Source organism: Ruminococcus sp. (assembly GCF_024691275.1).
Classification (GTDB): domain Bacteria; phylum Bacillota; class Clostridia; order Oscillospirales; family Ruminococcaceae; genus Ruminococcus.
Map to the genome: position 1 here is coordinate 1 of NZ_JAILNU010000033.1, position 57,671 is coordinate 57,671.

The window sequence follows — 57,671 nt, forward strand, 5'->3', positions numbered from 1 at the left end:
CCTCAGAAAGGATCGTCAGCCTTCGTTGTTTTATACTGTATATATCCCATTTTTGTGTTCTGATCTTGTTTTTGCCTGATATTCTGTGTAATTAGCCCCTCTGCGTTGCTCGCAGAGGGGCTTTGTGGACAGGCTGATATCCCCTTTGCTATAAGCAAAGGGGATATTTGTTTACAGTAGTTTGATGAGTTCATCGCGAACGCCGTCAAGGCGATTATCTGAAAGACCGAAATCCATAGCTTTGTAGCTCCACGCAGCTCTGCCGATGCCGTATTTTTCAAAAACGGAGTTGATAGTTCTGTACCATTTAACGGTATCCTCGGGAGAAACAACGTCTATGCAGCCGTATTCGCCGCAGTAAAGACCGGTTCCGTGCTTTTCAGCCTTAGCGATAGCTGTAGAGAAAAGCTCCTCGAAATACTTTTGAGAAGTTACACTGTCCTCAAAGGGGATACGTTCTTCCGGGTCAATGGCAGTAGTCCAGTATGCGCCCTGATGAGTGAATTTCAAAGGCTCGTAGCAGTGCATATTGTATATAACATTTTCATCGTAAGGAGGATCGAGGAACTGCAGAGTATCGGCACTGTTATTGTGGTAGCTGCCGACAAGAATAAGAATATTCGGAGCTATAGCACGTATCCTGCGGATACATTCTCCTGCGATCCTGTTCCATGCGTCAATGAAAGAAGCATCTGTGACCTCGTTGAGGAGCTCGAAAGCGACTCTTGGTGTCAGAGAGCCATAGCGGCGGGCAACTTCTTCCCAAAGGCGGTAGAAGCGTTCCTGCAATTCGGCACTGTCAAAGAAACCGCTTTCGTTTTCGGCAAAGTAGTCAAAAGAGAAGCCTGCGGTTTTATGGAGGTCAAGGATAGTATTTAGACCATATTTTTCGCAGAACCTCAAAGCGCTGTCGATATAAGCGAAGCCCTCCTCTGAGAAGGTTCCGTCCTGATTTTCGATGATATTATAATCAAATGGGATACGAACGTGATCCACGCCCCATTTTGAGATGATACTGAAATCTTTTTCCTGAATGAAAGAATCGAGGTGCTCTTTTTCGTAATTACATTGCGAAAGCCAGCCGCCAAGATTGATCCCCTTGATGAAGCCGTTTATTTTTTTCATATTATCGCCTCCTATGGTGATATTATAGCACATTAAGTTATAGTGATATACTTGTTTTATGTAAATAATAGTAAATACATGATGTATAAACAAAAAATTATCAAATATGTCTACAAATGACAATAAAGCATTTAATATAATGCCAAACGTAATCGGGATCATATGAAGCGATAACGTTTGAGCTTGTTAAGATGAGGTCGATGATGCTTTACCCCTCATATCAGCAGTAACCTTACGAATGCAGAAAACAGAAACAGCAGCCCCAAAGAGGTGATAGCAGTTTGGGAATGCTGCTGAAGAATGAAATAAAAAAACTCGCAGAAAATATCTGCGAGTCTGGCGCGGATTGAGAGATTTGAACTCTCGCGCCGGTTTCCCGACCTACTCCCTTAGCAGGGGAGCCCCTTCACCACTTGGGTAAATCCGCAAACCGACGAACGAAAGTCCGACGATAAAAAAATTGGCGGAGAGGGTGGGATTCGAACCCACGTGACCGTTAAGTCAAACGGTTTTCAAGACCGCCTCGTTATGACCGCTTCGATACCTCTCCATTTTACATTTTTTAGTGCTGTTTGATTCAGCCATTATATTATATCACAATGAGCGGCAGTTGTCAAGTAAAAATTGAAAAAAATTCTATAAAAATTTTTGTGAAAATAAAAACTCGCAGAAAAATTCCTGCGAGTCTGGCGCGGATTGAGAGATTTGAACTCTCGCGCCGGTTTCCCGACCTACTCCCTTAGCAGGGGAGCCCCTTCACCACTTGGGTAAATCCGCAAACCGACGAACGAAAGTCCGACGATAAATAATTGGCGGAGAGGGTGGGATTCGAACCCACGTGACCGTTAAGTCAAACGGTTTTCAAGACCGCCTCGTTATGACCGCTTCGATACCTCTCCACTTTTGTATTATTTTGTGCTGCTCAATTCAGCTTTTATATTATATCACGGTAATGCATATTTGTCAATAAAAAATTTAGAAAAGCGGTAATAATAAAATTTCAACATTTTTGTGCAAGATGTATATTTGATATATAACTTCAGTCAATAGCCCATAATAATGCATTAAAGATGTAAAAACTTGTAAATTTTTCGGAAAAAATGATAATTTTGAAAAAATATACTTTACATATTCTTGAAATTAGTGTAAAATAGACTGTAGATAAATTTTTGTGAGGTGCTATATGGAACCAAAGTATAAAAGAATATTATTAAAGGTCAGCGGAGAAGCTCTCGCAGGCGAAAATAAGACTGGTCTTAACTATGATGTAGTAACTGATATCTGCAAAAGCATTAAGAAGTGTGCAGATGCGGGCACACAGGTAGGTGTAGTTGTAGGCGGCGGTAACTTCTGGAGAGGCCGTTCCAGCGGAGCTATGGACAGAACACGCGCAGATCATATAGGTATGCTTGCAACAACAATGAATGCACTTGCACTTGCAGATGTTCTTGAGTCTCTTGGCTGCACTGTAAGAGTACAGACAGCTCTTCAGATGTCAGCTATCGCAGAGCCATATATCCGCAACAGAGCTGTAAGGCATCTTGATAAGGGCAGGATCGTTATATTCGGCTGCGGAACAGGAAACCCCTTCTTCTCGACAGATACTGCCGCAGCACTTCGTTCAGTTGAGATAGATGCTGATATTCTCCTCAAGGCAACACTTGTTGACGGAGTATATGACAAGGATCCTCATAAGTATGATGACGCAAAGAAGTATGATACTCTTACATTCTCAAAGGTCATCGGCGAAGATCTCGGCGTAATGGACAGCACAGCTGCTGCAATGTGCCGTGACAATCATATGAAGATGCTTGTATTCGATCTCAGCAGACCTGATAATATCTATGATGCAATTATGGGTGAAAATATCGGAACAGTCGTATCCGAAGACTAATTAACCGAAAGGAATGTAATACTATGAAAGAACAGATGAACATTGCAAAGGAAAAAATGAACAAGAGCCTTAACGCACTCAGCAACGAATTTGCTTCTATACGTGCAGGAAGAGCAAATCCGGGCGTACTCGACAAGATCATGGTAGATTACTACGGAGCAGCAACTCCTGTTAACCAGATGGCAGCTATCTCTGTATCAGAAGCAAGAATACTTGTTATCCAGCCATGGGACAAGTCAACACTCAAGCTCATCGAGAAGGCTATTCAGGCATCTGATATCGGCATCCAGCCTGTAAACGACGGTAATGTTATCCGTCTTGCATTCCCTCAGCTCACAGAGGATCGCCGTAAGGAGCTCTGCAAGAATATCAGAAAGTATGGTGAAGAGTGCAAGGTAACTGTACGTTCTGTCAGACGTGATACTATGGAAAAGTACAAGGCAATGAAGAAGAACTCCGAGATCACAGAGGATGATCTCAAGGATTGCGAGAAGAAGGTACAGGATCTCACAGACAAGATGTGTGCTGACGTTGATAAGATGGTAGCAGACAAGGAAAAAGAGATCATGACTGTTTGATTGGAGAAATATGGCATTTTTCGGAAAAAAGGATAAAACTGAGCTTACGCTGCCCGAGAAGCTTCCCGAGCACGTAGGCTTTATAATGGACGGAAACGGCAGATGGGCAAAAAAGCGCGGTCTGCCCCGTTCCTTCGGTCATCGTGAGGGCGCAAAGAACTTCAAGAAGATAGTCCGCTACTGTAAGGACATCGGACTGAAGAATATCAGCTTCTATGCTTTTTCAACTGAGAACTGGCAGCGTCCTGCCGATGAGGTAAACACTATCATGGAGCTTTTCCGTGATTATATCGTTGATGTAAGAAACTTCCTCAGCGAGAATACCCGCATGGTATTCCTCGGCGACAAAAGCGCATTTGATGAAGATCTTCAGGAGAAGATGAGAAAGCTTGAGGAAGATACTGCCAAATATGACGAGATGACTCTCATGATGGCAGTAAACTACGGCGGACGCAATGAGCTTGCCCATGCAGCGAGAATACTTGCGCAGAAGGCTGTAAACGGCGAGATACGCCCTGAGGATATCAATGAACAGTCTATAGCGAATGAGCTTTACACTAAGGGTATCCCCGACGTTGATCTTGTTATACGTCCCAGCGGCGAGTACAGATTATCTAACTATTTAATATGGCAGTGTGCCTATGCAGAATACTATTTTACAGATGTGCTGTGGCCTGATTTTACTCCTGATGAACTTGACAAGGCTCTTATCGAATTTAGCAACAGACACCGCCGTTTCGGAGGTGTGTGATGCTAACACGTATTATTTCGGGCGCTGTGGGAGCTGTATTACTTGCTGCCGTACTCTTCTTTCATGATACTATAGTACTGCCCATCGCAGTCGCATTCATAATCGCAGTTATGCTCTTTGAGCTTCTCCGAGCAGTAAAGCTCCACAAGTGTCTGCCCATACTTATTGCAGCCGAGGCTTGCGGAATAGCTGTGCCTGTAATGTACGGCATCATGACCAAGCTTACAGTAGACGGACCTGTTGTTCCTCCGCATTATGAGTTCTGCGCATGGCGTTATGCTCACGATTATAATTTATATGCGTTCGGAGCAGTGCTTCTGTGCGCTTTTGTTGTGTTTATCACATGGCTCAGAAATCACAAAGAGATACGCTATGAGCAGGTGTTCTTTGTACTTGCCGTTATGATACTTGTACCGCAGTCAATGACAACTATGGTGCGTATGGAGTGCTATGACCCCGAAAGCGGACTGTTTCTCCTCGTTATGGGACTCTGCGGTGCATGGATTGCTGATACAGGAGCATACTTTTCGGGTGTTGCTCTCGGAAAGCATAAGCTCTGCCCTGAGATAAGCCCTAAGAAGACTATCGAGGGTCTTGTGGGTGGAATCCTCACAACAGCGATCGTTTATACAGTTGCATTTTCATGCTACTACGGCTTTACAGGCAAAAGAGCTGCTGTTGCGTTCATTACGGGAGCTGTATGCGCAGTAATAGGTACTGTGGGCGACCTTTCCGCATCAATGGTAAAGCGTCAGATAGGCTTCAAGGACTACGGCAAGATAATGCCCGGACACGGCGGACTTATGGATCGCTTTGACAGCGTTCTTTTTGTGCTGCCTACATTTTATGTATTCATCAAGGTATTTGGTGTACAATGATATTGCAGGAACGGACTATTCACGGATAGTCCATTTCGCATTTTATAAAGAACTTTTGATATAATATCAAAAGAAAGTAATTTCCATGAAAAGGGGAAAATATAATGAATAAAACAGTGTCGATACTTGGTTCAACGGGTTCTATCGGAACCCAGTCACTTGAGGTGTGTGAAAAGCACGGACTTAAAGTTGTGGCACTTGCCGCTCATAGCAGCATAGATGCTCTTGAGCAGCAGATAAGAAAATTCAGACCTGCATATGCCTGCATTTATAACGAAGAAAAGTACGGCGAACTCAAAAGTCGTATCGCTGACCTGGATGTTGAGCTTTTGTGCGGAATGGAAGGACTTTGCAGGCTTGCATCACTTGAAGAAGCCGATATCGTCCTCAATTCCGTTGTGGGTATGGTTGGACTTCTGCCGACACTTACGGCTATAGAAGCAGGAAAGGATATTGCCCTCGCAAATAAGGAGACCCTTGTTGCAGGCGGCGAGCTCGTAATGGAGGCGGCTGCGAAAAAGGGCGTGAAGATATACCCTGTTGACAGCGAACATTCAGCTATTTTCCAGTGCTTGCAGGGAAACAAGCGCGAGCAGCTCAGTAAGATAATCCTTACAGCCTCGGGCGGACCGTTTTTCGGCAGGAGCTATGACGAGCTGAGAACTGTCACCAAGGCTCAGGCTCTTCGTCACCCCAATTGGGATATGGGCAGCAAGATCACTATCGACTCTGCAACGCTTATGAACAAGGGACTTGAATTCATCGAGGCAAAATGGCTCTTTGACCTTACTCCCGAGCAGATTGAGATCGTGGTGCATCGTCAGAGCGTAGTTCATTCGGCGGTTGAGTATAACGATTACTCTGTCATTGCGCAAATGGGAGTACCTGACATGAAGATCCCGATACAGTATGCTCTGCTGTATCCGAACCGAGTGAGCTGTCCGACAGGCAGACTATCCCTTACGGATTACGGAAAGCTCACCTTTGAAAAGCCCGATTACAAAACATTCAAGTGTTTATCCGCAGCAATAGAAGCCATAAAACGTGGCGGAGCATATCCTTGTCTGGTAAATTCAGCAAACGAAGAAGCAGTACGTGCTTTCCTGAATGACGAGATACAGTTCATAGAGATAGGCGAGACAGTATCGTCTGTACTTGATAAGTTCCCGTCCTCTGAGATAAAAAGCTATGAAGATGTAATGGCAGCAGACAAGGCTGCAAGAGCATATGTCAGGGAACACATTTCCACAAAATAATTTCTTGAAAATGAAAGGATAAGATCATATGGGTATTGTTATAGCTATCCTTATCTTCGGCCTTATAGTCACAGCCCATGAGTTCGGACATTTCGTATGTGCCAAGCTCAGCGGGATACGTGTGCTTGAGTTCTCGGTAGGTATGGGACCAAAGCTTCTGCAAAAAACAAAAGGCGAGACAAAGTATTCTCTCAGGATTCTTCCTTTGGGAGGCTACTGCGCTATGGAGGGAGAAGACTCCACCAACAGCGATCCTCACAGCTTCCGCAATGCAAAGCTGTGGAAGAGAATGATAGTCCTTGCCGCAGGTGCGATGATGAACTTTATTCTCGGATTCATAGCTATTGTTATATGGGTATGCATGATGAGGAATATCGGTTCAATGGTCATAAGCGAATTTGTAAAGACCGATGCCAACGGTACAGTTGCAGAATACTGTGCAGAGAGTTATGAAACAGGACTGCGCAAGGGCGATAAGCTCATCGAGATCGGCGGTACAAGGATATACAGTATCATTGATATCAACTATGCTCTTCATGATGCAAATAAAAACAAGAGCTATACCGTTCTTGTAGAGCGTGACGGAGAAAAGGTAACGCTTGAAAATGTTGTTTTCAATAATAACAGCAATGAGAACGGTAACGATCCGTATGACTTTTATCTTACAGCAAGAAGCAAGAATCCACTGACTATACTGCAAACGTCAGGCGAGACCTTCATGTCCATGACCCATATAATCGGGTTATCGCTGAAACAGATGTTTTCAGGCAAGCTTGAAAAGGAAAATGTATCAGGTCCTGTGGGAGTTGTTACCGCTATAAGCGAATCAACAGAGGATACGGAATCGCTGTCTGAGATAATCTACAATTTCCTGTATATGACGGCACTCATCACCATAAATGTCGGCATATTCAATTTACTTCCTATCCCTGGACTTGACGGCGGAAGACTTCTTTTCTGCTTTATCGAGCTTGTACGCCGCAAACCTGTCAAGCCCGAGCATGAGGGCTATGTTCATCTTGCTGGAATGGCACTTCTCTTCGGCATAATGATATTTGCAACATACAACGACATTGTACGACTTATAAGCGGAGGTTGATATGCCTGAGGTATGTTTGCTTGGAACAGGCGGTATGCTTCCGCTGAAAGACCGCTTCCTTACGAGCTTGTATGCTGAGTATAACGGTAAAACCGTTCTTATCGACTGCGGCGAAGGCACACAGGTAGCTGTCGCAAAGCACGGTCTGAAAATGAGCAAGATAGAGCTGATACTCATTACTCATTGCCATGCCGACCATGTTACGGGACTTCCCGGGCTGCTGCTCTCCATAGGCAACAGCTCGCGTACTCAGCCGCTTGATATAGCAGCTCCGGAGAGCAGCCTGCCCATACTGAGGGCACTGCTCAGCGTCTGCGGAGGACTTCCTTATGAGGTGCGTTTTCACGGACTTCCCGAGGATAAGCCCTTTGAGTTTGCGGCTGATATGATAGATCCTATGCTGAGAATAAAGACTTTGCCGCTTTCTCACAGAGTGAGCTGCGTAGGATACAGCCTGTGTCTGGAACGCCGTGCTGTTTTTGATCCCGCAAAGGCTAAGGAGCTGGGAGTGCCCGTGGAGCATTGGAAAAAGCTGCACAGCGGCGAAGCAGTTGTACTCGCTGACGGCAGGAAGATCGTTCCCGAAGACGTAACGGGAGAAAAGCGCTCTCCCATAAAAATAACATATACGACAGATACACTTCCTGTAGATGATATAGCTGCATTTGCAGAAAAATCGGATCTTTTCATATGCGAGGGAATGTACGGAAAGTTTGAAAAGAAGGAGTCGATGAACGAAAAGCATCATATGCTTATGCAGGATGCCTGTGATATTGCAAAAAGAGCGGGAGCAAGGCAGCTCTGGCTCACGCACTACAGTCCTGCCGAAAAAGCCCCTTCTGTTTATGAAGATGAACTGAGAGCGATATTTCCCGAGACCGTCATAACCGAAGACGGAAGAAAGCTCTCACTTTGATATACATGAAATGATAGGAGGATAATCATGAGAAATGTCAGACCCGTAAAGGTAGGGAACTGTGTCCTCGACGGAAAACATATATACATACAGTCGATGTTAAATGCCCGTTCGGACGATATCGAGGGCAGTGTAAAGCAGGCTGCGGAGCTTGAAAAGGCAGGCTGTGAGATAATCCGTGCAGCTATTCCGAACATGGAAGCTGTAAGGCTTATACCTGCGATCAAGGAGGCAGTAAAGATACCGCTGGTTGCTGATATCCACTTTGACTATAAGCTGGCACTGGAATCCGCTGCAGCAGGAGTTGACAAGATACGCATAAATCCCGGTAATATCGGTGGCATGGACAGAGTAAAGGCAGTCGTGGACGCTTGCAGAGAAAGGAATATCCCTATTCGTATCGGTGTGAATTCGGGCTCTCTTGAAAAGGAGATACTTGCGAAGTACGGTTCTCCGACTCCCGAAGCACTTGTGGAGAGTGCAATGACTCATGCAGCTATGCTTGAGCATTTTGACTTTAACGATATAGTTATCTCGATCAAGTCGTCCGACGTAAACAAGATGATAGCTTCATACAGACTTGCGGCTGAAAAGTGTAATTATCCGCTTCATCTCGGAGTTACCGAAGCAGGAACGGAGCGCATGGGACTTATCAAGTCGTCTATCGGAATAGGTTCGCTTCTGTGTGACGGCATCGGCGAGACCATACGTGTATCTCTTACCGATGATCCTGTCCGTGAGATAGCAGCTGCAAAGGATATCCTCAAAAGCATCGGCAAGCGCGGAGGAGTAAGGATAGTTTCATGTCCTACCTGCGGCAGAACACGTATCGATCTTGTTAAGGCAGCAAAAATGGTGGAAGAAGCTGTCAAGGACATGGACAAGGATATCACAGTTGCAGTTATGGGCTGTATCGTAAACGGTCCGGGAGAAGCAAGAGAGGCTGATGTAGGGATCGCAGGCGGTGACGGCTGTGCTATAATTTTCAAAAAGGACGGCACTCAGCGCAAGATAAGTGAAGATGCGATAGTGCCCGAGCTTCTTGCTGAGATAGAAAAACTCTGATAAGCTTATCAATATACTTTTAATGAGATAAAGCAATGAAATACACAAAGGAAAACGAAAAAGAGTACTACGATCAAAAGCTTATAAATGATACCTTTAAGGACGAGAAAAAAAGCCGCATAAGATTGACTGGACAGAGTATATATTATCGTTTTTGGGTATGCCTTTAGGATTTATTGTAACAGATATCATAGGACTTGAAGAGCTTATCGGTAATAAATTCCTTAGATATACGACTGAGGTTTTTATATTAGTCATTGGAATTGCTGTAGTGAATATAATTGCTGCGAGTTTTAAAAAACTGATGACCAAGAAATAATTAGCGGCAGATCATATCTGTCAGTGATGAATTTTAAAAAGGACGTTGATCAATGCAGATAAAAATATCCGAATTTCTCAAAGATTTTACCACCGAGCTGCCCGAGAGCATTCTCGGCGGAGAGATATTCAAGCTGACATATACAGAAAATCTTGAGAATATCCGTTTTCATGTTCATTTTGATGAGCTTGTTCCCAGTGATGATATCTTTGCCTTTGAAAAATCAGTCGAGACAGCCATAAAGGTAGAGCAGGTGAGACTTGCACCACGTTATCCGTCTGAAAAATTCGGCATGGACTGCTACGGCGAGCTTTTGAAGCTTTTAAAGCGTGATATTCCCGTAGTCAACGGCTTCCTTGACGATGCTGAGGTCACACTCGGAAACGGGGAGCTTCGCATAAAGATAGTTCACGGCGGTAGGGAGATACTTGACAGATACAATTTCTGCATATACTTTTCGAGGCTGATATATAATCAGTTCGGTGTCCGCGTGAAGGTGCTCCTTGACGGCGAGAGCAACGTCAGTGAGCAGCAGTTCGATGAGATGATAGAGCGTCTCGAAGCTGATATGCCCGACTACAGCAGTCAGCTCATTCCCGCCAAGACTCCTGACGAGATAAAGGCAGAGGAAATGAAGTCGGTAATACCTACGACCACGCTTGATGTAACAGCACTGGATAAGGATTTTGATGCGGAATCCGCGGAGATAGTCAAGGGCAGAGCTATTCGAGAGAAGCCCATACCCATATGTGAAGCAGTTCAGCATCTTGGCGAAAAAGTTGTCGTAGTGGGAGATGTTTTTGCAAGCGAGCTGAAGGAAGTCCGCAACGAGAAAACAGTTGTCACATACGATATCACAGACTACAGCGGCTCACTCAAAATAAAGATATTTGCGAAGAACGAGGAAGTCGAGGAAATGAAGCTTGGCTCCATAAAAAGCGGAGCTACGCTTCTTGTTTCGGGGAAGCTGGACTATGATTCCTATGCCCGTGACATCGTTATATCTGCAAATTCTCTTATCAAGGTCAAGCGCATACCGAAAATGGACAACTATCCCGAAAAGCGTGTTGAGCTCCACTGCCATAGTAATATGTCGGCAATGGACGCTGTTACCGATCCTGTAACTCTCATTAACAGAGCGGCAAGTTGGGGACATCAGGCAATGGCAATAACCGATCACGGAAACGTACAGGCTTTCCCTGATTGTATGTATAATATGCCTAAGAACTTCAAGGTCATATACGGCATGGAGGCATATGTTGTAAATGATATTGAGCGTGATATGGTAGTCTACGGCGACGATGACCGTTCCTACGATGAAGAGATAATTGTTTTCGACGTTGAGACAACAGGTCTGAGTTTCCGCAACGATCGACTTACCGAGATAGGAGCTGTCAAGCTCAGAAATATGCAGGTAGTTGATGACTTCAACACCAAAGTCAACCCCGGATTCCATATCCCAGAGAAGATAACAGAGCTTACAGGCATAAGTGATGCAGACGTTGAAAATGCTCCCGATGAGGCAGAAGCGCTTCGTATGTTCATGGAGTTCTGCGGTGACAAGCCAGTACTCGTAGCTCATAACGCACGTTACGACACAAACATGATCAATCAGGTCTGCAAGCGAAACAACATCGACTTCAGGTACACATGGATAGATACACTTGTAATGTGCCAGTCCATGCTTCCCGAAATGGGAAGGCATAAGCTCAACCTTGTTGCAAAGCAGCTCAAACTCGGAAAGTTCGACCACCACCGCGCATCAGATGACGCGCTGATGCTTGCGAAGATATACATAGAGCTTATCGGCAGACTAAAAAGCGATAGAGGATTCAAGACTATACAGCAGCTGAATATCCTCGTTGATGAGATCAAGACAAAGAAACTGAAAAGTTACCATTTTATCATACTTGTCCGCAATCAGGCAGGACTTAAAAATCTCTACAGGCTTGTATCGCTCAGCAACCTTGAATACTTCTACAAGCGACCGCTTATCCCGAAGTCGAAACTTATCGAGCACCGTGAGGGACTTATCTACGGAAGCGCCTGTGAAGCAGGAGAACTTTTTCAGGCTATCCTTGATATCCGAGATCAGGATTATATCGACAATCTTGCGAAGTTCTTCGACTATCTTGAGATACAGCCTATAGGGAATAACGAATTCATGGTGCGGGACGGAGTTGCAAGAGACGATGAGGAACTGCGTGATTTCAACCGTGAAGTAGTGGCTCTCGGCGACAGGCTCGGAATACCGACTTGTGCTACCTGTGACGTGCATTTTATAGATCCCAAGGATGCGATTTACCGTAAGATCATCCTTGCAAGCATGGGCTTCAAGGACTCTGAGGAGCAGGCTCCGCTTTATCTGAGGACTACAGAGGAGATGTTAGCGGAATTCGAGTATCTCGGCGAGGACAAGGCTCGGGAGGTCGTTATAAAGAATACCAATGATATCGCCGATCAGATAGAAGTTGTCAGACCTATCCCGAAGGGCACATTCACTCCAACTATCGACGGTGCAGAGGAGGAGCTCGTTAAGATAACCCATGACAAGGCTTATGAGATATACGGCAATCCGCTTCCTGAGCTTGTTGAGAAGCGTCTTGACCGTGAGCTGTCCTCAATTATCAAACATGGATTCTCAGTACTCTACATCATTGCCCAGAAGCTTGTATGGAACTCCGTTGACAATGGTTATCTTGTAGGTTCGAGAGGCTCTGTCGGCTCGTCCTTCGTAGCTTCTATGGCAGGTATCTCGGAAGTTAATCCGCTTCCACCCCACTATGTCTGCCCTAACTGCAAGCACAGCGAGTTCCTGCTGGACGGTGTTTACGGTTCGGGATTTGACCTTCCGCCAAAGAAATGTCCCGACTGCGGCAAGGATATGAACCGCGACGGACATGATATCCCATTCGAGACCTTCCTCGGTTTCGACGGCGATAAAGCGCCTGATATCGACCTTAACTTCTCCGATGAATACCAGTTCTGGGCGCACAGATATACGGAAAAGCTGTTTGGAAAGTCAAACGTTTTCAAAGCAGGAACTATTTCCGTTGTAGCTGAAAAAACCGCATACGGTTACGTAAAAAAATACTGCGAGGACAAGGGAATAACACTTAACAACGCTGAAATGACCCGACTGGCTATCGGCTGTACGGGCATAAAGAAGACCACAGGTCAGCACCCTGGAGGAATGGTCGTTGTGCCGTCGGACTACGACGTTTATGACTTCACCCCCGTTCAGCACCCCGCTGATACGGCAGATTCTGAGATAATCACCACTCATTTCACGTTCAACTCCCTCCACGATACTATTCTTAAACTTGATGAGCTGGGACACGTTGTTCCGACTCTTTACAAGCATCTTGAAGACCTTACGGGCATAAAGATAAAGGACGTTCCAACGTCCGACCCTGATGTTATACGTATGTGTACAAACTGCGATGTACTGGGAGTAACTCCCGAGGACATTTACTGCAAGACGGGAAGTCTCGGTATACCTGAAATGGGTACGGGCTTTACCATACAGATGCTGCTGGACGCAAAGCCTACGAAGTTCAGCGACTTTTTGCAGATCTCGGGACTTTCACACGGTACAGACGTTTGGCTGGGCAACGCGAAGGATCTTATCGACAACGGCGTATGTACCATTTCTGACGTTATCGGTACTCGTGACTCTATTATGACCTATCTCCTGTACAAGGGAGTAGAGCCGAAAATGGCGTTCCAGATAATGGAGTGGACGCGAAAGGGAAAAGCTCCGAAGCAGTTCACCCCTGAGATAATACAGATGCTTAGGGATCACAATGTACCCGAATGGTATATAGAGAGCTGTCTGAAGATCAAGTATATGTTCCCGAAGGCTCACGCTGCCGCATACGTTATCGCAGCTATAAAGCTGGGCTGGTTCAAGCTGCATATGCCGCTGGAATACTATGCTACATACTTCTCTGTCCGCGGTGAGGACTTCGACGCAGAGCTCGCAATAAAGGGCATCGGAGCTGTTCGTGCTAAGATCGAGGAGATCAAGGCTCTCGGCAACGACAAGACCAACAAGGACAGTGCCCTTTATGATATCCTGCTCATCACAAACGAGATGATGTCAAGAGGCTACGAGTTCCTGCCCATAGACCTGTTCAAGTCTCATGCAACGGATTACCTTGTAGAGGACGGCAAGCTGAGAATACCGTTCTCTGCTATGAGCGGCGTCGGAGACAACGCTGCAAAGGGCATATATGACGCTGTTCAGAAGGGCGGATTCATGTCAATCGAGGAGTTCCAGCAGGAGAGCGGTGCGTCAAAAACAACAATCGACCTGTTGAAAAGTATAGGTGCATTTGGTGATTTGCCCGAATCCACACAGATGTCGTTCTTTTAACTTGACTTTCTTTTAGTAATATGTTATCATATTATCATGTTAGCAGACTAAAGTGATTAGACCGAGGAGGTTCAATTATGAAAAACTATGATCTTATCACTCCCGAAGGCACAAAAGACCTGCTTTTCGGCGAGTGTATCGTCAGAAGAAATATAGAAAACACACTCATGGGGCTTTTCAAGAGCCGCGGCTACAGTGAGACAATCACTCCGGGACTTGAGTTCTATGACGTATTCAACCTTAATTCACGCTATTTTCCGCAGGAAAACCTTTACAAGCTCACTGACAGCAAGGGCAGACTGCTTGTAATGCGTCCCGATACAACAATGCCGATCGCAAGAATAGTTGCGACTCGTCTGAGAGATGCAGCTCTTCCTCTAAAGCTTTGCTATGCGCAGGCTGTATATACCACCGAGCCTTCACTCAAGGGCAGAAGTGACGAGGTAGTACAGGCAGGTATCGAGCTTATAGGCTCACAGCTTAAAATGGCTGACCTTGAAGTAATATCCACAGCAGTTGATTCGCTCAGCTCCTTTGGCATGGAGTTTTCACTCGAACTCGGTCATATCGGCATTTTCAAGGAGCTTGTAGGAAAGCTTGACGCTTCCGACAAGGACAAGGAAAATATCAGAAAGCTTATTGAAAACAAGAATTTCCCTGCGCTCAATGATCTGCTTGACAGCTTCGGCAATTCTCCTGTTACCAATGCACTCAAAAAGCTTCCAGCGCTCTTTGGCGGCGAGGAGGTATTCGAGAAGGCTGAGGAGCTCATGCCTGATGAGAATATCAAGCGTATCCTTGACGAGCTGAGAGATATCTATACGGACGCTTCTGAGCTTTGCGGCGATGAGGGCACTATAACTGTTGATCTCGGACTTGTCAACAAGACAGACTACTATACAGGTCTTATCATAAAGGGCTATTTGCAGGGACACGGCGAGGAAGTCCTTTCAGGCGGACGTTATGACAGGCTCATCTCAGAGTTCGGCTATGACGTTCCTGCTGTAGGCTTTGCAGTAAACATCAATGCAGTTGCAAAGCTCATGGAAAAGAGCGATGTACTTCCTGCCGAGCCAAAGGCTGACGTTATCGTGTTCGCCGAGGAAGGCTGCGAGGTAGCAGCTATCAAGGCAGCCCGCGAGCTTCGTGAGCAGGGACTTGTCGTTGAGAACGCATTGTTTGACGACATCGAGAGCGTCCGTGAGTATGCGATGGAAAAGAAGATCGCAAAGGTAGTAGTAATTGACGGAGAAAGCAAGGAGGTCATGATATGAACAAGCCTATCAGAATAGCTCTTACAAAGGGCAGGCTCGAAAAGGACACAGTAGGACTCCTTGAAAAGCTTGGATTTGACTGCACAGCAGTCCGCGAAAAGGGCAGAAAGCTTATACTTCCCGTACCCGATGCAAACCTTGAAGTAGTTCTTGCAAAGGCAAACGACGTTATCACATATGTCGAGCACGGTGTGTGCGACATGGGCGTTGTGGGCAAGGACACTATCATGGAGATGAAGGGCAAGTTCTACGAGCTTGTTGATCTCGGATTCGGAAAGTGCAAGTTTGCACTCGCAACAAAGAAGGGTTACGACTTCTACAGCGGCTACGGCATAAAGACTATCGCAACAAAGTATCCTAACGTTGCAAGAAGCTTTTTTGAGAAGAAGGGCATGGATACCGAGATCATCAAGATCGAGGGTTCAGTAGAGCTTGCACCGCTTCTGGAGCTTGCCGACGGTATCGTGGATATCGTTGAGACAGGTACTACTCTCAGGGAAAACGGACTTGAAGTCATTGAGGACGTTGCACCTATTTCTGCAAGACTTATCGCAAACACTGTCAGTCTCAAAATGAGACATGCTGAAATAGACAGACTTATCACACTTATAGAGGAGAATCTTTGATGAAGAAAATATTTGCAAACGGTACTGATGAAGTGGCATTCCTCGCTGATCTTAAAAAGAGAAGCGGCGAGACAAACAAGAAGGTCACTGAAGTTGTATCCGAGATAATAGAGAATGTAAAGAATAACGGCGATAAGGCTGTAAAGGATTATACTCTTAAATTCGACGGTAATTTACCGCAGTATTACGAAGTTCCGCGCGAGGTCATCAATGACGCTCTTACAGAAGCAGATCAGGAGTTCGTTGATGCACTTCTCAATGCTCAGGAGAATATCGCAGACTTCCACCAGAGACAGGTGGAGCAGAGCTTCATATCACCAAAGAAGAATGGCGTTATCATGGGACAGAGAGTACGCGGACTGCACAGAGTAGGACTTTACGTTCCGGGCGGTACAGCTGCATATCCTTCAAGCGTTCTCATGAACGCTATCCCTGCAAAGATCGCAGGCGTTGAGGAGATAATAATGGTAACACCTCCGCTGAAGGACGGTACACCAAACAAGGATATCCTCGTTGCAGCAGCTATCTGCGGCGTGGACAGAGTGTTTCTCTCTGGCGGCGCACAGGCTATTGCAGCACTTGCTTACGGTACAGAGGAGATACCGAAGTGCGACAAGATAGTAGGACCAGGAAATATCTACGTAGCAACTGCTAAGAAGCTTCTTTACGGCATAGTTGATATCGACATGATAGCAGGTCCGAGTGAGATACTTGTTATTGCTGACGATACAGCAAACCCCAAGTTTGCGGCTGCCGATCTTATGTCACAGGCAGAGCACGATGTGCTTGCTTCTGCTATAATGGTAACTACCAGCGAGAAGCTCGCTGACGAGACTATCAAGGAGATAGACCGCCAGAAGGAGTACCTCTCCAGAAAGAATATAATCGAGAAGTCCCTTGAGGATTACGGCGCAATAATCATTGCTGACAGCCGTGAAAAGTGCGTAGAGCTTGCTAACGAGATAGCGCCCGAGCACCTTGAAGTACTCATGGAGAACCCGTTCGAGCTTCTCGGCAGCCTTGACAATGCAGGTTCGATATTCCTCGGAAACTATGCTTCTGAGCCTCTCGGTGACTACTATGCAGGTCCTAACCATGTTCTCCCCACAAGCGGTACAGCTCGTTTCTTCTCACCTCTCGGCGTTGCAAGCTTTACAAAGCGCACAGCTTACACATATTACACTGAGGAAGCACTCAGACAGGCTAAGGAAGATATTGTACTTATCGCAGAGCGCGAGGGACTTACAGCTCACGCAAATGCTATCAAGGTAAGATTTGAATAATAAAATGGAAAACAGCGTGAATGCACCCGATGATGCAAAGATACGCAGGAAAAAAAAGTATAACAGGATAGCAGACGTCATTTTTCTCGTTCAGTTTCTTGTGATGACTGTATTTTCTGGTTACTCATTTATAATGGTGGGCACAGATTGTATGCTGACAGTTATAGGTGCAATTTGGTTATTCCTGCTTATTTTAAGTATAATCAAAGGACGAAAGCGGTTTCTTCTGCTTGGAATAATTGTAAATTTATTCTGTTTAGTTGTCTATCTTTTCTTGCTAAGTTTCCCAAGCAGTTTTGGTTCAGCGAAGCAATGGAGATACGATCATCAGAGAAGGTATGTTGAGATTATACAAAACATTCAGTCAGAATGTTTCCCAGATAAAATTCCCGAATATACAAGCGATTACTATATAGAGTATATTCCGGGTATGTGGCAGGGTACAGGACATTTCCGCGTTCATTTCAAGACCTCTGCTAAGCAACTGGAACAGTACGAAAAGGAATATTCCGCACAGGCGATATACACCATTCCGCTTACTGATTTTAACCGCGGAATAACAGCGGTTAAGGAAATAAGCCCGAAGGCAGCTGTTTCACATGGAGATGACAAGTCACTTATGGTGGCATACGATCAGGATTACTGGGCGGGACACGAAAAAGATGCAACGGTGTATGTTGTGTCGGCTGTTCATAACTGGAATCATCCTCACAGTGGTGCAGTCATTATAAATAAGACAGACAAAATGGTAGAATTCACACATTTAGGATAACGCAATGGGGCGGCTCAAAATACAGCTGCCCTATAGGTGTTTTTTTGGAAAGGAAAAAATATGAGTTACAAACTGAATAAAAAGCTGGTAAACTTAGTGCCGTATGACCCTATAACAGGTCACTATGATATCAGACTTGATGCAAACGAGAGCTGCTTTAACCTCAACGACAGCTTAAAGGCAAAGATAGCAAAGAGCATTTCGCAGATAGACTTCAACCGCTATCCTGACAGCCTTTCAAAAGCTCCTACAAAGGCTTTTGCAGAGCTGTATAATATCCCCGAGGACTATATCAGTGTGGGAAACGGTTCTGACGAGCTTATAAGCATTATCGAGGGCTGCTTTTTCGAGGCAGGGGATACTATCGTCAATGTATCGCATGATTTTTCAATGTATGAGTTCTATGCTCAGCTCTACGAGGTAAACGTTGCAACTTATCAGAAGGAAGCGGATCTTTCTATTGATCCTGACAAGCTTATAGCTTTCTGCAAAGAGAATGGTGCAAAGGGACTTATCTTCTCAAATCCATGCAATCCTACTTCTCTGGGACTTGACAAGGATTCCGTAAGAAAGATAATAACTTCACTCAGCGATACACTTGTTATACTTGATGAAGCTTATATGGATTTCTGGGATCAGTCGCTTCTTGACGAAGTAAACGATTACGATAATCTGCTCATACTCAAGACCTGTTCAAAGGCTATCGGACTTGCAGCAGTAAGATGCGGTTTTGCAATTGCGAACAAGAAGATAACAAACGCTATCCGTGCGGCAAAGTCGCCTTACAACAACGATACGGTCGCACAGACTATAGTTGCTGATATCCTCAGTGAGAAGGAGTATCTCAGGGAGTGCCGCGACATTATCGTAAAGAATACAAATCAGCTTTACAAGGCGATAACAGCTCTTGACGAGAAGCACAAATGCTTTGAAAAGGTATACGTGCCATGCACAAATTTCGTTCTCATAAAGACAGATGAATTTGAGAATATATACAAGTTCATGCTAGAAAATTCTATCGCAATAAGAAAGTTTAAGGGCTTTATCCGCATAACAGCAGGAACCGAAGAGGAGAATGCTCGTTTTATGGAAGTTCTTGAAAAGTACTACAGTAAGTAACAGGGAGGTCGTTTATGCGAACAGCTTCTATTGAACGTGTTACCAAAGAGACTCAGATAAGCATATCGGTAGCACTCGACGAAAAGGGAAAAGCTGAGATAGATACAGGCATCGGATTTTTTGATCATATGCTCACAGCTCTTTCCGTACACAGCGGTATCAGCATGAATGTCAAAGTAACAGGTGATTTGCACGTTGACTGCCACCATACCATAGAGGATACGGGCATAGCACTGGGACAGGCACTGGGACAGGCACTTGGCACAAAAGCGGGTATAGTCCGCTACGGTACAGCATATATCCCTATGGACGAGTCACTAGCTATGGCAAGCCTTGACCTTAGCAACCGTCCGTTCCTTGTGTTCAACTGTGATTTTACAAATCAGAGCTGCGGCGGTTACGATCTTTGCATGACGGAAGAATTTTTCCGTGCATTTGCGTTTAATTCGGGAATGACACTGCACATAAATCTTCTTTACGGCAGCAACGATCACCATAAGGCAGAGGCTGTATACAAAGCAGTCGCTCATGCTCTGAAAACTGCTGTAACGCAGAATTCTGACGGTTCAACTCTTTCCACGAAAGGAGTACTCTGATGATAGCTATAATCGACTACGGCGCAGGAAATATATTCAGCGTAAAGAACGCACTTGACTACCTCGGACTTGAAAGCAGACTTGTCAGCGACAAGGAGTCCGTAAGGGCTGCTGACGCTGTTATTCTTCCGGGTGTAGGAGCATTTCCGGCGGCAATGAAAAAGCTTGAAGCAACAGGACTTGTTGACACGATCAAGGAAGAAGCTGCAAGAAAGCCTTTCCTTGGCATATGTCTTGGTATGCAGCTCATATTCGAGAAGGGATATGAGTTTGAGGAGTGTGACGGTCTCGGACTTATCAGCGGCAGCGTCCGCAAAATGGAGGAGACGGATCTTATAATACCGCACATGGGCTGGAACAAGCTGGAAAAGCTTAACGACTGTCCGCTGCTTAAAAACGTAGGTGATAACGAGTATGTATACTTTGTACACTCGTACAAGGCACACTGCGAGGATAAGAATATTGCAGCATATGTAGAATACGGCGGAAGAGTTCCTGCACTTGTTTATGACGGAAAATACGTCTACGGAGCACAGTTCCACCCTGAAAAGAGCGGTGAAACAGGTCTGAAGATACTTCGCAGCTTCGGAGGACTTATATGACATATAAAAGTCTGCTTTCATGTTCTTATAATACCCGCGAGCTTGGCGGCTTCAGAACTGTCAGCGGCAAAATGACGAGAAATAACGTATACTGGCGCAGCGATGTTCCTTCACAGCCTGTTGCCGAGGATATTGAAAAGCTTCTTTCTGCTCATATCACTACTATAATTGATATGCGTACTCAGTGGGAAGTCGAAAAAAATTCCGATATGCTTTCTGAAACAGCAGGCTTTGAATATCTACATTTTCCTATAACCGAAGGAAGCGGAGTTCCCGAAAGTCTTGAAGCTGTACCCCTTTCATATATGGAAATTGCAACGGCTGAGAATATGCCAAAGGTGATGAAAACCATTGCAGAGATCAGTAACGGCGTACTTTTCCATTGTACGGCAGGCAAGGACAGAACGGGCGTTGTAAGCGCAATAATACTCATGACTTGCGGAGCATACCGCGAGGATATAGTCAATGATTATGTCGTAAGCCGTGAGTACAACCACAAAAGGCTTGCAGCCTTTCTTGAGGCTCACCCCGAGGTGGACAGGAATATCGTCCTTGCGAATGAAAAGAGCATGAATGGCTTTATTGACCTTTTTACAGAACGCTTCGGCACTGTGGATGGCTATTTTGAAGCTATGGGACTTTCGGCACAGCACGCCGATATGATAAGAAACAAACTTATGAGGTAAAGATATGAGCGGAATAATACTTTGTCGTTCAAAATACGGAGCTTCTGCAAAGTATGCGGAATGGCTCTCTCAGGAGACAGGATTCAAGATAACAGACACAAAAAAAGCTGATATAAAAGAGGTCGCAAAATATGACACTATCGTTCTCGGTGGAGGTGTATACGCTTCTTCCATAGCAGGGATAGCGTTCCTTAAAAAGAACATATCAGCGCTGAAAGGCAAAAACATATATGTTTACTGCTGCGGAATGGCACCGCTTAGCGAAGAGGTGCTGGGCATACTGAAAAATAAGAACCTCAGCGGCGAGCTTTCAGACATACCGCTTTTCTATTATCAGGGAAAGTGGGATATGAATGATCTGAACTTGTCTGATAAGGCAATGATGAAGCTGTACATAAAAATGCTTGAAAAGAAAGATCCGTCCGAGTTAAAGGAATATGATCGTCCGATGCTTGAAGTAAAGGATAAGACGATGGACTGGACGGACAAAAAGTATCTCGCACCGCTTATAGAGCTCATCAGATCAAAAGGAGAATAATTATGATAATTTTACCTGCAATAGATATAAAGGACGGAAACTGCGTCCGCCTTTTCAAGGGCGATTTTTCCACTGTAGAGAAGGTCGCTTCCGACTATCTTGAAACTGCAAAGAGCTTTGAAGCAGCAGGAGCAGAGTGGATACACATGGTTGACCTTGACGGTGCCAAAGAGGGCAGACCCGTCAACACAAAGATATACACAGATGTAGCAGAAAAAACAAACCTGAAAGTCGAGCTCGGCGGCGGTATCCGCAGCATAGAGACAATAAAGGAATATCTTGATATGGGCATCACAAGAGTTATCCTCGGTTCTGTAGCTCTTAAAAATCCGAAGCTTGTATGCGAAGCAGTTGAGAAATTCGGCAGCGAAAAGATAGTTGTAGGGATAGATGCGATGAATGAAATGGTCGCAACAGAGGGCTGGCTTGAAAGCTCAGATGTCCACTACATAGACCTTGCAAACAAGATGATAGAGTCGGGAGTAAAGTACTTTATCTTCACTGATATTTCCAAGGACGGCACTCTCTCGGGAGTTAACCGCGAGCAGCTCAAAAAGCTTGCTGACGCTACCGAGGGCAGAGCCAATATCGTAGCAAGCGGCGGTGTTCATACTATGGACGATATCGTTGCCTGCAAGGAAATGGGACTTTACGGAACTATATGCGGAAAGTCGATCTACAAGGGAACTCTGGATCTCAGAGAAGCTATTGAATATTCGGTGAAGTGAAATGAAAAAAATCAGACCAACGAAATCATGGATCATCTCAATAATCATAGTTGCATTATGTTCGGCAGTATTTATAGCAGCAGAGTTAATGGGGAAAGAGATCCCTGACAAAGCAATACGTGTGATAGGTCTTGTGGGACTTGTTTCGATACTTGTACTGGTATTTTCGACTATCAGATCAATAAGAAACATGAACATACAAAACGATGAAAAATAAAAAGGCACGTATTATCAGTTCGGCAGTTAATATCCTGTCATTCGGTATGTTGGGGGCGTATCTTGTGTATATGCTCATGATGTATAAGGATTTCCCAGAACAGATAGGTGTACATTACGGCGAGGACAACGAATTTGATGTTTACACTTCAAAATGGCTGGCTTTCTTTCCGTTTATGGCAGGCTTCGTACTGGCGGTAGTATTCACGGTCGGAAGTATTGCGGTAAAAAATGTAAAGAGTATAAGCAAAAAGCTCTGCGATGAGGACTATATCTTCGTCAGAAAAACTTTGCTTATGGCTTTTGACGCAATGAAGCTTTTATGGTCGGTATTCTACACCATATGGGCACACTGCGTCATACATCAGACGAAAATGTTCACCTTCGGCATACCGATCAGGATATTTCAGGTCTTGCCGATATTGATAATAGCAGGAGCATTGATAGCAATAGACAGTAGAGTAAGACTGAAAAAGTCAAACTGCTATATTATCATAGCAGAACTTGTTTTTATTTCTGTTATGGTGTTCATTTTGATAATAAGTAACAATTTAAGGAAGTGAAAAAATGCTTGCAAAGAGAATAATCCCTTGTCTTGACGTTAGAAACGGCAAGGTAGTTAAGGGCGTAAATTTTGAAGGAGTACGTGACGTAGGTGATCCTGTAGAGTGTGCGGAGGAGTACAACAAGCAGGGCGCAGACGAGATTGTATTCTATGATATCACAGCTTCATTTGAGGGACGCGGAGTATTCCTCGACGTTGTGAGAGATACAGCGAAAAAGGTATTCGTACCTCTTACAGTAGGCGGCGGCATCAAGACTGTTGACGATATCCGTGAAGCTCTTCGTGCAGGAGCGGACAAGGTATCCGTAAACTCACAGGCAGTACAGAACCCGCAGCTCATCAAGGACGGAGCCGATATATTCGGCAGTCAGTGCATCTGCGTAGGTATAGACGCAAAGAAGATAGCGGATAACAAATGGACAGTATACATAAACGGCGGACGCAAGGACATGGGCATTGACCTTATTGACTGGGTCCACACTATCGAAAAGCTTGGAGCAGGCGAGATATGCCTTAACTCCATAGACGCGGACGGTACTAAGGAAGGCTTTGATATCCCGATGCTGAAGGCTGTATGCGAAAACTGCTCAATACCCGTTATCGCCAGCGGCGGAGCAGGCAAGATAAACGATTTCTATGAGGTTTTCGAGAAAACAGGAGCTACCGCGGCTCTTGCAGCTTCGCTTTTCCACTTCAAGGAGCTCACCGTAGGCGAGGTCAAGGACTACTGCCGCGGCAAGGGCGTGATCGTTCGTTGATGAACTTCATCAGGAGCGTAAAGCTCGAGAAGCTTACGAAAGAGCTTAGGTATGTATCAAAGCTTCCTGCTGTGAAAAGTCTTGCCAAACTTGATGAGTTTGAGTTCATAAGTCCCGTGACATATTTTGTCGGCGAGAACGGTTCGGGAAAGTCAACTTTGCTTGAAGCCTTAGCCGTAAAATACGGCTTCAATGCGGAGGGCGGTTCGCTTAATTTTTCGTTTTCCACAAAGAAAACACACTCGCCGCTCCACAGCGCCATAAAGCTTGCGCGCGGCATTGAAAGACCGAAAACAGGATTTTTTCTGCGAGCTGAGAGTTTTTACAATGCTGCATCGTATATTGATACTCTCGGCAGTGAGATACTCGGCGCATACGGAGGAGTATCTCTGCATGAGCAATCTCACGGGGAGAGCTTCTTCTCTCTTGTGCTGAACCGTTTCATCGACCGCGGACTTTACATACTCGACGAGCCTGAGGCGGCTCTTTCGCCGTCGAGACAATTGTCACTGCTCATAAGGATAAAGGAGCTTGCGGACAACGGCAGTCAGTTCATAATAGCGACCCATTCGCCGATAGTTCTTGCTTGTCCGAATGCGGATATATATGAGCTGAGCAGCAAGGGCATAGTAAAGACAGCTTATGAGGATACAGAAACATACAGCGTTATGAAAGCTTTTATGGACAGTCCTGAGCGTATGATAGACCACTTGTTTGAAAAGGAGTAAATATGATAAAGATAGACTTGAACGACCTTGACAAGTTCTTCGCCAAGGGAGAGCTTATTCCGGCAATATGCTATGAGGTCAACACAAAGACAGTTCTTATGCTTGCGTATATGAACAAAGAGAGTCTGAAAAAGACTCTCGAAACAGGATATACATGGTTCTGGAGCCGTTCCCGTCAGGAGTACTGGAACAAGGGCGCGACATCGGGACACGTCCAGAAGGTCGTATCCATATACGGCGACTGCGACAATGATACCCTGCTTGTAAATGTTGAGCAGACGGGAGTTGCCTGTCATACAGGAAGCTACAGCTGCTTTTTCAATGAAATATATAATACAGAGGAGAATGAATAATGACAGTTTATCAGGAAATTTTTGAAGTAATAAAGGAAAGAAAGAAGCAGTTCGAGAACGGAACTGCTGCTGAAAATTCTTACACTTGTTATCTTTTTGAGAAGGGCGTAGACAAGATATGCAAGAAGGTCGGCGAAGAAGCTACCGAGACAGTTATCGCAGCAAAGAACGGCGATAATGACGAGCTCATGAACGAGATAAACGATCTTCTCTACCACGTAATGGTGCTCTGCGCAAATCAGGGACTTGACTGGTCTGATGTTGAGAGAGTTCTTGACGAGAGAAACGAAAAGATCGGAAATCTCAAGAAGTTCCACGAAGTAGACAAGAATACATGATGAAAAAAGCCTGAGAATAGATCTCAGGCTTTCTTTTATCCACCCATCTGCGTCCTGAAATCCTTAGTGTCGAGGAAATCAAACAGAGCGGTGAGTATGTCATTGTAGCATGGTATATAGATATGTATACCGTCACCCGATGTATAATCATCACGGAGGTCAAGATTTTCGTCGCAGACAACCGAATAAGCATCGAAGAATACTATTTTGGGTGAGTCTATATCATCAACCATTTGTTTGAGAGCGGCATTGTACTCGCGCACGATATCGTTGCGGATAACATCGCAGTACGAGCACACGGGAGTAATAGCAGCGACCACGATATTTATATCGGGAACTCGCTGACGTATCTGATCTATAACGTCATGGTATCTCCGGACAAAAGATTCGGGCGAGTTCATATTAACGTCGTTCATTCCCACAGACATATACAGCAGCCGCGGTCGGATATAATCAACTGCGTCGATCATGCCGATGTCGCCGAACCCGTAATTGAAGGTGAAGTAGTCCAGGTTCCACATTGATACAGATTCTGTTGCGATATTATGTATATCAGGGATAAATCCGTAGTAATCGAAGCCGAGAGCGAGAGAGTCTCCCGCAACAGCAAGTCTGTCCTGATAGAACGAGCTGTTGGGTGAAGTGCCCGCATAGACTGTCGGCGCACAGACTTCAAAAGGTGAAGTCGTAAAAGTTGTAGTAGTTGTTGTCACGGTCGTTGTAGTGACAGTAGTTATACGGCACTCGGTCAGCTCATCGGAAATGATTTCCGAAGCAGCATCAACAGCCGAGACAATGAGCTTTGAGCCCTTATCTTCTCCTCTGTCGTTATATAGAGAGGAGGTCATGGAAATGCATAATAAGACCGAAAAAAGCAAAAGGATCACAGTTATCGGACTATTCAGCATTTTCAAAAACTTTTTTTTCATAAAATACACTTCCTGTAGCTTGTGGGAGCCCCCACGGAGAAAGCTCATATAAGAGCGCAGACTATATTTTACCACATTTTTCGGAAAATGTAAAGTCAAAATAGTATCAACATAAAATTCATAGTTTTTACCTTGACATTATTGCCGAGTGGGAGTATAATAATTGTTAACTGAGCGCAGGCGGCTTTTTGCGCATATTTGAATATTATTGTTTTCAGGAGTGTATTTATATGAATAATGTTAAGATAACAGATCTTTATGATCTTTCACACAGTGCTGCAAAGGAGTATCTCAGCAGGTTCACATATCCATGGGAGGCTCTCAAAGGGATCAGCAGCTTTATAATCGAACTGGGATCATCACTCAGTCCCGATGAGTACGATAATCCTGCCGAGAATGTATGGGTACACAAGACAGCAAAGGTGTTCCCGTCAGCATATCTTGGAGCTCCCTGTATAATCGGAGCAAATACCGAGGTGCGTCACTGTGCATTTATCAGAGGTAGCGCTCTTGTCGGCGAAAACTGCGTTGTGGGCAATTCCGTGGAGCTCAAAAATGTTATCCTTTTTGACAATGTACAGACACCGCACTATAACTACGTAGGCGACAGCATACTCGGCTACAAGTCTCACATGGGAGCAGGTTCCATCACATCTAATGTAAAGTCTGACAAGACAAATGTTGTGATAAAGTCGGATACAGAGGAGCTTGAAACAGGCATCAAGAAAATAGGCGCAATGCTTGGCGACTTTGTTGAAGTAGGCTGTAACAGCGTACTGAATCCGGGAACAGTTATCGGAAGAAATTCCAATATCTACCCTACGAGTTGTGTAAGAGGAGTCGTACCTTCCGACAGCATCTATAAGACAGGCGGAGTTATAGTTCACAAGGCATAAGCGGAGGAGAAAAAGTGAAAAGAAAGATATTAGCGTCCGTAGCATTTACAGCGGCATTTGCCCTCACGGTAACAGCTTCATGTTCGGACAACAACACTGATGATTATCTTTACGAAACAACAACGACGGAAGTGACAACTACCGAAGAACCAACAACTGCCACAACAAAGCAGCATACGACTGAGGCAACAACAGAAGCGAAGAAGGAGTACCCTGAGCTCGTGAATACATACTCGGGAACATATGTAGCTACACAGGGAGTTACAGCTCTTGATTTTTCTGTGTTCGGAACCGATGATGACGGCGTAATACAGGCACTTTTCTCGTTCCATGAAGATCCCTCGAATACAGGAGTACCTTCGGGGAGCTATCTCATGGAGGGTACTGTTGATGAGGAAAAAAGCGTAAATGGTGTTGTTGCAGTTGATTTCAAAGGCTCAAAATGGGACAAGAAGCCTGAAACATACAGTATTATCGAATTCAAGGCATATTTCGACCCTGAAAACGGCATTGTGAAGTCTGACAAATACGAGCTGAAGCTTAAAAAGACAGCAGGAGCTGATCTTGGTATACTCGTAAACAGATATGAGGGAGAGTATACTCCCGAAGCAGGCGAGAAGGAGATAAGCTTTGATATCGTAAACGTAGGAAATCACGGCGATATAGAGGCGGTATTTGAGTTTGAACCTGAAAAAGGCAAAAAGGTAAGCTTTATAAGCGAGGGACAGGTAAGCAATATCGCATCAGACGGCAGGATAACAGCTTCCTTTACAGGTATTGAATGGAGCGAAGAAGTAAAGGACAAGAAGTATATCGACTTTGAGGGCGTTTTCTCTGCTGACGGAAGAACTCTTACAGAAAACGGCGGACACAATATAAAGCTCGCTGTAAAATAACACATCAGGCTGCCTTCGGGCAGCTTTTTTGTTTACTTTTTTCGCTTAAAATATTGTAAAATAAGACAAAATGTGGTATGATAAAAATAGTATTTGCCCACTGACGGCAGAATGGAGGACTGTATGGAGAATAAGATCACTTTCAGCGGCAATATGACTGCACAGATCAATTTTGCGATGCAGCAGAATTACGTACCTGTTTTCAGAAATATCATTATGACAAACAACTCCGATGAGGAACTGAAAAATGTTCGGCTAAGGATAAGCTTCGAGCCGGATTTTGCAGGGACTTTCGAGTCTGTGCCTGTTGACCTCAGACCTGCACAGCCTGTGGAAATAACACCTATAAATATAATCATGCGCTCAGAATACCTTTTCAGTCTCACTGAGAAGCTTGTGGGCAGTGTTACGATAGAAGCACTTCAGGGAGAAGAAGTCCTTGCCTCAGAGAGCAGAACCATCGAGCTCCTTGCATACGACCAGTGGTCAGGCATAAACTTTATGCCTGAGACTGCCGCAGCATTTGTATCCCCCAATCACCCGAAGGTACAGGAGATTATTGCAGCAGCAGGAGTGTACCTGAAGAAATGGAGCGGCGATCCTGCATTTACAGGATATCAGACAAAGAACCCAAATATCGTCAAGCAACAGATGGGAGCAATATATGCAGCCCTTCAGGAACAGAATATAGCTTATGCTATGCCGCCTGCAAGCTTTGAAGATGCTCAGCGCATACGTATGCCTGATGCCGTGCTTGAATCAAAACAGGGTACCTGTCTTGATCTTTCGGTGCTTTACTGTTCTTGTCTTGAAGCAGCAGGACTGAACTCCATGCTTGTTCTGGTACAAGGTCATGCGTTTGCCGGCTGCTGGCTTGAAAACGAGACATTCTCTGACTGTCTGCAATATGACGTATCGGCTCTTACAAAGCGTATAGCTCACGGTATAGATGCAGTATGCCTTGTTGAGTGTACAGATTTCGTTGCAGGAAAGAATACGGACTTTGATATCGCCGAAAAACACGCGGCGAGCAGCCTTGAAGATCCTGACAAATATTATTTTGCAATAGATATCGCACGTACACGATCAAGTGGTATTAGACCCGTACCTTCGAGAGTATCCGAGGGCGGAACGTTCAAGGCTGTTGATTACGGTGCAAGAAAAAAGTCAGAGATAACGTCTGCTCCCAATGAGATAGATATTAACGGACAGAGTGTAGCCGATGCCGAGGGAAGAGAAGTCACAAAGCAGGTGATGTGGGAGAGAAAGCTCCTTGACCTCAGTCTCAGGAATAGTCTTCTCAATTTCCGACCGTCAGCTATGAGTGTACAGCTCATGGTCAGCGATCTTGGCATACTCGAAGATGAGATGTCCAACGGTGAGGACTTCAAGGTGCTTCCGATGCCGAATGACATGACATTGCAGATATCAGACAGTAAGATATACGAGATCGAGAACGAGCGCGACATTATCACAGTTATTTCGGAATCCGAGTTCAAGAGCCGCCGTCTGCGTACATTCATGAAGGAAACCGATCTTGAAAAGGTCATGAAGAAGCTTCACAGGCAGGCAAAGGTGAGTATAGAGGAAAACGGTGTCAATACCATATATCTCGCACTTGGTTTTATACGCTGGTTTGAGACCGAAAAGAGCGACAAGCCCCGTTATGCACCGCTTGTGCTCGTACCTGTGGATATTATCCGCAAGGTACAGGAAAAGGCATATGTTATACGTATGCGTGATGAGGACACACAGGTCAACATCACCATGCTGGAGTACATAAGACAGACATTCGGCATCGACATCAAGGGACTTGATCCCGTTCCGGAAGATGAGAACGGCGTGAATATACAGCTTATCTTCAATACAGTCCGTCAGGGCATCATGGCTCAGCCGCGCTGGGACATAGTTGAGTATGCGTTCATAGGACAGTTCTCATTCAACCGCTTCATCATGTGGAACGATATCCGCAACCGTGCAGAAGAGCTTACGAAGAATAAGGTCGTTGCAAGCCTTATCTCCGGCAGGACAGAGTGGGAAGGCGATGACCTCTATATATCGCCGCTTGATCTTGATACAAAGGTGTCTCCCACAGATCTTGTTGTGCCGCTGAGCGCTGATTCATCGCAGCTTGCTGCGGTATACGCTGCGTCACAGGGCAAGAGTTTCGTGCTTCACGGCCCTCCCGGAAGCGGAAAGTCCCAGACCATTACCAACATGATCGCCAGTGCGCTGTATCAGGGAAAATCCGTACTTTTCGTAGCTGAAAAAATGGCAGCTCTTTCCGTAGTTGAGAAGCGACTGAACAAAGTCGGTCTCGGACCTTTCTGTATAGAGCTTCATTCAAACAAAGCTCAGAAAAGAGCAGTTCTGAAACAGCTTGAGGAAACTCTGAACGTGGGCAGGATAAAAGCTCCGGCCGAGTATAAGGCGCAGGCTGACAAGCTTGCTGAGATGCGCAAAGAACTCAACGGCACTATGGAGGAGATACATAAAAAGCGCAATTTCGGCTGCTCTATGTATGATGCAGCCGTTAGATACGAGAAGAACAGCAGCTTCGGCGGCAGGTTCACATTTACGAATGAGCAGCTCGATGCTATGAGTGAAACCTCTTACACCACATGGCGTGAGACACTGGAGAGCCTTGCTGCGGCAGGCAGGGAATTCGGTGACGTGACCACGACAGCTCTTGGAATATGTGAACTCACATCGTGTACTCCCGAAACGAGAGGAGCTATGGAGGCAAAGCTGAGAGAGCTGAAAACAGCACTTGCTGCCGCACAGGGCGATACAGCTCAGCTTGCTTCGTTTACGGGCAGCAGCGAGATGACGTTCGAGGAATGCAAGCTTGCTGCGGAGATAATTACAGCTTCTTCAAACGGCGAGAAGCTTCTTCCCGATATTATAGCGGACAGCCGCTGGAACGGATATAAGGAGCCGGCACAGGCTCTTATCAGCACGGGCAAGTCGCTTTCGCAGGTAAAGAACGAACTTCTCGAAAAGTTTGAGCCCTCCGTACTGAGCTATAATGCGTCCGATGCACTTGTAAGGTGGAAGACTGCGCAGGGCAAGTGGTTCATTCCGAAGAGTATGGGCAGCAGTAAGCTTGTCAAGGAGCTTGCTGCACACGCGAAGTCTGCTTCGTCAGTCACAAAGGATAATATCACACAGTATTATGATAAGATTAATCAGTTCAACGTGCTCAAAGGGCAGATATCGTCATCTCAGCCTGATCTGCTGAAATACTTCGGCACACTAAGGCTTGACGAGAATACCGACTGGAACGATGTTGAGAACTGCACCGCACGTTCGTCGGAAATTGCCGAAAAGGTGGCAGCTTCAACGTTTGCTGCGGAAATAAAGCAGAAGCTTTGCGAAAGCATCGCTAAAGGCATAAGCGGTGATATATCAAAGATATCCGCTGATTTTGCTGCATTGGAGAATATCGCATCACAGCTTCGCAGCAGCTTCGGCATAAATACAGATAAGCTCATTACAGGTGAGAGCTGGTGCAGCGACGCTCAGCAGAAAGCAGATGCCGTTATTGAAGCCCTTCCGCAGCTAAAGGAATGGACGGGTATAGTGACTATCTGCAACAGGCTTAAAGAGCTTGGTATAGCCAATGTTGCAGAAGCCTACATGAACGGCGAAGTTCCTACTGAGCAGCTTATCCCTGCATTTGACTGCGATATCAGCAGGGCAATGGTCACGACAACTATTTCCCGCAGCAGTGAGCTTTCACGTTTTCAGGGAACTCTTTTTGAAGATACTATCAGACGCTTCGGCGAGGTCATGGACAGCTTCTCCACACTCTCCATCAAGGAGCTTGCTGCGGAGCTTTCGGCTAAGATACCCACACCCGGCAGTTCTGCAAACAGCTCGGAGATAGGCATACTGCAAAAGGCTATAAAATCAAATGGCAGAATGATGTCAATTCGCAAGTTTTTCGACAGCATACCCAACCTGCTCAGAAGAATGTGTCCTGTAATGCTCATGAGCCCGATATCGGTTGCGCAGTACATCGACCCGTCTTATCCGAAATTTGACCTTGTTATATTCGACGAGGCATCGCAGCTCCCGACCTGTGAGGCTGTAGGAGCTATCGCACGAGGTGAGAACGTTATCGTCGTTGGTGACCCGAAACAGCTGCCGCCTACGAGCTTCTTTGCTTCAAATCAGGTGGACGAGGAGAACTACGAAAAGGAAGACCTCGAAAGCGTTCTCGATGACTGTCTTGCACTTTCAATGCCTCAGAAGCATCTGCTCTGGCACTATCGTTCTCGTCATGAAAGTCTTATTGCATACAGCAATTCAAAGTACTACGAGAACAAGCTCTATACATTCCCGTCGCCTGACGATCAGGTTTCCGAGGTGAGCTGGGTACACGTCGAGGGTTACTACGACAAGAGCTCAACGCGAACAAATAAAGCGGAAGCACAGGCAGTTGTGGCAGAGATATGCCGCAGACTGAGAGATGAAAAGCTCAGAAAGCTGAGTATCGGCGTTGTTACGTTCAGTCTGCCGCAGCAGAACCTTATCGACGACCTGCTTATGGACGCTTACCGAGATGATCCCAAGCTCGAAGAGTACGCTAATGAGATGTACGAGCCCATACTTATAAAGAACCTCGAAAATGTTCAGGGCGATGAGCGTGATGTAATTATGTTCTCTATCGGATACGGTCCTGACAAGGACGGCAAGGTGTCTATGAACTTTGGTCCGCTCAACCGCGATGGCGGCTGGAGAAGACTTAATGTTGCGATATCACGTTCAAAGTGTAAGATGATAGTATTCTCAGTCATCACTCCTGATATGATAGACCTTTCACGTACACGTTCAGACGGCGTTGAGGGGCTAAAGGGCTTCCTTGAATTTGCTTCAAAGGGCAGGAGTGCTCTTCCTGTGAGAGCAGGCTCAAACAGCAGTAGCGAGGGCTTTGAGACAGTTGTTGCTGCTGAGATAAAGAAGCTGGGTTATGAATGCAAGTGCAGTGTGGGCTGCTCTGACTACAAGATAGACGTTGCTGTAGTGAATCCCGATAAGCCTGACAGCTACATCATGGGTATAAACTGTGGCAGTGAAGCACATTATCATAACGGAACAGCAAATGACAGATGTCTGTCCCAGCCTGCTGTGCTTAAAGGACTGGGGTGGAACGTCATGAACGTCTATATAATCGACTGGCTGGATAATAAGGACAAAGTTCTCGGCAAGATAAAGGCGGAGATCGACGCAGCTGTTGAACGCTACCGCTGTCCTGCGGCTGTTCCCGAGACAGAGGAGAAGAAAAAGCAGGAGCTTGTCTTTGAGACAGAGGAAGTGAGCAGCTTTGCTGAGAGCTTCGACAAGTTTGAGCCGTTCAGGATAAAGGCTCTGGGGACTTCTGAAAACTTCAACGAGAGCAGTCTTGCGAAGATAAGCAAGTGTATAAATGATATACTTACGGCGGAAGCTCCCATGAACAAGAAGGTGCTTGCGAAGAAGACATTCTCATGCTGGGGCATATCACGTCCCGGAGCTAATATGAAGGCTCTGTTCGATGCAGCATTTGCAAAGGCAGACGCTAAGACAACAAGCGCGGGTGAGAACGAGTACGTATGGCTCGGAAGTCAGACACCCGAATCATATGACAAGTGCAGGACAGTGTATATCGACGATGACAAGCGTGATATAGACGATGTAGCTCCCGAGGAAATAGCAGTGGGCATCAGGGAGATAATGTCCCGTCAGGTGGCTATGGCTCGTGAGGACTTGCTCCGCGAGGTAGCTCATCTCTTTGGATTCTCAAGAGTTACCCCAACTCTGGAGGTATCTGTAGCTCTTGGCATAAAAGCCGCTAAAAACCGCGGTTGGGTAGGATTCTCGGAAGACGGAAGAGTATCCTATACAGGAAAATAAAACTATGGAGGACGAAATTGAAACGACTTCTCATAATAATAGGAAAAATAATAGTTAAGATGCTTCAGCTGATGCACAGAAATGCGGGAAATCTTCCCGGTATCATACTGTGGCATCTGTCGAGGCACAAGGCAGTATCCATGTTCAGGGTGGACTGTCCCATCATCGCTGTGACGGGAACTAACGGAAAGACCTCGGTCACAAACTGCATCGCTCAGCTATTTGAGCGCAGCGGAAAGAAGATCATCATAAACAAAGAAGGCAACAACCTTGATACGGGTATATGCTCCATGCTGCTGAAATACTGCGATATGTCAGGCAGGGTAAAGGCTGATTACCTTATACTTGAAACAGACGAATCCCACGTACCTGTGGTGTATTCGCAGCTCAAACTGGACACGCTGGTAGTGCTGAATTTCTTCCGCGACCAGCTGGACAGAAACGGCGAAATGGAGACTCTTATCCAGAAGATAAACGGCTTCTGCAAGACATTTGAGGGCAATCTCATACTCAACGGCGACGACCCGAATACAGCTCGTCTGGGCAGGGCAAACCCCAAGAACAAGAACGTGAAGTACTTCCACGCCGAGCCTTACGCTTTTGCGACAAAGAAGATATTTGAAGCCTCTGAGGGAAGATTCTGTCCTTTCTGCGGTGAACCGCTGGAGTATGAGTACTATCAGTATTCACATATCGGCAAATTCATCTGCAAGAAGTGCGGCTTTGGCGACTATCAGCCGTATATCACAGCTAAGGATATCGACCTTGAAAAGCCTGTATTTACAGCTGACGGGCATACCTATTCGCCAAAGCTCAACAGCATCTACAATGTCTACAATATGACAGCTGTAGCAGCTGCGGCAAAGCTGTACGGCATCGAACAGAAGGTGACCGATTCCGTTATAAACAGTTATACCGTCAAGAACGGACGTATGGAGAACTTCATGCTTGGCAGCAGCAAGGCAACTCTTAATCTTGCAAAAAATCCTGTTGGAGCAAATATGACGCTGCGTGTAATGAACGAGATGCAGGGCGAAAAGGAGCTTCTTTTCGTGCTCAATGACAACGTTGCGGACGGTCTTGATGTATCGTGGATATACGATATCAATTTCAGTATTTTCGAGCGCGTTTCGAGAGTTGTTACCTCTGGCACAAGAGCATACGATATCGCAGTCCGTATCAAGACTGCGGGATATGATCCTGCGAAGATAGTTGTACGTCCCGATCTTGATAAGGCTGTTGAGGAGCTTGCTTCCACAGTGAGCAGAAAATTCATTATCGCAAACTACACGGCAGTTCAGCCAACAAGAAGCGCACTGAAGCGCTACATCGCAAAGCATGGAGGTAACAAATGAAAACGATAAAAATTCTTCATATGTATGCCGATATGCTCGACCTTTACGGTGACAGCGGAAATATGGAAGTTATGGCTTTCCGCTGTAAAAAGCGCGGTATCGGCTGTCAGATAGACAAGTATTCCATTGACTCAGAGATGCCTGATTTCAGCTCTTACGACCTTATCTATATCGGCGGAGGTGCCGATCTCGAACAGCAGCATATCTCGGCAGACCTGCTCAAATGCAAAGACGGTATCGTCAAAGCATACAAGAACGGAACATTCCTATTTTTGATATGCGGCGGCTATCAGCTCATGGGCAAGTATTACCGTGACGCTGATGGTAACGATATAAAAGGTCTGGGACTTTTCGATTATTTTACTGTAGCTCCAAACAGCCGCAGAAAGCGTTGCATCGGCAATATTGTTATCGAGACAGCTATTACGGGAAAGCCTGTTAAGGTGCTTGGCTTTGAGAACCACGGCGGTCAGACACAGGGCGTAAAAACTCCGTTCGGAAAGGTCCTTTACGGCAACGGAAACTGCTCAAAGAGTGAGACTGAAGGCTACTGCGAGAAGAATGTTATAGCAACATATCTGCATGGTCCATGCCTCTCAAAAAATCCCGAGATATCGGACTATATGATCGAATACTGCGTGAACAGGGGAGCATCTGAGCATATTGCTATAGAAGCTCTTGACGACAAGCTTGAAAAGGAATGCAGAAAGGTAATGCTGGACAGGCTGCTTAAAAAGTAAGAAGTGTAGGGGCGCACAGTGTGCGCCCTTAGCCGTTAGCGGCGATATCCACATCGCCGTGTCAGTGATTAGTGTCGGGGCGGCATTTCACACATATTAGAACGGCTCTATAGAAAGCAACAGATAGTTGCTTGATTTTGGCGGCAGAAATGTTATAATAGCATCAGAGGTGATAATTATGGAAACTAAAAATATTATACTTGAACTCAGGACTAAATTCGGAATGTCACAGGAGGAGCTCGCAGAAAAGGTCTACGTTACACGTCAGGCTGTATCACGCTGGGAAACAGGCGAGACCGTACCCAATACAGAGACACTGAAGATACTGTCAAAGCTGTTTGATGTATCCATAAATACTCTTTTGGGCTCGCCGAGACAGCTTGTATGCCAGTGCTGCGGTATGCCCCTTGAAGATGCTGCGATAAGCAGGGAACAGGACGGTTCATTCAACGAGAGCTACTGTAAATGGTGCTATGCTGACGGTGAGTATATGTATCACAATATGGAAGACCTTATAGAAGTATGCGTAAAGCATCTTGCAGAGAGAGGATTTTCCGAGGAGCAGGCGCGTTCCTACATGAGTGAGATGCTGCCTGAGCTTGACTACTGGAAGCAGCATAAAGAGCTTGGGGACAATGGCAGGTTTGAGGGGGTCAAGGATCAGCTTATCAGCGAATTCAATGCCTTGAATATTGAAGGTATGCCAAAGGTTGAGAAGCTCGTTTCACTTGTGGGGAGCTATGTCAATCTTGAATATAAGCTGCCTAATGGTGATATGGTAAGATTTCTTGATGATAATGCAACATATCTCGGCAATCAGCTGGAATGTGAAACAGGCGAAAAGTGCTTCGGTATCATCGGCAATGCTGACTTTATTCTTGTTGCATCTTATGATAAAGACGGCAAAGATCCGGAACTGCTCGTTTATAAAAAGAGATGAGTATGTTTGGGCGACTCTCCGAACAAACATGAATATTGAAAAAACTCCCGAATGCTGTTTCGATAAGCCTTCGGGAGCGTTTTTATTTTTTGTCCTTGTATGCATATCCGAAATTGATCGGAGGTGCAGTAACTGATATGTATACAAATTCGGAATCGCCGTCATTTAAAAGACCGTGAACGTCCTTGTCGGCAAATCTTGCCACATCACCGACACTGAACTTTTTTTCCTTATCATCGGCAAGGAGAAGCTTTCCTGTTCCCTTGACTGCGTACCATATCTGCTCGGACGCATTGTGAGTATGTCTTGGCTGACTTGCACCGGGTTCGAGGTGTACCTCAGTGATCGTAACTCTCTCACTTGTTGAATTTTCGGGATTGAGCAGCTGTCTTGAAACAACACCCGGATTTGATAATTCCCTGATTTCCTTTGCGTGGATAAATTCCATATTATCTTCTCCTTTACAATGTATTGTAAAAGTAATTATAAAGCAAATGAGCGGCAATGTCAAGCAGGAAAGTCGACATATGCAAAAAAGATATGACGTTATGTCATTTTTATTACGAGTTCTTCATAGAATGTATAAGTACATATTGGAGGAAGTTGTGATGATAAAAAGCAAGATAGTGCGGGATACTATTCTTTTGACGGTTATGCAGCTGATACTTGATACGGCAGCGCTGCTTCTGAACGTATTTGTGACAAAAAAACTGGGAACTTCCGCTATTGGTATACTAAGCCTTATGGGATCGTTTCTGGGACTTGCGGGCATACTGTCCAATGGAAACGCATTTTTATGCGCAAGCCGTTTTGTTTCAGAAGAGCTGGGCAAAAAGAACGGCTCTCCCGATGCTGTTCTCGGTCATGCTGTTTGTCTCTGTCTTATGCTTAGTGCAGCGGTGTCCGCAGGTGTATTCGTACTTGCTGAGCCTATAAGCAGGCGCTTTTTCAGCGGAGCACATATGACAGCGGCTATACGGCTTATGCCGATTGCTCTTGTTACAGGAGCTGTTTCAGCCTGTCTGAAGGGATACTTCAATGCTTGCCGCAGAGCTGCTGTAACGGCAACAGGGGACATTGCAGAATTTGTTGTGCGCTGCGGAGTTATAGTTGCGGCAACTATGCTCGAAAGCGCTCCTGATGAGAATAAGGTATGCAGCATAATGATAGGCGGCATAATAGCAGGAAATGCAGTGTCAATGCTGTGGTTCACAGCTGCATTCATGAAGCTGAGGCAAAAGAAAAAAGGGAAGTGCTCGGTCAGCTTTTTGCGGTATGCAGCCCAATGCTTTCCGATAATGGGTGGAAGTCTGCTTACAGCTGTACTGAGCAGCACCAATGATGCTCTGATACCTGTATGTCAGCGTCAATACGGTGATACAACAGGAGCAGCACTGAGTAAATTCGGTGTGTTTGAAGGGATAGTACTGTCTGCAATATTCTTTCCGTCGGTAGTGCTGTGTTCAATGTCGGGGATAATAGTCAGCGAGGCTGCGCGTTCAAAGGCAGAGAATAACAAGTGCAGGATAAAGATGTTCACGGAAAGAATAATTGCATGGACAATGGCTTTCTCGATATTTTCGGCAGCTGTACTAATGCGTTTCGGCTCACAGCTTGGAGAGCTTCTTGGCGGCGGAGAGCTTGCAGGACGAATGATAACAATGATAGCACCTGTAGTGCCGTTTATCTATATGGAGATAGTCCTTGAAGCTGTTATAAAGGGAATGGGTATGCAGAGCTTTTCGTCTGTGAATTATCTCATCGAGTACGTTATAAGGATATCCGCGGTGCTTATTTTTGTACCGCATATAGGATTTTACGGTGTGGTGATATCATATTACGCAAGCAATGTCTTCGGGAACTGTTCGCGTTTCATAAAGGTAACGAAGTCAACGGGGGCGGAACGGAAACTTTGTGGAACAATTGTGATGCCGCTTATATTGGCTGCGGTCACTGTATTCGTCGGGGAGATGTTCCTTGAACTGGCGAATATAGCCGAAAAAACGGTTCCTGTAATGTTGATATACACTTTATTATGGGGAGGTGCATACTTCACGATTTACTGCTCATTGGAGAAAGTAAAGCTTTTTCGTAAATGCAGGAAGAATATTTTAGTGATACTGCACAACAAACAACTGGTCGTGTACTATAGAATGTAGAAAATTTTGTGTTAGTATTGCAATTTTTTTATTAATGAATTATAATATTTGTATGCCGTGCATAAAAGACGGATAAACCATTTAAGAGGAGAAACTTTACCATGAAAGAATATGATGTAAACAAGGTCAAAAACATAGCATTTGCAGGCCACAACGGCTCGGGAAAAACTTCTCTTGCAGAGGCAATTCTTTACAAAGCAGGAGCTTCCGACCGTCTCGGCAAGACTGCTGACGGCACAACAGTTTGCGATTACGATCCTGAAGAGATAAAGAGAAAGATTTCGATAGGAACATCTCTTGCTTCTTTTGAATATAACGATCTTAAAGTAAATTTGCTCGATACTCCGGGCTTATTCGATTTTGCTGCTGAAATGATCGAGGGAATCAGAGCTGCTGATACTGTTATGATAACGGTCTCTGCAAAATCAGGCGTTAAAGTCGGTGCAAGAAAGGCTTACAATGAAGCTGTGAAGCAGGGCAAATCCAAGATGTTCGTTGTAACTAAGATAGATGATAAGGACGCTAACTTCTTCAATGTTCTTACGGAGCTCAAGACTGTTTTCGGTCCTACAGTATGCCCTGTTGTTGTACCTGTTATAAGCAACGGCAAGATAGTTGAGTATGTTAATCTTATTGAGATGAAGTGCTATAAATACGATGCTAAGGGCAACGCTATCGAGACTGATATGCCTACAGCTGAAATATCCGAGAAATTCGAGTACCGTGTTGAGGGTCTTGTTGCAGCTGTTTCAGAGGCTGTTGCAGAGACTTCCGAGGAACTCATGGAGAAGTTCTTCGAGGGAGAAGCTTTCACTCAGAAGGAGCTTATTGACGGTATCCACGACGGTATGAACAGAGGTATCATCACTCCTGTTGTATGCACGTCAGCTGCTGATCTGGCAGGTATAGATATGCTTCTGAAGGAAATCGAGCTTCTTCTTCCTTCACCAAATGAAGTAAACAAAGCAGAAGCTACAGCTGCTGATGATATCACTGAGATAGAGTGTGATGTAAATGCACCACTGTCTGCTTTCGTATTCAAGACAGTTGCAGATCCGTTCGTAGGTAAGATGTCATTTATCCGCGTTATGTCGGGCAAGCTTTCCGCAAACTGCGACGTTGTGAATGCTTCAACAGGCGGAAGCGAGAAAATAGGCAAGCTTTATACGCTCTGCGGCAAGAAGCAGACCGAAGTTTCAGCTACTTATGCAGGCGATATCGTAGTTGCTTCAAAGATATCCGCAAACACAGGTGATACACTCTGCGAATCCGCAAAGGTCGTTAAGTTTGCTGAAATGGAATTCCCGAAGCCTTGTTATTCAATGGCTGTAAAGGCTAAAGCTCAGGGCGATGAGGCTAAGATATCTTCAAGTATGCAGCGTCTTACTGAGGAAGATCCTACTCTCACATATGTTCAGGACGACACTACAAAGGAGCAGATACTCAGCGGTCTCGGCGAACAGCACATCGAAGTCGCAGCTGCTAAGCTCAAGACAAAGTTCGGCGTTGAGGTAAATCTTACCGTTCCTAAGATAGCTTACAAGGAGACTATCCGCAAGAAGGTAAAGGTTCAGGGCAGACACAAGAAGCAGTCGGGCGGTCACGGACAGTTCGGTGACGTTTGGATAGAGTTCGAGCCATGCGTAAGCGATACACTTATATTCGAGGAGAAGATCTTCGGCGGAGCTGTTCCTAAGAATTACTTCCCCGCAGTTCAGAAGGGGTTGGAAGAAAGCGTCAGAAAGGGCGTTCTCGCAGGCTGTCCTGTAGTTGGTCTGAAGGCTATACTGGTAGACGGTTCTTACCACCCTGTAGATTCATCGGAAATGGCATTCAAGACAGCTGCTTCCATTGCGTACAAGGAAGGTCTGAGACAGGCTGACCCTGTTATGCTTGAACCTATAGGCGAGCTGAAGGTATCTGCTCCTGATGACAATACAGGTGATATCATGGGTGAGCTCAACAAGCGCAGAGGCAGAGTGCTTGGTATGGAGCCTGTAGGTGACGGTGTTACAATGATACAGGCAGAAGTTCCTATGCGTGAGATGCACGACTTTGCAATGTATCTTCGTCAGACAACAAGAGGTCTCGGAAGCTTCACATTTGATTTCGTGAGATATGAGCAGCTTCCTGCAAATCTTCTTGCAGAAGTTATTTCTTCCGTAGGAGCAATCGAGTGATGATTCAGCTATGCTGTAACTAAATATGAAACAATTATAGGGAACGTCGTTTAGGCGTTCCCTATTTTTACGGTATATGATCTGAAAATAAAAGAAAATCCAATGATTTATAGAAAATATACTATAACTTTTCACTATTGTCAACAACAATTTAACAGAATGTGGAAAGTACTGTTAAAAAAGCTCCCGTATTAAGCTCGGTACTTATACAGAAGTTTTAACGTGAGATATTGAGGAAAAACCTTTTGAAAAAGGGTTTTTCTTCAATAATTTCGTGTAAAGTTTCTATATGAGTACGCTGCTTATACGGGAGCTTTTACTATCAATAGAAGGTAGCAACGGGCTGTTCGGGAGCTGTTGTCTTTTCAAAGCTCTGAACGTAAAGTACAGGACCTTTTCCGCGGTAGAGCTTATGCTTCTGAACGCTTATCTTGCCTGTGACAGTTATCCAGTCCTTATTTACGGGAGCATTATCGCTTTCGTACTGAGCCACGAGCCAGCAGTACTGGATATCCTCAACGCAGCAGGTCATGATATGACGACCGACTGCGAAGGTATTTACAGGGAACTTGTTGTTTTTGGCGGTAAGTACCTTGAATGTCATGACCTTGCCGTCGTACTTCATGGGCTCGTCCATGATATCACGATACCAGAGAGCGAAATCCTTGTCTTCAATAGTGATCTCGTCGGCTTCAACATCAAAGGGGAGAGGGTCTTCGATATCGTCATAAGCAACTCTGCCGTCGGTATACTCGTATACTATCTCGGCTTTTCGGCTGACACCGCGAACGATCTTATGGAATTCCTGCGGATCGTATTTTTCTTCAAAGCGGTTGAAGATCACCATTTCAGCGCTGTTGAGCTTGTCCACGACAAGGCTGCGCATATTGGCGTTATAGTTTGCAAAGGTTGAAGCATCAACAAAGTACATTATCTGAGCAATAGTGGTATCATCGGGCATAGCCTTGAAAAGGTCGTCCATGAGCCACATACCGTTGTATTCCAGCACTATGCGCTCAGCGCCGCTGTCTTTCAGTATTTTTGTGAAGTTCTCCATAGTGAACTCGGATTTGTCATCAATAACGTGAGTTATGATGTTTTTCTTCGGCATACGAGAGATATCGTACTCCTCAAGGCCCTCCTCACATATCAGAAGAAGAGTTTTTTCTCCCTTATTGAAGCGCTTGTCTTCAAGAGTTTCCTGTATGAACTTAGTTTTTCCCGACTCAAGGAAGCCGAGAAACAAATAAATCGGAATAACATCGTCCTGCATAGGCACGGTAAAATCTCCTTTCGATCAAGCCTTGAAGAGCTCTGCGATTGCTTCTTCGTTTATTTTTGAACCGATAACACAGAGTCTGCCGATTGTGCTTGCGCTTCCGGTGCGAACATCGGGAACTCCAGGTACATAATCGTAGTGTATCCATTTTCCGTCAGCGCCTGCAACGATACCCTTTGCACGGAGGATCATACCGTACTTTTCCTCATTGCCCAGTGCTTCGAGAGCAGCCTGTATCTCGTCGGTAGTGTATGTTCTTGTAGTTTCTCTGCCCCAGCTGGTGAAGACTTCATCAGCATGGTGGTGATGATGTTCGTGGTCATGGTCATGGTCGTGGCAGCCGCAAGTGCAGTCGGGACCATGGTCGTGATGGTGTTCGTGTTCGTCATGATCGTGATGATGGTGCTCGTGCTCATCATGATCGTGATGGTGGTGCTCGTGCTCATCATGGTCGTGATGATGATGCTCATGCTCGTCATGATCGTGGTGGTGATGATCGTGATGTGCAGCTTCTTCGAGAAGCTCCTTCAATTCATCATCAAGAGTGTTTTTCTGTGTCATTGCGTCAACGAGCTGCTTGCCTGTGAGCTCGTCCCACTCAGTTGTAACAATAGGAGCAGCAGGATTCTTTTCGCGGAGGCTCTTTACGCAGTCGTCGAGCTTATCCTGAGAAAGACCGCTTGTGTGGCTGAGGATAAGGCAGCTTGCATAGTTGATCTGGTTATCGAAGAATTCGCCGAAGTTCTTCATATACATCTTGTACTTCTTTGCGTCAACAACTGTGGTAAAGCCGTCAAGCACTACGTCGTGAGCGTTGATGTTCTGAACTGCGCGGATAACGTCGCTGAGCTTTCCGACACCTGAAGGCTCGATGAGGATACGGTCGGGAGCGTAATCTGCAAGAACTTTTTCAAGAGCCTTGCCGAAGTCTCCCACGAGACTACAGCAGATGCAGCCCGAGTTCATTTCTGTTATCTCGACGCCTGCGTCCTGTAAAAATCCACCGTCAATGCCGATCTGTCCGAATTCATTTTCGATAAGAACGAGTTTCTCGCCCTTGTAGCCCTCCTGTATGAGCTTCTTTATGAGAGTGGTCTTTCCTGCACCAAGAAAGCCAGAGAAGATTGTGATTTTTGTCATGTAAAACACTTCTTTCTTTTAAATTCAAATTATATTATATCACATTGATCTATATAAATCAAGTCTTTGTTTATGCGCGGAAAATATAAAAACAGCGCAGACATCGGGGATAAAAGAAGTGTCTGCGCTGATAGGTCATCTGTATTTTTTTGTGTTGAGTATCCTTATGGAATTGAATATGAGCAACATTGCTGTGCCTGAATCGGCAAATACAGCAAGCCACATATTCGGGTGACCGATAAGACCGAGTACAAGCACAACAGCTTTTATTGCAAGAGCAAATATGATATTCTCATAGGAGATGCGAAGAGTCTTGTCGGCAATTCTCTTTGCCTTTACGACTGCTTCAGGCTCAGAGTTCATAAATACGGCATCTGATGCTTCAAGGGCAAGGTCAGAACCGCTCTGCATAGCTCCGCCAACGTCTGCGCCTGCAAGAACAGGTCCGTCGTTGAAGCCATCGCCTACGAACATTACAGCGCCGCTTTCTTTTCGGATACGCTCTATTTCGGCGAGTTTTCCGTCAGGAAGAAGGTCGCCTTTTACTGAGTCGATACCGAGCTGCTGTGCCATAACGGAAGCATTTTCGGATTTGTCTCCTGTGAGCATAACAGTTTTTACGCCCATAGCCTTGAGCTGTGAAATTGCAGATGCAGAGGACTTCTTAACTGTATCCGAAACGATTATCCTTCCTGCGATCTTACCGTCAACGGCTACATACACAACGCTGCCGAGAGCAGTTTTCTCGTCAGGAACGGGGATACTGTTTTCGTTCATGAGACGCTCGTTACCGCAGAGTATATTTCTTCCGTGAACGGAAGCCGATATGCCGCGACCTGCTATCTCGCTTGCTGATTCAGGCTCAGTGAGAGTTATATCTTTGCTGCGGCAGTAGTCTGTTATGCTTTCCGCAACGGGGTGTGTGGAGCTCTGCTCGCAGCTTCCGCAAATTGCAAGGAGCTCGTTTTCGCTTATATTGGCATAAGTTTTTATATCTGTAACTGTAAAGCTTCCGTTTGTGAGAGTTCCTGTCTTATCGAATGCGATAGCTTTTATCTTGCCGAGTGCTTCGATAGCGTTTCCGCCCTTAAAGAGGATACCGAGTTTTGAAGCAGCACCGATACCTGAGAAATATGCCAGTGGAACACTGAGTACAAGTGCGCACGGGCAGCTTATTACCAGGAATGTAAGTGCCGAATAGATCCATTTGCTCCAGTTTCCTGTGATAAGTGACGGGATAATAGCGGTTGCAAGAGCTATTGCGATGACAATAGGTGTATACACCTTTGCAAAACGAGTGATAAAGCGGTCTATCTTTGGCTTTGTTGCAGAAGCGTCCTCGACTGCCTGAGCGATCTTTGATATCATGGAATCGGCAGCAGCAGCTGTTGCTCTGAGTGTAAATGTCTCGGAAAGGTTTATGCAGCCGGACATAACCTCGTCACCTTTGCGGACCGTCACGGGGACAGGTTCACCGTTTACAGCAGATGTATCGATTCTTGATTCACCTGATTCCACGATGCCGTCGGCAGCGATTCGCTCGCCGGCTTTTATGCGCAGAATATCGCCTACTTCTATCTCGTCAGAATCAATGCGTACAAATTCGCCGTTCCTGAGCACATCGGCTTCTTCGACCTTTAGTCCGGCAACGTCAGTGATAGCCTTTCGGCTGCGTTCAACGGCGTAATCCTCGAAGAGCTCACCAATGCGGAAGAAAAGGACAACTCCTACTGCTTCGGCATACTCTCCGAGAGCAAAAGCGCCGATCGTGGCAGCTGTCATGAGAAAATTCTCGTCGAAGAAATTCTTCGCCTTGATATTTTTTAGTGTAGAGAGAAGAACATTCGAGCCGAGTATAAGATAAGCAGCTGCAAAGAGCACTAAGTTCAGGATCTTGATATCAGCAGTTTTTTCACAGATGACAGCTGCTGCAAAAAAAGCAATTCCACAGATAAGCGGGATAATTTCATGCTTTAAGCCGCCTTTTTCGTGTGAATGTGTATGAGATCTGGAAGACTCTGAGCTTTGATGTTCATGCTCATGGTCGTGACCGCAGCTGCATTCGCTGTCGTGATGGTGTTGTTCGTGTTTCTCGTGTTTGTGAGCATTTTCAGCAGGGGAAAAGGTAACACCTGCTTCAAAGGAGTTTGCGATGCTGTTGATAGTTTCAAGGAAGTTTTCGGGCAGCTCTCCGTGAATTTTAAGCTTTCGCATCGGGAAGTTCAGTACAGCCGAATCAACGTATTCAAGCTGTTGAATGGCTTCTTCTATTTTAGAACCGCAGTGAGCGCAGCCAAGGTCGTTCACTGTGAAAATCTTTTCGCAATGACCGTCACCGCTGTGTTCATGTTCATGATCGTGACCGCAGTCGCATTCGCCGTCGTGGTGATGATGCTCATGGTGTTCATGAGCTTTTTCAATAGGCGAGAACGTAACGCCTGCTTCGATAGAGTTTGCGATCTTATTGATCGTTGCAAGGAATGTGTCTGTTAGATCGCCGCATATTTTGATCTTTCGCATGGGGAAGTTCAGAACGGCAGATTCCACACATTCAAGTTTGCTTATAGCTTCTTCTATTTTGGCTCCGCAGTGAGCGCAGCCAAGGTTGTTAACGGAAAAGTATTTCTCCATAAGACCACTGTCCTTTCATATATGAACGGTTGTTCATATGATTAATATATCATAAATTGACGTGTTTGTCAATAGCTTACAAGGATTTTCTTGCAATTTTTGATATTAAATGATATAATTTGTTTGTGCCGAACATTTTTCGTTCAAAAATTTATGAATACTTACAAAATTCTTTTGAAAAACTTCGTCTTTTTCGGCTTCTGAAATCACTTATATATGAATGCTTTCAAATACACATGTGAGGAAGGCTGTGTCCTATGGCAAAACAGCAAAAGGAGTGATATCATGAATGCCGACATTAAAGCTATTAGCGGAGGTGACGGGAAGATTTTACCATTTTTCACTCAGATTACCGCATCAAACAGTGCGGATAACAGTATAAATGAGCTTATCATGAGCTGCTCCGAGTCAAAAGAGAGCCTGAGTAAGCTGTATACCATGTTTAAGGACAGCGTTTTTGCTGTGGCATTCAGTATTACTTCCGATTATCATCTATCAGAGGACTGCGTTATCGAGACCTTTGTCAGACTGCCAAGAGTCAAGCGTTTTTCCGCAGTAAAAGGGGATGGCAAGGGATTTATCCTCACAATTGCCCGCAACGTTGCATTAGAGCTTAGCCGAAAATACAAAAAAGAGGCTGAAAACTATATTATTCAGACCATTGGCGAGGCAGACAAGACTGTCGAGGACAGTATTTACATAAATCAGCTTCTCAAAGGTCTTAACGACAAACAGCGTCAGACGGTAGTGCTGAGGTGCTGTGTCGATATGACGTTCAAGGAGATAGCTAAAATAATGAAATGTCCTGAATCTACCGTAAAATCAAGGTATAAGAAGGCTATTTCAATATTGCAGGAAAAGGCAGGTGACGACCAGTGAATAAGAAAAATGAGCTTGTTGATAATACTGAGTTTGAACAGGAACTCAAAGATAAAATGAAGGAGCTTTCTTCGTCGGTCGATTGCTTTGGCAAAATATCTGCAAGAGCTTTTCCGGAAAAGGAGTCGTTTTTTTCAGATAGCGAGTTTACCGTAAGTGACCTTGAAAACGTAACAGGAAAGCGCAGAACGCCGCCATTCATGAAGTGGGCTGCTGTTGCAGCTGCGGCAGTGATATGCGTATGTGTTTTACCTAAAACAGCTCCGTTTCGGGATTTTCTTGCACAACTCGGAAATAACGGAGACAATGAATACAGCCTGCTGGTTTCAGAGATACTGAACGAGACCTCAAAGGAAGGATATACAGTTTGTGACATACCGTTGAACAGATATATTGATTATGGTTTGTTGGTCGATCCGCATTATGATTGTCCGTTCGGTCAAAGTGACAATACAGATGCAAAGGTGAGACTTTTTGTAAGAACATATAACGATATACAGACAAATCAGATATATGCCATTGAGTATACAGGTAATTTCACAGATCATAGTTTTCTTGCAGCTGCGAGATCGGAGGCAACTTTTTCAGATAAAGAGCTTGAAGAGATATACAAAGAAATCAAAATGACGGAGATGTCGTTTAAAGCTGAAGAAGCTGTTAAAAATGCATTCACAAGTGATGGGACCGGCGTTTTAGTTGACAAGAACGATATCAGGACAGGTGTTGCATCATATGAAAAACAGCAGATATTCAAGCTTGGCAGCGAGATAATGTTACTGAATACAGATGTGGTATATTCTTGTCCGATAGAGGGTGAAACATATGGGTATGACATATCATGCGGAAAGCTGGTAAATGATTCATTTGTGAGCGTAAGTATACCTTCATCGGAAGAATTATGGAAGTGTTCGCTGGATTACAACGACGATTCGGCGTTTCCGAAAGAGAAGAGTACAAAGTTTGTACGAAAAAATTATTTCTCACTGCCAAAATCGGCAGATGAATATAATACTATAAACTGCTTTAAGCCGTTTGAGCTTGCAGGCGAGAAATTATTAGATGACACTCTCCAGACATTTGGTGACTCTGAAAACAGATACGGAATGCTGCTTACGCCTGCATTTCCTGATATGAAGAAAAGTATGCGCTTTTATATGTCGAATATGTACTTTTATTATTCTTCTGACAGTGATCCGACGGTCAAGTTTATTATTGACGGACCTCAGACCAATACAAGTTTCTACATTCATCACTCTGATCTGGAAAACAGCCTGTATAATGGTTGAGCAGACACATTACAAAAGAAAGATAACAAACAGCCCATAAGTAAAAGTTGGTACTCATATAGAAGTTTTTACGTGAGATATTGAGTGTAAAGTTCTATATGAGCACACCGCTTATGCTTATGGGCTGTTTTGACAAAAAAATGCTGTCTGCGGCTTATGCAGACAGCGGAGGTCAGGAGTGATTAAGGGTTTAATATTGATCGACTGAAAAACAGTCGGGATCAAGCAGCAGTTTTGATCTCGTTACGTCTTATGGACTTGTGACCGAGATTCTTGTTAAGCGTGTATTCAAATGCGGACATATTGAGCAGAAGTGCTCCTATCCATGCAGAAGCTTCAGCATATGCCGTAGCACTGAATCCGAGAACAGGTATGAACAGCGCTATGACAGAGATGCGGAGAGCCATTTCAACTATGCCCGATATCATTGGCACAAGCGGCTTTCCAAAGCCCTGACAGCCGTTTCTGAATACGAAGAGGTAATCCACACCAAACAGGAAGATACCGCATATAGGCAGATAGGTCTTTGCAATGCTCACTGTTTCAGCGTTGTTTACCATTATTCTTGCAAGGGCTTCAGGGAAGAAGACCATTACTGTACCAAGCAGCACATATGCTGCTGTTGCAATGGCGATACATACATGAAGTCCCTCGCGGATACGGTCAAACCTTCCTGCACCGTAGTTCTGGCTGGTGAATGCGGACATAGCGAATCCGGCAGTGCAGGCAGGCTGCATAAAGAGGTTGATGAACTTGCTGCAAGCTGAATATGCAGTCGTGTAAGCAACTCCGAGACCGTTTACGAAGTACTGGATCACCATACAGCCTACTGCTGTTATGGAGTTCATGAGTGCCATTGGCAGACCGTTTTTGAAAAGCTCTCTATACAGAGCTTTGTTCCCCTGAAAGTCAGCTTTTGTGATATCAAGAACATCTATATTTCTTATCCTGCGCCAGCAGATATATGCAGATACGACCTGCGATAATATCGTTGCAATTGCAGCACCCTCAACACCTGTTTTTAAAACGAAGATGCAGAAGGTATCAAGTATGATATTTACGATCGTGGAAATTATGATCGCTATGAAAGGTGTCTTACTGTCGCCCAGAGCCCTGAGTATGCACGAACAGAGATTATACGCTATAGTTGCGATCAGTCCGCCGAATACAAAGTATCCGTATACAAGACCGTCGTGCATTATAGCATCATCTGTTCTGAGCATACGCAGGACAGGCTTTAATGAAACCATGCTGAGAGTAGTAAGAATTATAGCAATTATAAAGCAAAGGAGTGCCGAAGATGCTACCGAGCGGCGGAGCTTTTCGTAGTTTTTTGCGCCGAAGCTCTGGGCAGCTATTACAGAAAAGCCGTTGGCAAGTCCCATTGAAAAACCGAATATCAGGAATGTAAGAGAGGACATATTTCCTACGGCGGCAAGTGCATTGTCACCGAGGCCATTTCCGACTATGGCTGTATCCGCTATGTTGTACATCTGCTGAAGCATATTGGTCAGCAGCATCGGAAAATAAAATTTTAAAATAAGGCTTGAAACTTTTCCCTGTGTAAGGTCGTTGACTTTAGCCATATCAGCGCCTCCTTTGAAGCGTTAATTTATCATTTCTTCTTTTCACTGTCATATATTATATTCAATGGAGCTCATAAATTATATCAGAAATATTGCTTTTATATCAAAAATGAGCTATAATAGAAGTGCAATATTATTATCGGGGTGAGCTTATGAAAACAGATCGTGACCTCAATTACAGGCTCTATTTGCAGAAAAATGACGGATTTACACGCAATCCCTTTGAACAGGAGCTGAAATTCTACAGAACTATCCAGTCAGGCGATGTTGAAGGCATCAGGGAGCTTTATGCAGCAGCGCGCAGAAACTTTGCGGAGGGAAAGGGAACTCTTTCATCTGATCCTGTAAGGAATATAATGTATCATTTTGTTACTGCGGTCGCACTTATCGCAAGATTCTGCGTAGAGGACGGACTGCCGCACGATGTTGCATATACTCTGAGCGATATATATATCCAGAGAGCAGACAAAATGAACGATGTCAATGCGATTTTAGACCTTCTGGGAGATATGCAGATAGATTTTGCCGAGAGAATGAAAAAACTCAAAAAGGAAAACGTTATCTCACTTCATGTACGCAGGTGTATTGACTACATATATGAGCATTTGCATGAGGAGCTTACATTAAATGTTCTGTCGGAGCACGTCGGGCTGAATCCGTCATATCTTTCAAAGCTCTTCTCAAAGGAAACAGGCATGAGTGTCAAGTCTTTTGTTATAAGGGAGAAAGTCAGAACAGCGGAGAATCTTCTGAAAAATTCGGATTTTTCATGTCTTGACATTTCGCTTGCCCTTGGATTTTCGTCACAGAGCGCCTTCATAAGCACATTCAGGAAACAGGTCGGAATGACACCCAAAAAATACAGAGAGTTGCACTATATGGACGTTATCGAGGATATAGGAGGGAAGAAGAAAATATGAATGATACAGTAAAAAGAAAAGATCTCATAACAGCAGTTGTTGTGACAGTTATTGTGAATATCATTGTTATTGTTGGACTGTACTTCCACGAACCGTGGTTCGACGAGGCTCAGGCTTATCTTATTGCAAGAGATTCGTCTCTTCATGATATCATACTTCACTGGACGCATTACGAGGGACACCCTCCGCTGTGGCATTTGCTCTTAAAATGCGGAATAACCATTGGACTTCCCTTTGAAACTGCATTAAAGCTGCTTAATCTCATCTTTGTTGAAGCTGTTTTGCTGATGATCGAGTTCTTTTCGCCGTTCAGCAGGATCACAAAGATCATGATACCTGCAAGCTTCTATCTGCTGTACCAGTACAGTGTTGTGTCGCGTCCGTATATGATGCTGCTCTTTGCCTGTCTGCTTGCGGCTGTATTTTACGGAAAGCGGTATGAAAAGCCGATGAGATATACAGCTGCGCTGTTATTTATGTGTCTGACTCATTCATATGGTCTTGCATTTGCAGGGGGGATCATTATTGCTGATATGGCGGGTGAAGCAATAAGAGAACGCAGCGTCGGCAAAATGGCAGCCCGCATCATAAAATGCAAAAAGCTGCTTGTATGCTATGTTTTCCTGCTTATGGGAGCACTTGCTATTATAGCTGAGATAATGCCGTATTCCGACACTTTTGCTATGAATCGAGTAGTTGCATCGGATAACAAAGGCTTTTTTGCCTGTTATCTGCTGAGCTGGCTGTTTATCCCTTCGGAGAATCTTGTTACATCATTTTCCTCTGAGATAATGTATATGAGCGAGGAAGCGAACCCGATAAGTGAGCTTATCGCTGCCGGGATAATATCGCTCATTATCTGGACGATACTGTTTATGATATGCAAAAAGAGAAGAATGCTCTCAGAAATGTTCATTCCGTATGCTTGTATCGCTGTTCTGACCTCAATGTACATAAAGCCGCATCATTTCGGTATCTTCATAATGTATATGCTGTTTGTTCTGTGGACTGCTGCGGAAAAGGAAAGGATAACGCTTTCGGAATTCACCGAGCCTATAAAGAAGGCAGGAATGTCTGAGAAAATGTCAAGGGGTATCGTGTTAACAGCTGTCATCGTTTTTTCAGCGGTAAATGTATTCTGGAACGGTATGAGCTATTACAACGAGATAAAAAAAGTATATGATCCTGCATCATCTCTTGCACAGTGGATAAAGAAGTACGATCTTCAGGACAGGACGCTCCTGACGACATGGGAAAAAAGCGACCCGCATATCTTTAACGGCGCAAGTGTGGCTTCAAACGCATACTTTGACAAGAATATCTACTATAATATGTACAATGGACTGTCGTTCCTGTCTCATGTGGTATGTACCGAAGATGTTTTCGCTGAGGAGGCAAAAGAAATAAGCTTGCATGGAGCTCCTGATTTTATGATATGCGATGTGCCTGTAGAAACATCATACGTGTGCGAGACCCTTGGCTTTAATGAGAAGTATATCGCAATAGCATTTACAGGTGTCGGTGACAGGATATTCAAGGACAAAACAGATAAAACGGATATATACGTAATGTGTACTGCTGAAACATATAGAGAACTCTACGGTAAAGACTATGAAGTACAAACATATAAAAACAGCTGAATTCATTTGCCGCCCTAACCGATTTATCGCAGAAGTGCTCATTGACGGCAGAAAAGAGACCGTACACGTCAAGAATACAGGAAGATGCAGGGAGCTGCTTACCGTCGGCTGCAAGGTCTATGTGGAGATGTCGGACAATCCGAACAGGAAAACAAAATACGATCTTATCGCTGTCGAGAAGCTCCGAAGGGGCAAAGCACCGCTGCTCGTGAATATGGATTCGCAGATACCGAACAGCGCAGCTGAGGAATGGCTGAGAAAGGGCGAGCTATTTTCGGAGCAGGCTGTGATACGCCGCGAATGTACATATGGGGCTTCACGCTTTGATTTCCGTATAGTTGACTGCGGAATAACATCGTTCCTTGAAGTTAAAGGCGTTACCCTTGAAAATGACGGTATAGCATATTTCCCCGATGCTCCCACGAAACGAGGCGTAAAGCATATATATGAGCTTATAGATGCTAAAAATAAAGGCTTTGGTGCATATCTTCTGTTCGTTATACAAATGAAGGAGATGCGCGAGCTGAGATCCAATATTGCCACTCACCGTGAATTCGGAGAAGCTCTTGCAGAAGCCGGGAAGGCAGGAGTAAAGCTGCTTGCTTATGACTGTATCGTTACTCCTGACAGCATTACTATAGACAGGCCCATAAATATCAGAACGGAGTTGGATATATGAACTGGAAAAAACTTTTATGCGAAAAAAGAAGAAGGAGCACATCTACGTCAGCGGTCAGCAGTGACCCGAGAAATGAGTTCCAGAAGGATTATCACCGTATAATCGGCAGTGCTTCTTTTCGCAGATTACAGGATAAAACACAGGTCTTTCCGCTTGACAGGGGAGACTTTGTGAGAACACGGCTCACTCATTCTCTGGAGGTATCGTCCTTTGCAAAGTCACTTGGACAGATGATATTCAGGTATATCCTGCAAAACGGCAAGGACAGTGACCTTACAGAGACTGACATCGAAAAGATATGCAGTGTGCTCGAATGTGCAGGACTTATACATGATATCGGCAATCCGCCATTCGGTCATTTCGGCGAGGACTATGTAAGAGACTGGTTCAGGAGAAATCTCCGAAATATGGAACTTGGCGGCAAGAAGATAGATCGTATCCTCAATGAGCAGATGATTGGAGATCTTTATAATTTTGAAGGCAACGCACAGGCGCTGAGACTGCTAACGAAGCTGCATTTTCTTGTTGATGAAAACGGAATGAACCTTACTTATACTCTGCTTAATACCATAATAAAGTATCCCGTGCCCTCTACAGGCATCAATAAGGAAAGCGGCAATATCCGCGAAAAGAAAATGGGTTACTATTACGCAGACAGGGAGATATTCGAGGATATCACAAACAGTACGGGAGCAGGCAGCTGCCGTCATCCTCTGGCATTCATACTCGAAGCAGCAGACGATATCGCGTATAAGACAGCTGACATCGAAGATGCTGTGAAAAAGGGATTCATAAGCTATTCAAGGCTTGTTGACGAGCTGAGGAACACTTATATCATCAAATGTGCAGATGACGGAGAGCTTGCTGAGTACAAAAAGGCTGCGGACAAGCTGGAATATTACTATAGGAATGCAGTTGAGAAAAATGTTTCATCACCTGAGCAGAATGCGGTTCAGCGTTGGATAATTTATGTGCAGGGAGTTCTTCTGAAGTGTGCGGCATACGGCTTTACAAGCAATTATGACGCTATCATGGAGGGAACATTCCCGAAAGAGCTCCTTGCAGCTTCTCATGGAAATGCAATTGCGTATGCTCTCGGTGATATGGCTTGCCGATTCGTATTCCGTTCAAAGTCGATATACAAGCTTGAGATCGCAGCAGGAGAGATATACGAATTCCTGCTTTGCAAGCTGACAAGTGCAGCGGTACTGTATGATACGGAGTATAATCGTTCTGCAATACAGCAGAGGATAATGGAGCTTGTTTCCGAGAACTACATACGTGCATATAAGATACATTCCGAAGGCAGGTCAGAGGCAGAAAAGCTCTATCTCAGGCTAATGCTTGTTACTGATTATATCTGCGGCATGACAGACGGCTATGCACAAAAACTTTACAGGGAGCTGAGCGGCATTGAGTGATGTAAAGAAAAAGAGCTTGAAAAGGCGTATTTTTGACATAATACAGATAGGCAACCGCGATGACTTTATAAGCCGTGCATTTGACTTTTTTATAGTAATTGTCATCATAATGAATATACTAACGGTCTTTCTTGAGACTTTTGATGAGCTTGAAAGCTTATATCCTGTTTTCAAGACGATCGAAGCTGTAACAATAGCGGTTTTTTGTGTGGAGTATATCCTGCGAATCTGGACGGCAGATCTTCTTTACCCCCAAAAAAACAAAATATCGGCACGTTTAAAGTTCCTGCGATCCTTTGACGGTATAGTTGACTTGCTGACGATCCTTCCATTTTTCTTCCTGAGCGGATTTATTGTTTTCCGAATGCTGAGAGTAGTAAGGATATTCCACCTTTTCAGAGTAAATGCGCACTATGATTCGTTCCATATAATCACAACAGTTCTGATTGATAAAAAGAACCAGATCATATCATCGGTGTTTATCATCATTGTTTTGATGCTTGCATCATCGCTGGGTATCTATAGCGCAGAACATGATGCACAGCCTGAGATATTCAGCAATGCATTTTCGGGAATATGGTGGAGCGTTTCGACGCTTCTAACCGTTGGTTACGGTGATATCTACCCCATAACTGTTATCGGTAAGCTTATGGCGATATGTATAGCTTTTCTCGGAGTAGGAGTAGTTGCTATTCCCACAGGTATCATCAGTGCAGGTTTTGTTGAGCAGTACACGAAAAACCAGCACTCCGACGTGAAATTTCCTGATATCACTGAGGTCGGCGAAGTACTTGTAGACCGCAGCAGCGAGTTTTACGGACTATGTGTACGCGAAGCTGCCGAGAAATTCAATGTAAGGATACTCGTGATACTTCGCGGTGATATAACTATTGTTCCCCTTGATGAAGTGAAGATAAAGAAAAATGATATTCTAATTGTAAGAAGTGAAAAATTATCTAAGATATAAAAAAGTGTGCAATATTTGTTAATATCGAACAAACAGCCCTTCCGCTTATTGACAAGACTGATTAAAAATGATATAATATAAATGCGAAAATAATTGGGTTGATTATTTGAGCGTGACCGAGGTCGGTGATCTGCACAACAACCGTACCGCGGCGATTTCTTTGTAATGGACAAATCAGAGGGCTGTATTCATAGGCGAATACAGCTTTTGTCCTTTTATGGGGGTATAGCGAAAAGGTCTCTGTAAGGAGTAATATCAATAAGAAAAAAAGATGTAAGAGTTTATGGCTCTTACATCTTTTTCTTAGCTTAAAGACATTATCTGAAAGGGCAGTATTTGGTTGTCTATTCAGTTTTGTCATAGTTAAGTCGATCTGATACTATTAATACATCTCAGAAAGCGCAGTTTTCGTGAATATAATGATACTTTATCAGATAAGATCGGGGCTATTATGTATCTAATTATTGTAAAATAACGGAGTTTTTACTTGCAAAAGCATTGCAAGATAAAAAACAGAATTGATGCAGTTACAGATCAAAGGTTTGAATTGCGATATACTCTTATCCATTCTGATACAGTCGTGAAGAAGACCGAATTAGTCGGAACATCGAATTTGCTCTGGAGAGTATGTTTGAATATCATATACGCAAGATTATCACTGTGTCTCGGCCAACCTGACTTGACTGCATGACGGATAGCACGTTCTACGGCGCTCTCAGATGAAGAATACATCTCAGCGAGCTGAGTATATATCTGTTTATTTGTGGGTATCTTATCATCGGTTGCCAAACACAGCATTATACCGTCTTTAAGATAATGATATCCCTTTGTAGAAGGTGAGATGCCGAGGTCCATAATGGTATTTACGACAATAGTTTCGAGACTGACATTTTTCGCTGCAAGCTCGTGTGGCTGAGTTCCTTTTGTGGGTTCAGGAGTTTCGGAATTTTCAGTTACCTCTTTAATTGTATTGTTTTCAGCGGATACTGTGTTTTCATTTTTTTCTTTGTTTTTTGTATTCTCTTTTACTTCTAACATTTTCGCCTGCTCCTTTAATGGTTTCAGACATATCATAGGCTCTGATGATATCAAATAAATTATACCATATTTCGGATATTTTTTACATATCGCATTTTGTCGCACATTGACGAGTTCTGTCGAATATTTCCAAATCGCAAAAAAGAGCAGCCGAAGCTGCTCTTAATATCAGTTTTTGATCTGTTTTGCAACAAGACTTTCTCCGCAGTAAATTTCACGAAGCTTTGGCTTCTCGATCTTGCCTGTGGGGTTTCTTGGAACATCAGCAAAGATGATCTTGTGCGGTCTTTTGTATCTCGGAAGTTTCTGACAGAATGCTGTGATATCTTCTTCTGTGCAGTTGTGATCTTCCTTTATGGATATGATAGCAGCAGCTATCTCGCCGAGTCTCTTGTCGGGAAGTCCGATAACAGCCACGTCCTTGACAGCGGGGTGGCTTCTGAGGAAGTCTTCGATCTGAACAGGGTAAAGGTTCTCGCCGCCGCTGATGATAACGTCCTTCTTACGGTCAACGAGGTAAATGAAGCCGTCCTCATCTTCCTGAGCCATATCGCCTGTGTAGAGCCAACCGTCCTTGAGAGTATCGGCAGTAGCCTTTTCGTCGCGGTAGTAGCACTTCATAACGCCTGGGCCCTTTACGAGAAGTTCGCCGACCTCTCCGCGCTTAACGGTATTGCCGTTTTCGTCAGCTATCTTAACCTCCCAGCCGAAGCCTGCTTTACCGATAGCGCCTACCTTATGGATATTTTCAACGCCAAGGTGTACGCAGCC

General features: G+C 44.8%; 49 protein-coding genes and 4 tRNA genes (1 of these 53 running past the window's edge). 40 read left to right on the forward strand and 13 right to left on the reverse strand.

All coding sequences use genetic code 11. The annotated features are described in order from the left end of the window. Positions 1–171 precede the first annotated feature (171 nt). The 5 genes from K6G33_RS03965 to K6G33_RS03985 form a co-directional block, all read right to left on the reverse strand. Positions 172–1,125 (reverse strand): cellulase family glycosylhydrolase, encoded by a 954-nt coding sequence (locus tag K6G33_RS03965; protein WP_296776527.1) that lies wholly within the window; start codon positions 1,123–1,125, stop codon positions 172–174. 337 nt (positions 1,126–1,462) lie between these two features. Next, positions 1,463–1,552, reverse strand: a tRNA-Ser gene (locus tag K6G33_RS03970). Between the two features lie 34 nt (positions 1,553–1,586). Continuing rightward, a tRNA-Ser gene (locus K6G33_RS03975) sits at positions 1,587–1,675 on the reverse strand. Positions 1,676–1,812: 137 nt separating this feature from the next. Continuing rightward, positions 1,813–1,902, reverse strand: a tRNA-Ser gene (locus K6G33_RS03980). Positions 1,903–1,935: 33 nt separating this feature from the next. Then, a tRNA-Ser gene (locus K6G33_RS03985) sits at positions 1,936–2,024 on the reverse strand. 284 nt (positions 2,025–2,308) lie between these two features. Here K6G33_RS03985 and pyrH point away from each other — a divergent pair. The 25 genes from pyrH (at position 2,309) to hisE (ending at position 25,441) form a co-directional block, all read left to right on the forward strand. After that, positions 2,309–3,019 (forward strand): UMP kinase, encoded by a 711-nt coding sequence (gene pyrH, locus K6G33_RS03990; protein WP_296776529.1) that lies wholly within the window; start codon positions 2,309–2,311, stop codon positions 3,017–3,019. A 23-nt stretch (positions 3,020–3,042) separates the two neighbouring features. After that, positions 3,043–3,597 (forward strand): ribosome recycling factor, encoded by a 555-nt coding sequence (gene frr, locus K6G33_RS03995; RefSeq protein WP_296776531.1) that lies wholly within the window; start codon positions 3,043–3,045, stop codon positions 3,595–3,597. Positions 3,598–3,607: 10 nt separating this feature from the next. Further along, positions 3,608–4,348, forward strand: a complete 741-nt coding sequence (uppS, locus tag K6G33_RS04000) for a polyprenyl diphosphate synthase (protein WP_296776532.1) — start codon at positions 3,608–3,610, stop codon at positions 4,346–4,348. Continuing rightward, on the forward strand, positions 4,348–5,226 hold the full coding sequence (locus K6G33_RS04005) for a phosphatidate cytidylyltransferase (RefSeq protein WP_296776534.1): 879 nt from the start codon (positions 4,348–4,350) through the stop codon (positions 5,224–5,226). The genes uppS and K6G33_RS04005 overlap by 1 nt, the downstream gene beginning before the upstream one ends. Positions 5,227–5,330: 104 nt before the next feature. After that, positions 5,331–6,482 (forward strand): 1-deoxy-D-xylulose-5-phosphate reductoisomerase, encoded by a 1,152-nt coding sequence (locus tag K6G33_RS04010; RefSeq protein ID WP_296776536.1) that lies wholly within the window; start codon positions 5,331–5,333, stop codon positions 6,480–6,482. 28 nt (positions 6,483–6,510) lie between these two features. After that, a complete protein-coding gene (locus K6G33_RS04015; RefSeq protein WP_296776539.1) occupies positions 6,511–7,581 on the forward strand; it encodes an RIP metalloprotease in 1,071 nt (356 codons plus the stop codon). Position 7,582: 1 nt separating this feature from the next. Further along, entirely contained in the window at positions 7,583–8,497 is a 915-nt protein-coding gene (locus K6G33_RS04020) for a ribonuclease Z (protein ID WP_296776541.1), read from the forward strand. A 27-nt stretch (positions 8,498–8,524) separates the two neighbouring features. Next, positions 8,525–9,562, forward strand: a complete 1,038-nt coding sequence (gene ispG, locus K6G33_RS04025) for a flavodoxin-dependent (E)-4-hydroxy-3-methylbut-2-enyl-diphosphate synthase (protein ID WP_296776543.1) — start codon at positions 8,525–8,527, stop codon at positions 9,560–9,562. 371 nt (positions 9,563–9,933) lie between these two features. After that, complete coding sequence (locus K6G33_RS04030; protein ID WP_296776545.1) at positions 9,934–14,259, forward strand: PolC-type DNA polymerase III; 4,326 nt, start codon at positions 9,934–9,936, stop codon at positions 14,257–14,259. 77 nt (positions 14,260–14,336) lie between these two features. Beyond that, complete coding sequence (gene hisZ / locus K6G33_RS04035) at positions 14,337–15,533, forward strand: ATP phosphoribosyltransferase regulatory subunit (RefSeq protein ID WP_296776547.1); 1,197 nt, start codon at positions 14,337–14,339, stop codon at positions 15,531–15,533. Further along, a complete protein-coding gene (hisG, locus tag K6G33_RS04040) occupies positions 15,530–16,159 on the forward strand; it encodes an ATP phosphoribosyltransferase (RefSeq protein WP_173449593.1) in 630 nt (209 codons plus the stop codon). Before hisZ ends, hisG begins: the two co-directional genes overlap by 4 nt. Then, positions 16,159–17,442, forward strand: a complete 1,284-nt coding sequence (hisD, locus tag K6G33_RS04045; protein WP_296776550.1) for a histidinol dehydrogenase — start codon at positions 16,159–16,161, stop codon at positions 17,440–17,442. Before hisG ends, hisD begins: the two co-directional genes overlap by 1 nt. Before the next feature lie 4 nt (positions 17,443–17,446). Further along, the gene (locus tag K6G33_RS04050) at positions 17,447–18,214 is read left to right on the forward strand and encodes a hypothetical protein (RefSeq protein ID WP_296776551.1); all 768 of its coding nucleotides are present in this window, start codon (positions 17,447–17,449) and stop codon (positions 18,212–18,214) included. 60 nt (positions 18,215–18,274) lie between these two features. Continuing rightward, complete coding sequence (locus K6G33_RS04055) at positions 18,275–19,333, forward strand: histidinol-phosphate transaminase (RefSeq protein WP_296776554.1); 1,059 nt, start codon at positions 18,275–18,277, stop codon at positions 19,331–19,333. A gap of 14 nt (positions 19,334–19,347) precedes the next feature. Next, a complete protein-coding gene (gene hisB, locus K6G33_RS04060) occupies positions 19,348–19,929 on the forward strand; it encodes an imidazoleglycerol-phosphate dehydratase HisB (RefSeq protein WP_173449597.1) in 582 nt (193 codons plus the stop codon). Then, on the forward strand, positions 19,929–20,531 hold the full coding sequence (gene hisH / locus K6G33_RS04065; protein ID WP_296776558.1) for an imidazole glycerol phosphate synthase subunit HisH: 603 nt from the start codon (positions 19,929–19,931) through the stop codon (positions 20,529–20,531). The genes hisB and hisH overlap by 1 nt, the downstream gene beginning before the upstream one ends. Then, complete coding sequence (locus K6G33_RS04070) at positions 20,528–21,217, forward strand: tyrosine-protein phosphatase (protein ID WP_296776560.1); 690 nt, start codon at positions 20,528–20,530, stop codon at positions 21,215–21,217. Before hisH ends, K6G33_RS04070 begins: the two co-directional genes overlap by 4 nt. A 4-nt stretch (positions 21,218–21,221) precedes the next feature. Continuing rightward, positions 21,222–21,755, forward strand: coding sequence for a flavodoxin domain-containing protein (locus tag K6G33_RS04075; protein ID WP_296776564.1), 534 nt, complete (start codon positions 21,222–21,224; stop codon positions 21,753–21,755). A gap of 2 nt (positions 21,756–21,757) precedes the next feature. Next, a complete protein-coding gene (hisA, locus tag K6G33_RS04080) occupies positions 21,758–22,483 on the forward strand; it encodes a 1-(5-phosphoribosyl)-5-[(5-phosphoribosylamino)methylideneamino]imidazole-4-carboxamide isomerase (protein WP_296776566.1) in 726 nt (241 codons plus the stop codon). 1 nt (position 22,484) lies between these two features. After that, positions 22,485–22,700, forward strand: a complete 216-nt coding sequence (locus K6G33_RS04085) for a hypothetical protein (RefSeq protein ID WP_296776569.1) — start codon at positions 22,485–22,487, stop codon at positions 22,698–22,700. Continuing rightward, positions 22,690–23,262 carry a hypothetical protein gene (locus K6G33_RS04090; RefSeq protein WP_296776572.1) on the forward strand — a complete coding sequence of 191 codons (573 nt, stop codon included), beginning with the start codon at positions 22,690–22,692 and terminating at the stop codon, positions 23,260–23,262. Before K6G33_RS04085 ends, K6G33_RS04090 begins: the two co-directional genes overlap by 11 nt. A gap of 4 nt (positions 23,263–23,266) precedes the next feature. Beyond that, positions 23,267–24,022: an imidazole glycerol phosphate synthase subunit HisF gene (gene hisF / locus K6G33_RS04095; RefSeq protein ID WP_296776574.1), complete on the forward strand. Its 756-nt coding sequence runs from the start codon at positions 23,267–23,269 to the stop codon at positions 24,020–24,022. Next, entirely contained in the window at positions 24,022–24,750 is a 729-nt protein-coding gene (locus K6G33_RS04100) for an AAA family ATPase (protein ID WP_296776576.1), read from the forward strand. The genes hisF and K6G33_RS04100 overlap by 1 nt, the downstream gene beginning before the upstream one ends. 2 nt (positions 24,751–24,752) lie before the next feature. Then, the gene (gene hisI / locus K6G33_RS04105; RefSeq protein WP_296776578.1) at positions 24,753–25,103 is read left to right on the forward strand and encodes a phosphoribosyl-AMP cyclohydrolase; all 351 of its coding nucleotides are present in this window, start codon (positions 24,753–24,755) and stop codon (positions 25,101–25,103) included. Beyond that, complete coding sequence (hisE, locus tag K6G33_RS04110) at positions 25,103–25,441, forward strand: phosphoribosyl-ATP diphosphatase (RefSeq protein WP_028516514.1); 339 nt, start codon at positions 25,103–25,105, stop codon at positions 25,439–25,441. The genes hisI and hisE overlap by 1 nt, the downstream gene beginning before the upstream one ends. 35 nt (positions 25,442–25,476) lie before the next feature. Here the strand turns inward: hisE and K6G33_RS04115 are convergent, their stop codons facing one another. Then, positions 25,477–26,370, reverse strand: a complete 894-nt coding sequence (locus tag K6G33_RS04115; protein ID WP_296776581.1) for a GDSL-type esterase/lipase family protein — start codon at positions 26,368–26,370, stop codon at positions 25,477–25,479. A gap of 230 nt (positions 26,371–26,600) precedes the next feature. Between K6G33_RS04115 and K6G33_RS04120 the strand changes: the two genes are divergently transcribed. From K6G33_RS04120 to K6G33_RS04145, 6 genes are all read left to right on the forward strand, one after another. Beyond that, positions 26,601–27,266 carry a UDP-N-acetylglucosamine pyrophosphorylase gene (locus tag K6G33_RS04120; RefSeq protein ID WP_296776583.1) on the forward strand — a complete coding sequence of 222 codons (666 nt, stop codon included), beginning with the start codon at positions 26,601–26,603 and terminating at the stop codon, positions 27,264–27,266. 14 nt (positions 27,267–27,280) lie between these two features. Beyond that, positions 27,281–28,162 (forward strand): hypothetical protein, encoded by an 882-nt coding sequence (locus tag K6G33_RS04125; protein WP_296776585.1) that lies wholly within the window; start codon positions 27,281–27,283, stop codon positions 28,160–28,162. A gap of 123 nt (positions 28,163–28,285) precedes the next feature. Continuing rightward, positions 28,286–34,060: a DUF3320 domain-containing protein gene (locus K6G33_RS04130; protein ID WP_296776586.1), complete on the forward strand. Its 5,775-nt coding sequence runs from the start codon at positions 28,286–28,288 to the stop codon at positions 34,058–34,060. A gap of 17 nt (positions 34,061–34,077) precedes the next feature. Further along, positions 34,078–35,415, forward strand: coding sequence for a Mur ligase family protein (locus tag K6G33_RS04135; protein ID WP_296776588.1), 1,338 nt, complete (start codon positions 34,078–34,080; stop codon positions 35,413–35,415). Beyond that, on the forward strand, positions 35,412–36,155 hold the full coding sequence (locus K6G33_RS04140) for a glutamine amidotransferase (protein ID WP_296776589.1): 744 nt from the start codon (positions 35,412–35,414) through the stop codon (positions 36,153–36,155). Before K6G33_RS04135 ends, K6G33_RS04140 begins: the two co-directional genes overlap by 4 nt. 178 nt (positions 36,156–36,333) lie before the next feature. Further along, complete coding sequence (locus tag K6G33_RS04145) at positions 36,334–37,095, forward strand: zinc ribbon domain-containing protein (protein ID WP_296776592.1); 762 nt, start codon at positions 36,334–36,336, stop codon at positions 37,093–37,095. 82 nt (positions 37,096–37,177) lie between these two features. On the opposite strand, the gene K6G33_RS04150 is transcribed toward K6G33_RS04145, so the two are convergent. Next, positions 37,178–37,543 carry a cupin domain-containing protein gene (locus K6G33_RS04150; protein WP_296776594.1) on the reverse strand — a complete coding sequence of 122 codons (366 nt, stop codon included), beginning with the start codon at positions 37,541–37,543 and terminating at the stop codon, positions 37,178–37,180. 160 nt (positions 37,544–37,703) lie between these two features. On the opposite strand from K6G33_RS04150, the gene K6G33_RS04155 reads away from it, so the two are divergent. Continuing rightward, positions 37,704–39,254 carry an oligosaccharide flippase family protein gene (locus K6G33_RS04155; protein WP_296776595.1) on the forward strand — a complete coding sequence of 517 codons (1,551 nt, stop codon included), beginning with the start codon at positions 37,704–37,706 and terminating at the stop codon, positions 39,252–39,254. 101 nt (positions 39,255–39,355) lie between these two features. Next, the gene (locus tag K6G33_RS04160) at positions 39,356–41,434 is read left to right on the forward strand and encodes an elongation factor G (RefSeq protein WP_296776598.1); all 2,079 of its coding nucleotides are present in this window, start codon (positions 39,356–39,358) and stop codon (positions 41,432–41,434) included. 322 nt (positions 41,435–41,756) lie between these two features. Here K6G33_RS04160 and K6G33_RS04165 read toward each other — a convergent pair whose 3' ends face one another. From K6G33_RS04165 to K6G33_RS04175, 3 genes are all read right to left on the reverse strand, one after another. Then, positions 41,757–42,707 carry a GTP-binding protein gene (locus K6G33_RS04165; protein ID WP_296776626.1) on the reverse strand — a complete coding sequence of 317 codons (951 nt, stop codon included), beginning with the start codon at positions 42,705–42,707 and terminating at the stop codon, positions 41,757–41,759. Positions 42,708–42,731: 24 nt separating this feature from the next. Continuing rightward, a complete protein-coding gene (locus K6G33_RS04170; RefSeq protein WP_296776601.1) occupies positions 42,732–43,853 on the reverse strand; it encodes a GTP-binding protein in 1,122 nt (373 codons plus the stop codon). Between the two features lie 135 nt (positions 43,854–43,988). Next, a complete protein-coding gene (locus K6G33_RS04175) occupies positions 43,989–46,484 on the reverse strand; it encodes a heavy metal translocating P-type ATPase (RefSeq protein WP_296776602.1) in 2,496 nt (831 codons plus the stop codon). A 285-nt stretch (positions 46,485–46,769) separates the two neighbouring features. Between K6G33_RS04175 and K6G33_RS04180 the strand changes: the two genes are divergently transcribed. Beyond that, on the forward strand, positions 46,770–47,363 hold the full coding sequence (locus tag K6G33_RS04180) for a sigma-70 family RNA polymerase sigma factor (protein WP_296776605.1): 594 nt from the start codon (positions 46,770–46,772) through the stop codon (positions 47,361–47,363). Next, positions 47,360–48,649 carry a hypothetical protein gene (locus tag K6G33_RS04185; protein ID WP_296776606.1) on the forward strand — a complete coding sequence of 430 codons (1,290 nt, stop codon included), beginning with the start codon at positions 47,360–47,362 and terminating at the stop codon, positions 48,647–48,649. The genes K6G33_RS04180 and K6G33_RS04185 overlap by 4 nt, the downstream gene beginning before the upstream one ends. A 221-nt stretch (positions 48,650–48,870) precedes the next feature. Here K6G33_RS04185 and K6G33_RS04190 read toward each other — a convergent pair whose 3' ends face one another. Continuing rightward, positions 48,871–50,235, reverse strand: coding sequence for an MATE family efflux transporter (locus tag K6G33_RS04190; RefSeq protein ID WP_296776608.1), 1,365 nt, complete (start codon positions 50,233–50,235; stop codon positions 48,871–48,873). A 152-nt stretch (positions 50,236–50,387) separates the two neighbouring features. On the opposite strand from K6G33_RS04190, the gene K6G33_RS04195 reads away from it, so the two are divergent. From K6G33_RS04195 to K6G33_RS04215, 5 genes are read left to right on the forward strand one after another with little or no spacing between them, the layout of a single operon-like run. Next, positions 50,388–51,155 carry an AraC family transcriptional regulator gene (locus K6G33_RS04195; RefSeq protein ID WP_296776611.1) on the forward strand — a complete coding sequence of 256 codons (768 nt, stop codon included), beginning with the start codon at positions 50,388–50,390 and terminating at the stop codon, positions 51,153–51,155. After that, positions 51,152–52,795: a hypothetical protein gene (locus K6G33_RS04200; protein WP_296776612.1), complete on the forward strand. Its 1,644-nt coding sequence runs from the start codon at positions 51,152–51,154 to the stop codon at positions 52,793–52,795. The genes K6G33_RS04195 and K6G33_RS04200 overlap by 4 nt, the downstream gene beginning before the upstream one ends. Further along, positions 52,767–53,474 carry a DNA/RNA nuclease SfsA gene (gene sfsA / locus K6G33_RS04205; RefSeq protein ID WP_296776614.1) on the forward strand — a complete coding sequence of 236 codons (708 nt, stop codon included), beginning with the start codon at positions 52,767–52,769 and terminating at the stop codon, positions 53,472–53,474. Before K6G33_RS04200 ends, sfsA begins: the two co-directional genes overlap by 29 nt. Further along, complete coding sequence (locus tag K6G33_RS04210; protein ID WP_296776617.1) at positions 53,471–54,895, forward strand: deoxyguanosinetriphosphate triphosphohydrolase; 1,425 nt, start codon at positions 53,471–53,473, stop codon at positions 54,893–54,895. Before sfsA ends, K6G33_RS04210 begins: the two co-directional genes overlap by 4 nt. Beyond that, on the forward strand, positions 54,888–55,862 hold the full coding sequence (locus K6G33_RS04215; RefSeq protein WP_296776619.1) for an ion transporter: 975 nt from the start codon (positions 54,888–54,890) through the stop codon (positions 55,860–55,862). The genes K6G33_RS04210 and K6G33_RS04215 overlap by 8 nt, the downstream gene beginning before the upstream one ends. Before the next feature lie 534 nt (positions 55,863–56,396). Here the strand turns inward: K6G33_RS04215 and K6G33_RS04220 are convergent. Continuing rightward, a complete protein-coding gene (locus K6G33_RS04220; protein ID WP_296776621.1) occupies positions 56,397–56,900 on the reverse strand; it encodes a sporulation initiation factor Spo0A C-terminal domain-containing protein in 504 nt (167 codons plus the stop codon). Positions 56,901–57,068: 168 nt separating this feature from the next. After that, positions 57,069–57,671, reverse strand: partial view of a class I adenylate-forming enzyme family protein gene (locus K6G33_RS04225; protein WP_296776623.1) — the end only. 1,032 nt of this gene lie beyond the right edge of the window; only the last 603 of its 1,635 coding nucleotides appear in the window; its start codon lies beyond the right edge, outside the window; its stop codon occupies positions 57,069–57,071.

Bases quoted from the DNA above. Each gene is read 5' to 3' on its own strand.
- K6G33_RS03965 (WP_296776527.1), bottom strand. From the start codon at position 1,125: ATGAAAAAAATAAACGGCTTCATCAAGGGGATCAATCTTGGCGGCTGG.
- pyrH (WP_296776529.1), top strand. From the start codon at position 2,309: ATGGAACCAAAGTATAAAAGAATATTATTAAAGGTCAGCGGAGAAGCT.
- frr (WP_296776531.1), top strand. From the start codon at position 3,043: ATGAAAGAACAGATGAACATTGCAAAGGAAAAAATGAACAAGAGCCTT.
- uppS (WP_296776532.1), top strand. From the start codon at position 3,608: ATGGCATTTTTCGGAAAAAAGGATAAAACTGAGCTTACGCTGCCCGAG.
- K6G33_RS04005 (WP_296776534.1), top strand. From the start codon at position 4,348: ATGCTAACACGTATTATTTCGGGCGCTGTGGGAGCTGTATTACTTGCT.
- K6G33_RS04010 (WP_296776536.1), top strand. From the start codon at position 5,331: ATGAATAAAACAGTGTCGATACTTGGTTCAACGGGTTCTATCGGAACC.
- K6G33_RS04015 (WP_296776539.1), top strand. From the start codon at position 6,511: ATGGGTATTGTTATAGCTATCCTTATCTTCGGCCTTATAGTCACAGCC.
- K6G33_RS04020 (WP_296776541.1), top strand. From the start codon at position 7,583: ATGCCTGAGGTATGTTTGCTTGGAACAGGCGGTATGCTTCCGCTGAAA.
- ispG (WP_296776543.1), top strand. From the start codon at position 8,525: ATGAGAAATGTCAGACCCGTAAAGGTAGGGAACTGTGTCCTCGACGGA.
- K6G33_RS04030 (WP_296776545.1), top strand. From the start codon at position 9,934: ATGCAGATAAAAATATCCGAATTTCTCAAAGATTTTACCACCGAGCTG.
- hisZ (WP_296776547.1), top strand. From the start codon at position 14,337: ATGAAAAACTATGATCTTATCACTCCCGAAGGCACAAAAGACCTGCTT.
- hisG (WP_173449593.1), top strand. From the start codon at position 15,530: ATGAACAAGCCTATCAGAATAGCTCTTACAAAGGGCAGGCTCGAAAAG.
- hisD (WP_296776550.1), top strand. From the start codon at position 16,159: ATGAAGAAAATATTTGCAAACGGTACTGATGAAGTGGCATTCCTCGCT.
- K6G33_RS04050 (WP_296776551.1), top strand. From the start codon at position 17,447: ATGGAAAACAGCGTGAATGCACCCGATGATGCAAAGATACGCAGGAAA.
- K6G33_RS04055 (WP_296776554.1), top strand. From the start codon at position 18,275: ATGAGTTACAAACTGAATAAAAAGCTGGTAAACTTAGTGCCGTATGAC.
- hisB (WP_173449597.1), top strand. From the start codon at position 19,348: ATGCGAACAGCTTCTATTGAACGTGTTACCAAAGAGACTCAGATAAGC.
- hisH (WP_296776558.1), top strand. From the start codon at position 19,929: ATGATAGCTATAATCGACTACGGCGCAGGAAATATATTCAGCGTAAAG.
- K6G33_RS04070 (WP_296776560.1), top strand. From the start codon at position 20,528: ATGACATATAAAAGTCTGCTTTCATGTTCTTATAATACCCGCGAGCTT.
- K6G33_RS04075 (WP_296776564.1), top strand. From the start codon at position 21,222: ATGAGCGGAATAATACTTTGTCGTTCAAAATACGGAGCTTCTGCAAAG.
- hisA (WP_296776566.1), top strand. From the start codon at position 21,758: ATGATAATTTTACCTGCAATAGATATAAAGGACGGAAACTGCGTCCGC.
- K6G33_RS04085 (WP_296776569.1), top strand. From the start codon at position 22,485: ATGAAAAAAATCAGACCAACGAAATCATGGATCATCTCAATAATCATA.
- K6G33_RS04090 (WP_296776572.1), top strand. From the start codon at position 22,690: ATGAAAAATAAAAAGGCACGTATTATCAGTTCGGCAGTTAATATCCTG.
- hisF (WP_296776574.1), top strand. From the start codon at position 23,267: ATGCTTGCAAAGAGAATAATCCCTTGTCTTGACGTTAGAAACGGCAAG.
- K6G33_RS04100 (WP_296776576.1), top strand. From the start codon at position 24,022: ATGAACTTCATCAGGAGCGTAAAGCTCGAGAAGCTTACGAAAGAGCTT.
- hisI (WP_296776578.1), top strand. From the start codon at position 24,753: ATGATAAAGATAGACTTGAACGACCTTGACAAGTTCTTCGCCAAGGGA.
- hisE (WP_028516514.1), top strand. From the start codon at position 25,103: ATGACAGTTTATCAGGAAATTTTTGAAGTAATAAAGGAAAGAAAGAAG.
- K6G33_RS04115 (WP_296776581.1), bottom strand. From the start codon at position 26,370: ATGAAAAAAAAGTTTTTGAAAATGCTGAATAGTCCGATAACTGTGATC.
- K6G33_RS04120 (WP_296776583.1), top strand. From the start codon at position 26,601: ATGAATAATGTTAAGATAACAGATCTTTATGATCTTTCACACAGTGCT.
- K6G33_RS04130 (WP_296776586.1), top strand. From the start codon at position 28,286: ATGGAGAATAAGATCACTTTCAGCGGCAATATGACTGCACAGATCAAT.
- K6G33_RS04140 (WP_296776589.1), top strand. From the start codon at position 35,412: ATGAAAACGATAAAAATTCTTCATATGTATGCCGATATGCTCGACCTT.
- K6G33_RS04145 (WP_296776592.1), top strand. From the start codon at position 36,334: ATGGAAACTAAAAATATTATACTTGAACTCAGGACTAAATTCGGAATG.
- K6G33_RS04150 (WP_296776594.1), bottom strand. From the start codon at position 37,543: ATGGAATTTATCCACGCAAAGGAAATCAGGGAATTATCAAATCCGGGT.
- K6G33_RS04155 (WP_296776595.1), top strand. From the start codon at position 37,704: ATGATAAAAAGCAAGATAGTGCGGGATACTATTCTTTTGACGGTTATG.
- K6G33_RS04160 (WP_296776598.1), top strand. From the start codon at position 39,356: ATGAAAGAATATGATGTAAACAAGGTCAAAAACATAGCATTTGCAGGC.
- K6G33_RS04165 (WP_296776626.1), bottom strand. From the start codon at position 42,707: ATGCAGGACGATGTTATTCCGATTTATTTGTTTCTCGGCTTCCTTGAG.
- K6G33_RS04170 (WP_296776601.1), bottom strand. From the start codon at position 43,853: ATGACAAAAATCACAATCTTCTCTGGCTTTCTTGGTGCAGGAAAGACC.
- K6G33_RS04175 (WP_296776602.1), bottom strand. From the start codon at position 46,484: ATGGAGAAATACTTTTCCGTTAACAACCTTGGCTGCGCTCACTGCGGA.
- K6G33_RS04180 (WP_296776605.1), top strand. From the start codon at position 46,770: ATGAATGCCGACATTAAAGCTATTAGCGGAGGTGACGGGAAGATTTTA.
- K6G33_RS04190 (WP_296776608.1), bottom strand. From the start codon at position 50,235: ATGGCTAAAGTCAACGACCTTACACAGGGAAAAGTTTCAAGCCTTATT.
- K6G33_RS04195 (WP_296776611.1), top strand. From the start codon at position 50,388: ATGAAAACAGATCGTGACCTCAATTACAGGCTCTATTTGCAGAAAAAT.
- K6G33_RS04200 (WP_296776612.1), top strand. From the start codon at position 51,152: ATGAATGATACAGTAAAAAGAAAAGATCTCATAACAGCAGTTGTTGTG.
- sfsA (WP_296776614.1), top strand. From the start codon at position 52,767: ATGAAGTACAAACATATAAAAACAGCTGAATTCATTTGCCGCCCTAAC.
- K6G33_RS04210 (WP_296776617.1), top strand. From the start codon at position 53,471: ATGAACTGGAAAAAACTTTTATGCGAAAAAAGAAGAAGGAGCACATCT.
- K6G33_RS04220 (WP_296776621.1), bottom strand. From the start codon at position 56,900: ATGTTAGAAGTAAAAGAGAATACAAAAAACAAAGAAAAAAATGAAAAC.